Origin of the sequence: Bacteroides sp. MSK.20.82 (assembly GCF_019052485.1) — a bacterium.
GTDB lineage: Bacteria > Bacteroidota > Bacteroidia > Bacteroidales > Bacteroidaceae > Bacteroides > Bacteroides thetaiotaomicron.
The window spans coordinates 57,672-103,899 of record NZ_JAHQUN010000016.1; the positions used below are offsets into that span (position 1 = coordinate 57,672).

Annotated in this window: 38 protein-coding genes and 3 pseudogenes (1 of these 41 running past the window's edge); 13 read left to right on the forward strand and 28 right to left on the reverse strand. The window is 45.5% G+C overall.

Annotated features, from left to right (window positions below; all coding sequences use genetic code 11):
- The 4 genes in view from KTR07_RS14800 to KTR07_RS14815 are tightly spaced (at most 5 nt apart) and all read right to left on the reverse strand, a layout consistent with a single transcriptional unit that may run on beyond the window.
- Nucleotides 1–1,444, reverse strand: partial view of a DUF6047 family protein gene (locus KTR07_RS14800; protein ID WP_087306302.1) — the 5' portion only. It extends 5 nt beyond the left edge of the window; the window shows 1,444 of its 1,449 coding nt (coding positions 1–1,444); its start codon is at nucleotides 1,442–1,444; its stop codon lies beyond the left edge, outside the window.
- A gap of 4 nt (nucleotides 1,445–1,448) precedes the next feature.
- Complete coding sequence (locus KTR07_RS14805) at nucleotides 1,449–2,264, reverse strand: DUF6047 family protein (protein ID WP_087306304.1); 816 nt, start codon at nucleotides 2,262–2,264, stop codon at nucleotides 1,449–1,451.
- A gap of 4 nt (nucleotides 2,265–2,268) precedes the next feature.
- Nucleotides 2,269–3,693, reverse strand: a complete 1,425-nt coding sequence (locus KTR07_RS14810; RefSeq protein WP_087306306.1) for a DUF6047 family protein — start codon at nucleotides 3,691–3,693, stop codon at nucleotides 2,269–2,271.
- 5 nt (nucleotides 3,694–3,698) lie between these two features.
- Entirely contained in the window at nucleotides 3,699–4,838 is a 1,140-nt protein-coding gene (locus KTR07_RS14815) for a DUF4099 domain-containing protein (RefSeq protein ID WP_087306308.1), read from the reverse strand.
- A gap of 74 nt (nucleotides 4,839–4,912) precedes the next feature.
- On the opposite strand from KTR07_RS14815, the gene KTR07_RS28630 reads away from it, so the two are divergent.
- The 4 genes from KTR07_RS28630 to KTR07_RS14830 all read left to right on the forward strand — a co-directional run bounded on the left by KTR07_RS28630 (nucleotide 4,913) and on the right by KTR07_RS14830 (nucleotide 6,488).
- A complete protein-coding gene (locus KTR07_RS28630) occupies nucleotides 4,913–5,044 on the forward strand; it encodes a hypothetical protein (RefSeq protein ID WP_004311894.1) in 132 nt (43 codons plus the stop codon).
- Nucleotides 5,045–5,161: 117 nt separating this feature from the next.
- The gene (locus KTR07_RS14820) at nucleotides 5,162–5,521 is read left to right on the forward strand and encodes a M23 family metallopeptidase (RefSeq protein WP_007750791.1); all 360 of its coding nucleotides are present in this window, start codon (nucleotides 5,162–5,164) and stop codon (nucleotides 5,519–5,521) included.
- Between the two features lie 16 nt (nucleotides 5,522–5,537).
- A complete protein-coding gene (locus KTR07_RS14825) occupies nucleotides 5,538–5,696 on the forward strand; it encodes a hypothetical protein (RefSeq protein WP_004311895.1) in 159 nt (52 codons plus the stop codon).
- A 45-nt stretch (nucleotides 5,697–5,741) separates the two neighbouring features.
- Nucleotides 5,742–6,488: a toprim domain-containing protein gene (locus KTR07_RS14830; RefSeq protein WP_004318633.1), complete on the forward strand. Its 747-nt coding sequence runs from the start codon at nucleotides 5,742–5,744 to the stop codon at nucleotides 6,486–6,488.
- Nucleotides 6,489–6,614: 126 nt separating this feature from the next.
- Here KTR07_RS14830 and KTR07_RS14835 read toward each other — a convergent pair whose 3' ends face one another.
- The 23 genes and pseudogenes from KTR07_RS14835 to KTR07_RS14950 form a co-directional block, all read right to left on the reverse strand.
- Nucleotides 6,615–6,776 (reverse strand): hypothetical protein, encoded by a 162-nt coding sequence (locus tag KTR07_RS14835; RefSeq protein WP_004308096.1) that lies wholly within the window; start codon nucleotides 6,774–6,776, stop codon nucleotides 6,615–6,617.
- A pseudogene (locus KTR07_RS14840) lies at nucleotides 6,777–7,520 on the reverse strand (DNA adenine methylase).
- Nucleotides 7,521–7,558: 38 nt separating this feature from the next.
- Nucleotides 7,559–9,571: pseudogene (mobC, locus tag KTR07_RS14850) on the reverse strand (conjugal transfer protein MobC).
- Between the two features lie 33 nt (nucleotides 9,572–9,604).
- Nucleotides 9,605–9,904 carry a hypothetical protein gene (locus KTR07_RS14855; protein WP_004308101.1) on the reverse strand — a complete coding sequence of 100 codons (300 nt, stop codon included), beginning with the start codon at nucleotides 9,902–9,904 and terminating at the stop codon, nucleotides 9,605–9,607.
- A 138-nt stretch (nucleotides 9,905–10,042) separates the two neighbouring features.
- Nucleotides 10,043–10,729, reverse strand: coding sequence for a relaxase/mobilization nuclease domain-containing protein (locus KTR07_RS14860; protein WP_004308102.1), 687 nt, complete (start codon nucleotides 10,727–10,729; stop codon nucleotides 10,043–10,045).
- An 89-nt stretch (nucleotides 10,730–10,818) separates the two neighbouring features.
- Nucleotides 10,819–11,163, reverse strand: a complete 345-nt coding sequence (mobA, locus tag KTR07_RS14865; protein ID WP_241150200.1) for a conjugal transfer protein MobA — start codon at nucleotides 11,161–11,163, stop codon at nucleotides 10,819–10,821.
- Nucleotides 11,164–11,405: 242 nt separating this feature from the next.
- Nucleotides 11,406–12,023, reverse strand: coding sequence for an RteC domain-containing protein (locus tag KTR07_RS14870; protein WP_004308105.1), 618 nt, complete (start codon nucleotides 12,021–12,023; stop codon nucleotides 11,406–11,408).
- A 214-nt stretch (nucleotides 12,024–12,237) separates the two neighbouring features.
- Complete coding sequence (locus tag KTR07_RS14875; protein WP_087306315.1) at nucleotides 12,238–13,524, reverse strand: sigma-54 dependent transcriptional regulator; 1,287 nt, start codon at nucleotides 13,522–13,524, stop codon at nucleotides 12,238–12,240.
- Nucleotides 13,502–15,907, reverse strand: a complete 2,406-nt coding sequence (locus KTR07_RS14880; protein ID WP_004312905.1) for an ATP-binding protein — start codon at nucleotides 15,905–15,907, stop codon at nucleotides 13,502–13,504. The genes KTR07_RS14875 and KTR07_RS14880 overlap by 23 nt, the downstream gene beginning before the upstream one ends.
- Before the next feature lie 234 nt (nucleotides 15,908–16,141).
- Nucleotides 16,142–16,678, reverse strand: a complete 537-nt coding sequence (locus tag KTR07_RS14885) for a methylglyoxal synthase (RefSeq protein ID WP_008775197.1) — start codon at nucleotides 16,676–16,678, stop codon at nucleotides 16,142–16,144.
- 54 nt (nucleotides 16,679–16,732) lie between these two features.
- Nucleotides 16,733–17,551, reverse strand: a complete 819-nt coding sequence (locus KTR07_RS14890; protein WP_087306317.1) for an arginase family protein — start codon at nucleotides 17,549–17,551, stop codon at nucleotides 16,733–16,735.
- Nucleotides 17,552–17,557: 6 nt separating this feature from the next.
- Complete coding sequence (gene glgP, locus KTR07_RS14895) at nucleotides 17,558–20,116, reverse strand: alpha-glucan family phosphorylase (RefSeq protein WP_217315452.1); 2,559 nt, start codon at nucleotides 20,114–20,116, stop codon at nucleotides 17,558–17,560.
- 6 nt (nucleotides 20,117–20,122) lie between these two features.
- A complete protein-coding gene (locus KTR07_RS14900; RefSeq protein ID WP_087306319.1) occupies nucleotides 20,123–21,898 on the reverse strand; it encodes a cation:proton antiporter in 1,776 nt (591 codons plus the stop codon).
- 12 nt (nucleotides 21,899–21,910) lie between these two features.
- On the reverse strand, nucleotides 21,911–22,897 hold the full coding sequence (gene pfkA / locus KTR07_RS14905; protein WP_004308113.1) for a 6-phosphofructokinase: 987 nt from the start codon (nucleotides 22,895–22,897) through the stop codon (nucleotides 21,911–21,913).
- A 22-nt stretch (nucleotides 22,898–22,919) separates the two neighbouring features.
- Nucleotides 22,920–23,417 (reverse strand): RNA polymerase sigma factor, encoded by a 498-nt coding sequence (locus tag KTR07_RS14910; RefSeq protein ID WP_004308114.1) that lies wholly within the window; start codon nucleotides 23,415–23,417, stop codon nucleotides 22,920–22,922.
- 100 nt (nucleotides 23,418–23,517) lie between these two features.
- Complete coding sequence (locus tag KTR07_RS14915) at nucleotides 23,518–23,946, reverse strand: Hsp20/alpha crystallin family protein (protein ID WP_004308115.1); 429 nt, start codon at nucleotides 23,944–23,946, stop codon at nucleotides 23,518–23,520.
- A 76-nt stretch (nucleotides 23,947–24,022) separates the two neighbouring features.
- Entirely contained in the window at nucleotides 24,023–24,772 is a 750-nt protein-coding gene (gpmA, locus tag KTR07_RS14920) for a 2,3-diphosphoglycerate-dependent phosphoglycerate mutase (RefSeq protein WP_004308116.1), read from the reverse strand.
- 12 nt (nucleotides 24,773–24,784) lie between these two features.
- Nucleotides 24,785–25,837, reverse strand: coding sequence for a class I fructose-bisphosphate aldolase (locus tag KTR07_RS14925; protein ID WP_004308117.1), 1,053 nt, complete (start codon nucleotides 25,835–25,837; stop codon nucleotides 24,785–24,787).
- 23 nt (nucleotides 25,838–25,860) lie between these two features.
- Nucleotides 25,861–26,343, reverse strand: a complete 483-nt coding sequence (locus KTR07_RS14930; RefSeq protein WP_004308118.1) for a ferritin — start codon at nucleotides 26,341–26,343, stop codon at nucleotides 25,861–25,863.
- 46 nt (nucleotides 26,344–26,389) lie between these two features.
- Nucleotides 26,390–27,037 carry a MarC family protein gene (locus KTR07_RS14935; protein WP_087306321.1) on the reverse strand — a complete coding sequence of 216 codons (648 nt, stop codon included), beginning with the start codon at nucleotides 27,035–27,037 and terminating at the stop codon, nucleotides 26,390–26,392.
- Nucleotides 27,038–27,117: 80 nt separating this feature from the next.
- Complete coding sequence (locus KTR07_RS14940; protein ID WP_087306322.1) at nucleotides 27,118–27,573, reverse strand: ferritin-like domain-containing protein; 456 nt, start codon at nucleotides 27,571–27,573, stop codon at nucleotides 27,118–27,120.
- 153 nt (nucleotides 27,574–27,726) lie between these two features.
- Nucleotides 27,727–27,933: a hypothetical protein gene (locus tag KTR07_RS14945; protein WP_087306324.1), complete on the reverse strand. Its 207-nt coding sequence runs from the start codon at nucleotides 27,931–27,933 to the stop codon at nucleotides 27,727–27,729.
- A gap of 768 nt (nucleotides 27,934–28,701) precedes the next feature.
- Nucleotides 28,702–29,988 (reverse strand): IS1380-like element ISBfi1 family transposase, encoded by a 1,287-nt coding sequence (locus KTR07_RS14950; protein WP_004312659.1) that lies wholly within the window; start codon nucleotides 29,986–29,988, stop codon nucleotides 28,702–28,704.
- 177 nt (nucleotides 29,989–30,165) lie between these two features.
- On the opposite strand from KTR07_RS14950, the gene KTR07_RS14955 reads away from it, so the two are divergent.
- Nucleotides 30,166–31,293, forward strand: a complete 1,128-nt coding sequence (locus tag KTR07_RS14955; protein WP_004312658.1) for an AraC family transcriptional regulator — start codon at nucleotides 30,166–30,168, stop codon at nucleotides 31,291–31,293.
- Between the two features lie 156 nt (nucleotides 31,294–31,449).
- On the opposite strand, the gene KTR07_RS14960 is transcribed toward KTR07_RS14955, so the two are convergent.
- Nucleotides 31,450–31,692, reverse strand: a complete 243-nt coding sequence (locus KTR07_RS14960) for a transposase (RefSeq protein WP_004318648.1) — start codon at nucleotides 31,690–31,692, stop codon at nucleotides 31,450–31,452.
- Nucleotides 31,693–31,923: 231 nt separating this feature from the next.
- On the opposite strand from KTR07_RS14960, the gene KTR07_RS14965 reads away from it, so the two are divergent.
- The 8 genes and pseudogenes from KTR07_RS14965 to KTR07_RS15000 all read left to right on the forward strand — a co-directional run bounded on the left by KTR07_RS14965 (nucleotide 31,924) and on the right by KTR07_RS15000 (nucleotide 46,173).
- Nucleotides 31,924–33,972 carry a hypothetical protein gene (locus tag KTR07_RS14965; protein WP_217315453.1) on the forward strand — a complete coding sequence of 683 codons (2,049 nt, stop codon included), beginning with the start codon at nucleotides 31,924–31,926 and terminating at the stop codon, nucleotides 33,970–33,972.
- 72 nt (nucleotides 33,973–34,044) lie between these two features.
- Nucleotides 34,045–38,013: a two-component regulator propeller domain-containing protein gene (locus KTR07_RS14970; RefSeq protein WP_032849363.1), complete on the forward strand. Its 3,969-nt coding sequence runs from the start codon at nucleotides 34,045–34,047 to the stop codon at nucleotides 38,011–38,013.
- Between the two features lie 391 nt (nucleotides 38,014–38,404).
- On the forward strand, nucleotides 38,405–41,563 hold the full coding sequence (locus KTR07_RS14975; RefSeq protein ID WP_087306328.1) for a TonB-dependent receptor: 3,159 nt from the start codon (nucleotides 38,405–38,407) through the stop codon (nucleotides 41,561–41,563).
- 18 nt (nucleotides 41,564–41,581) lie between these two features.
- Nucleotides 41,582–43,474, forward strand: a complete 1,893-nt coding sequence (locus KTR07_RS14980) for a RagB/SusD family nutrient uptake outer membrane protein (RefSeq protein WP_004312654.1) — start codon at nucleotides 41,582–41,584, stop codon at nucleotides 43,472–43,474.
- Nucleotides 43,475–43,517: 43 nt separating this feature from the next.
- Nucleotides 43,518–44,280: pseudogene (locus KTR07_RS14985) on the forward strand (glycerophosphodiester phosphodiesterase family protein).
- Between the two features lie 971 nt (nucleotides 44,281–45,251).
- On the forward strand, nucleotides 45,252–45,602 hold the full coding sequence (locus tag KTR07_RS14990) for a reverse transcriptase N-terminal domain-containing protein (protein ID WP_004308130.1): 351 nt from the start codon (nucleotides 45,252–45,254) through the stop codon (nucleotides 45,600–45,602).
- Nucleotides 45,580–45,777 (forward strand): reverse transcriptase domain-containing protein, encoded by a 198-nt coding sequence (locus tag KTR07_RS14995; protein ID WP_008775183.1) that lies wholly within the window; start codon nucleotides 45,580–45,582, stop codon nucleotides 45,775–45,777. Before KTR07_RS14990 ends, KTR07_RS14995 begins: the two co-directional genes overlap by 23 nt.
- Nucleotides 45,778–45,897: 120 nt before the next feature.
- On the forward strand, nucleotides 45,898–46,173 hold the full coding sequence (locus KTR07_RS15000) for a helix-turn-helix domain-containing protein (protein WP_087306331.1): 276 nt from the start codon (nucleotides 45,898–45,900) through the stop codon (nucleotides 46,171–46,173).
- Nucleotides 46,174–46,228 lie beyond the last annotated feature (55 nt).

A 46,228-nucleotide genomic window follows, 5' to 3' on the forward strand; every position in this document is an offset into this window, starting at 1 on the left:
TTAAACGGTTATTGTTATGTCTGTTCTTATTCTCAGTCTTTTTAACGGTATTCTTCTCTTCCGGCAGCGGACAGAGCAGTCCGTCCTTTATCACGTATGTCCTGACGCCGAAGGGCTTGGAGGAACCCTCAATTCTGCCCTGCTCAAAGTCGGCCTTGCAAAAAAGGAGATGCCTTGTCGCCTCCTTGTTGTTTTCCGGGAGATACAGTGCGTATCCCGAAGCCAGTGCCGTCTTTTGAACTTCATTCAGTTTTCGGCTTCCGACGGTGAAGGTAACGGTGGAGTCATTCAACATATTCTCAAGGGAACGGTGCCCTCTCACATCGAAATCCCTTTTCAAAATTCCATCGGCAGCCTTCCGGATTTCCGTAGACAACCGCTTGAACTTTCCCGTATCGAATTCGCCGGCAGATTTAACCTGCGTGACTTTTTCAAATTCCTTGGCATACGGCAGCAGTTCATTGAAATAGGTAAACGGTTGTTCATGAATATTCATATAACCGTTACGCATGACGGTCAGCAGCCGGTAAATGTCATGGTTCTCCCGGCTGATGGAAACCTGCGTATCCTTATTGAAATGCCAGTCGGTGGCGAATTTTATAAAATCCCCGGCTGTCGCTTCCATCGAATGGTAGCATACCGGTTTTAAACTGTCGATGAATTCTTTGGGCAGTTCGTCAAGACCGATATAGGATGCCGGATAAAAATCGAAGGAATAATCCAGTTCCATCGGTTTGCACGGCTTGTAAGCGGCATCTATGAGAGGAACCAGGTTCTTGTCCATGAACGTACTGTCGTAGACGGCCAGATGGCCGGTATCGTAGTGCGGGTCGAAGTAATGGTCCGTGATGTACCGGATGCACTCCCTGAATCCGTTCCTGCCGATCTCGTTACCGGAAAAGATAAGGTATCCGAAGTCATTCTCCACCACTTTTAAGGGGAATGTGTACCGCGGCTGGCACCGGTACAATGTCCTTTTTTCCTGTTGCTGTAATCGAAACTCCAAGTATGCGGGTTCCTGCATGAGATACTTCTTCAATATGCCGCCGTCCGGTTCATTCTTGTATTTATAGGTATAGACCGCATCACGCAGGGAAATGCGTTTGGCAGGGGGAATGCAGTGTTCTTGAAAATACGGCAGCAGTTCCTTGCTGATATATTCCTCGAAAGGGGTATGGGTATCTACCGGTGGAACCTGCCTCATGTTCGCCAGGTCAAACCGGAGCAGTTCCGTATCCGGAATATAGGGGCAGCACTCCGCTTCCTTGATATTGTCAATCAGGAATTTGCGGAACAGGCTGTCCGCATCTCCTTTCTGAATGAATGTGAGGGCATTTTGGGGCTGGTGGGGAGAGTACTGATGGTAACGGTCCATACCGACAAAAATACTTCCCGGCTTGTCGGGATCGAAAAAAGGATTTTCCATTTGGTTTCTCTTGTCCATATTTCTACAATTTAGGGTGGGTATTTCTTTTCTTTTTCACGTCCTGCTTTTTATTCAAAGCCTTTTCGATGACTGTTTTCACTTTGAACACCTGTTTGTTCGCAGGAGGATCCTTAGAAAATACGATCCGGGTGAAATCCCCGTTTATCCATGCATAGGCATGGGACGGGTTGCTTTTTGCCTCTCCCGGCAGGAAGAGTCCGTGCCCTGCCGCCAATACTTGCCGGTGAGGGGTAAAGAGCCGGACACCGTCTACGGTGACACATTCCATCGGGTCGCGGAGGATGTTCCCAACAGTCCGGTGTCCACGCACATCGTAATACTGCTTGAGGAGTTTGTCCAGCAAGGCTTTATCCTGGCCGGTTTCTTCTATCTGCTGCCGGATATCCGATGCTGTACCTTGTTTGGAAAGCTCCAGTAATTTACGGTCCTTGCTTTCTATTTCCTCCAAAATATCAGCGATATTACGGTTGCGATGGCTGCTGGTACAATGCATATTGTGGCAGAAACTACCGAAATCCTCCCAGGTCGGCTTCATCTCATTCCGGTAGACCAGCTCCATTTCCGGTGTCTTATCCATCTGCAGGTAAGCATATTCCGGGTACAGGCCTTCACCCGGATTGACATAGGGTCCATCCTTTAGGACTCCTTCTGCCCGGTAAACATTTACCGGACCAAGATTGAAATGGGGATCGAAGTAATGGTCTGCCATAAATTGCAGAAAGTCCTGCCTGTTTTTCTGTCCTTCCGTCGTATCAGTAAAGAACACAAAGCCATGGGCTGTCTCTATGGCTGTATAGGATTGTTCAGGTTGCTTCATATCATTACATTTTGAGGGAATTGTTCCTTTTCGTTTTCGATACCTTTTTCAAAGCCGGTACATATGGAATGATTTTGCCGTTTTTCTCCTGATACACGGTCTTGTTTACGGGAGATTTGGTATATGCCATTACCCGGTTGCATGTCTTTTCGGCATGGAGGAAATGTAAATCTGGCATTGACTTGGATATTTGGGGACAGTAGATCCACTTTCCTTCCAGCAAGGCTTGCCTCATGGCTTCGCCGGCATCGGTTCCATTGATGAGAAACGGGACGCTCCTGTCATTCAGTGTCCTATCCAATGTACGGTGTCCACGGACATCGAAATCCGTCAGAAGGATATTCTTCGCTTTCCAACGCATGTCATCCAGCACATCTGACAAATCTGGCCCCGAGGACTGTCCGTTGATACAGTCGTCTATCCGGGTGACATACTCCTGAAAGACATTCCGGTATCCGAAATCGGGATCATTTATTATATCCCGCTTGAATCCGTTCTCCATCAGATACAACAGTTTGCTGATATCCGCATTGTTACGGCTCGCAGGACATCCGGCAAATTCATTCAGGCGGAGAAATTCAGAAGCGCTCGGCTCCATGTCCGTTTCAAACGCCAGTTTCCACTGTTTCCTGTCACGGAAAGCCTCTTTTGAGAATACAGCATTATCAAAATCATATTCCCCTTTTCCGCTTTGGGGATTCTTCCGGTAGCAGGCATCCACCAAAGGACAGATATCGTCGGACAGGCAGTTGACGTTGTATTGCCTGACAGGACCGGGTTCGCCATGAACCCAGAAATAATTGCCGGATAACTGTTGGTAAAAGCTCTTCAATCCCTCCCGTCCCATTTTGGTATCACTGAAAAACAAGATTCCTTTGGACGTTTCCACAGCATGCAGCGGTAATTTGTAAACCGGATTATAATCATACCTGGCAGCCAGCTCATCCTGCTTCTGATGAAAATGGACCAGCTCGTCCAACTGCTGTGTGGTCAGTTTCGGAAGTTCTCCCGATATCATGAGGATATCGCTGCGTGACTGCGCAAACAGGACATTTCTCAGATTGGTACTTATTAGAGGAGCCAGTCCCTTTTCCCGGATATAGGGTAGTAATACCTGATTGATATATTCCTTTTTGGAAATATCTCCGGAGATAGCCGGTACATCCGTCATCTTCGGGAATGAATAGATTTCCAGACGGGTATTCGGTACGAAGGCGGAGTATTTGGCTTTTATCGATTGTTGGCTGAACAAGGCCATAAACGTATAGACAGGGTCTTGCCTGTCGGGATTGGCAGGATAAAGCATATAGGAGGATTCTGCATGGGGTTTCTCCTTGCCGGTTTCATAACCGACAAGGAGCTGGCCTTCACCGTCTTTCCTGAAAAGCTCGTCCAATAGTTTGGGATCATCAGAAATATAGGTTGCCATTTTTCTTACATTTTAGGTGTGATGGACGGTTTACGGGTACGCGGTTTCTTTTCCGCTTGCTGTGAGGCTTCCTCTTTTTTCCGGGGTTTTCCGGCTACTTGTACCGGTGCATGGGGCTGCTGCTGGCTTCCGTCTTGTTCCTGACCTTGTTTCTGTGCCTCTTCCAACTTCTTGGTGCTTCTTTCCCAGAGGAATTCCACCCCTCGCTCGGCGGCACTCATCTGGATGGAGGTGGCATAAAATTTTCCATTATCAGACTTGAAACGGATCGGTACTTCCTCACCGCGCACGGCAGCATCGTATTCTTTCGGAGAAAGCGTATAATCTTTCACCTTACGCGGAATGCGTGTCTGCTCTACGGGCATATGGAACAATTCATTGGTCACCGGGTCTTTGGAAAGGTAGCAGGATTTGGTTTCTTTGGTACGGTAGTCAATGACTACATCCACCGCCTTGCCGAGATTGCCGGTCTGGTTCAGGGCCTTGAGGTCTTCTTCCGTCAGGACATGTCCCCTGTAGTCTTCCCCGATCTTGGGAGCCTGACGGATGTAGTGGATGTCGAACTTGACAGCTCCGTTCTCGTCGCGGAACAGGGAGAGTTTGGCATCCCCGTTTTCACGCCCCAGCTCGGAATTTTTTGCCACACGGAAAGCGATAGCGGAAGTCTTTCCCTGCAACATTCTTTCGAGGCTGTCCTTTGCGTTCTTCAGTCCGTCCGGGGTAATGCCGTATTTGGCGGCCTGTTCCCAATTCACTTCCCGCTCGTTGAAGCGATGGTTATTATACACCCTGGTCGAAGCCAGTTCCCTTCTGACTGCTTCGTTCTGTGGTTCCTGCGCCGCTTCGATCTTTTCTTTGGCCTGCTCTACGGGCGTTTCCTTCGGCATGTTGTAGAGGGAGTAACGACCGGGATTATTGTACTGGTAGAGAAAATTCTTCCCGAAGTTGGTGAAGAAGTTTCCACGTTGGTCCACTTTGATAAACTGGTCCCTGTTCGCCTCGTTAGCTTCGAGCGTTTCCAGCTCTCCGTTCGCTGCGATTCCTTTTACACCTTTGGCTTTCTGCTCTTTCTTGTCATACGCCATCAAATACCCGTGTTCCGGGGTTGCTTCCTTGTTTTCAGGAGCTAAATTCACATCGTTCATATACGTTAATTTTAAAGATTAATGAATCATTTACGAGGGTAAAATTACTATCTTTGTCATTAAATAGTTTGATTATGAGGAAGTTGTCATTAATTGTCATGTTCTGTCACTTATTGTCATGTCCGGCTTTTGCACAGTCCCCGTCAAAGGGATATAAAGCCGGACTCAGTGCTGTCATCTACCGTATCCACTCTGCCCGGCAGTGAAAGTCTTTCATATGAGACAGCCGGTTGCCGGTTACCGTACTGGCCGATTATCCTATTCTGTATCCATTGAATGAAAGTCGGAGGAGGTATGCCGTTTCTTCCGGTTTCGGTATAAGGATGCATCCGGTGAAAAAGAAAAGGATACTCCATGCCGGAGTGGATCTTGCCGCACCCTATGGCACGCCGGTCTATGCTTCAGGAAGCGGGAAAGTCGTTGAAGCCAGGTATAGCAGCAGTTACGGCTGGTACATCGAAATCCGGCACGCGGGCGGCTTTTCCACGTTGTATGCACACTTGAGCAAATTGCATGTGAGGAAAGGGAGCGATGTACGCATAGGTCGGCATATCGGCAATGTCGGTCATACCGGCATAGCGACCGGCAACCATCTGCATTTTGAACTGAGAAAAAACGGGAAGCCGCAGAATCCGTTGCAGTGGGTGATACTAAAGGATTCCCGTTCTAAAAAGAGTCATTAATTTAATCCGTTACACAATGAACATTGAAGAAGCCAAGAGCATTCAGTTGGAGGATTATCTCCGGCGTATGGGGTTCAACCCGGTAAAACAACAAGGGGACAGTATCTGGTATTGTTCCCCTTTCCGTGAGGAGAAGACACCTTCTTTCAAGGTGAGCGCATCCCGCAACCTATGATACGATTTCGGCATCGGACAGGGAGGGGACATCATCACCCTGGCGATGGAGCTTCAAAAGACGAAGGATATCTCTTATGCGCTTAAAACGATAGAGGGACATTTTCCGGCTGCTTTCCGTCCGGTAGCAGCCTCTCCCCGGCAGGCGGAACCGCAGGCTACCGGCTACCGGCAGGTACGCATTGATCCGCTGACGAACCCGGTCTTGCTGGGATATCTCAAAGAAAGAGGCATCTTGCCTGAAATCGCAAGGGAAGCATGCAAGGAAGTGCATTTTCAGAACAAGGGAAAATGGTATTTTGCCGTAGGCTTTGCCAACCGGAGCGGCGGGTACGAGATCCGTAACAAATACCTAAAAGGCAGCATATCGCCCAAAGAGATTACCCATATCAAAAATGGCAGCGACCGTTGCATAGTGGTTGAAGGCTTTATGGATTATCTCTCATACCTCACGCTCAAGGCTACGCATCCCGGTAACGGACAGCCTAAAGGAAACGGTCCGGACTATATCGTTTTAAATTCGGTCAGCAATGTAGGCAAGGCTATCCCTGTCTTGAAAGAGTATAAGAGTGCCCTCTGCCTACTGGATAACGATTCCGCCGGAAGGCAGGCTTTTCAGCAGATGGCGCAAGCCGGATGCCCGGTCAGGGACAAGTCCGACTGCTACCGGGAGTATAACGATTTGAACGATTACCTGTTGGGCAGGAAGATGGCGCAGGAGAACAAGACGGATCATCAGCACGAAACAGCCCCGAAGCTGATTGAAAAGCCTGCAAAGAAACAGTCCGGTTGAAAATTATAAAATACTGGTCCTTGTCTGATGCATGAAAGGCAGGCAATAAAAAAGAGAGTCAAATCCCTGCTGGAGGGAATTTGGCTCTCTTTTTATTGCTACCCGGCTACCACCGGATATTTATTCTTAATAATTTCTGATCAGCAATTCATTGACCGCTTCTCTTTTCTCGGCTATGGAACAGATGGAACGGAAGATGCTGATTCGCTGGATATGGAAACCGGCATAGAGGTCGTCGAAGAAGGTGTTCTCAGGGTTCTTTTGCCGGGGATCGGAGTTGGAAAGCATTCATTTGGCACCGGTTTCACCTATTCCCTTGCAGAAATTTGCCAGGTTGATCTGCTCTTCATCTCCGAAGTCCTGTGGCATGTAGGAGGTGCAGGAGTTACCCTCATTGACCGGCTTATAAGGCGGGTCAAAATAAAATAGGGAGTTGGCTCCGGTGTATTCTGCGGTCTGCCGGTAGTCACCGTCCAGAATCACAACATCTTGCAGCAGCTTGTGGTTAAAGCGGATCAGTTCCTCTTCCAACAGTTTTACCCGTCCCCCGGCACCAAAAGTGACGGACAGCTTTCCGCTATGGTTCACGGAGTAGATGCCGTTATAACAGGTACGCATGAAGAAGATAAACAGGGCGGCACGGGTGATGTTATTCGGGTTTCCTTCATTGTAGTAGGTACGTTTCTCCATGAAGTAGACCCTTCTTCGGGCATGTTCCTCCAGCGCGATGTATTCGTCCTGTATCCGGGCAAGCACTTTAATAAGCTGCTCCGGGGATTCCTTGATGACGCGGTAGACATTGATCAGAGCCTCGTTGGAGTCGTTGATGACGCAACGGATTTCCGGATAGGCTTGTCTTATTCAGAAGAAGAGGGCGCCGCCACCGACAAACGGTTCTACATAGGTATCCATCTGTCCGAAGTCTTTCGGAAGGGATTCGATAAGTACGGGAAGCAGTCTTCTTTTACCTCCCACCCAGGGGAAGCAGGGTTTTCCCGGCAGGTTGGCCGGAGAACATTTCTTTTTTTCCATGTTTACAACATTTAAATGATTAATAAATTAAATAGGGATTATTCATCGTCTGCCGTTTCCAGCAGGTGTTTCAAGTTGGGATCATTTTGGATGCGAAGCAGCTCTTTTTCGATGATTTGCGTCACGTCTTCCTTGATTTGATAGTAGTTCCTTTCGATTTCCTCTTGCATGTGGTCCTTACCATCCGCACCGGTAAAGTCGGTTATGACGGGGATAGGCTTGTAGGCTTTTGTTTCGGCGGCTACCGGTTCATTGTCCACCACGATCTCGCAATGGAATATCTTCTGTTCTATCTTCTCCCCGAAGTTGTCGCAGACACTGCCGACAAACTCTCCTTGCGAGAGGTTGGAGATTTTGGAGGCAGGTATCAGCGAGTCGAGCTGGGTACTGATATTGGTTGAGGTGTCTTCACGGGTCATATTAATGGATTTGCGCTGTTGGAGCACTTTCCCAAACCTTTCAGAAAGGTTTTTCGCTGTTTCTCCGACCACTTGCCCGGAAAAGATATTTCCAATTGTGTTCTGGATCACCCGCGCCTCCTTATCACCGTAGTCACGTATTAACTGGCTGAAATCCTGTGCTCCCAGACATACTGCCACTTTGTTGCTACGGGCGGTAGCGATCAGGGTGTCAAGTCCTTTAAAGTAAAGTGTGGGAACCTCATCCACTAGAATAGAGCATTTGAGCCTGCCTTTTCGGTTGACCATTTTAACGATACGGGCATTATACAATCCTAACGCACATGAGTAAATATTCTGTCTGTCAGGGTTATTGCCGACGCACAAAACTTTGGGTTCCTCCGGATTATTGATATCCAGCGTGAAGTCATCTCCGGTCATAATCCAATATAAGGCAGGTGAGATCAGCCTTGATAGCGGAATTTTGGCGGAAGCTATCTGCCCTTGGAGCTGCTCCATCGCACCACCTTTCCATGCATCCATAAAAGGTGACAGGTAATTCTCCAGCTCCCGGTAAGAGGTCAGTATGGTGAACAGGTCGGAATACGGTTTATTCAATAGCTCTATGGCATGTGGGAAGGTGCAGAATTTCCCGTTTTCATAGATTTTAAGATACCAGATCACCGCCGCAAATAGCACAATCGGGCTTTCTACAAAGAAATCTCCCTGCTTTTGAATCCAACTCTTGTTCAAATTTAACATGATTACATACGCTGATTCGTATGCATCCGCGATATCGGATAGAAACGAAGGATTGAGGGGATTGCACCGGTGGCTGTATCTGGGATCATCGAAATTAATCACATAAAATCCGACCGGCTTGGCATACTTATCCTTGTTTTTAAGCAGCTGGTTATAAGCAATTATGCTTAAATCCGGATACTTAAAATCATAGATATAGGCGGCGAATCCTTTCTCTATCTGCTGGCGGATATAGTTATTGATGATGGCATAACTCTTTCCTGATCCCGGCGTGCCTAATATCAATGAGGCGCGGAAGGGATTAATCACGTTTATCCAGCCTGAATAGGTCTTTCGTTGGTAACGGAAACGGGTGGGCAGGTTTACCGAGTATTCATTGGCAATCAACCTGCGCTCCTGCATGAAGCTCTCGTTCTCGTCGTTAAAGACGTCATCCATGAGTTGGTTCTTCAACAGGCGGCTGATCCAGGTTCCGGCGGTAAGCAGGCTGATATATCCGGCAGCTACGGTAGCTACATATAATAAGGTTAGAAGCGCGACGGGGAAGCGTGCCGTCAGTAAGAGCTCGCTACCAAAAAAGAGCAGCATCCCGGCTATAAGGTAACAGCCGATACTCCTTCATGACATCTCCACGTCCTTCCGTCCTTTCGCTCCCATGCAGGAGAAGAAAAGGAAGAGCAGACTGAAGGACTTGCTCACCAGCGAATGGGAAAACAGCCCGGTATCCCGCTGGAAATTGAGCAGTATCTTGTCCACGACACCGATGTTCAGGTTCATGGAAAGAAAATAGGGATAGCAGAAATAATAGACATTCATCACTAAAAATAGGATGCTGATGGCCCTCATGAAGTCAAGGTTCTTATTGAGCCCTCTGGTTTCGTCTTGTGACATAAGCGGTATGATAATTAATGGTGATACATTTTATTAGCCCAGATGCGGACCTCTGCGTTTTCTCTTTTTCTTTTTCCCGTAAGGGCTTTGCGTCAGGTCGTCTGCCGGATACGGATAGGATTCCAAAGAGAATATATCAAGCAGTCCTTCCACCAGCTCCGTCTCTTTCATTTCCGGTTCGGACGGATGGATAACAGGGGCTTCTTCAGTCTTTTCCGGTGGGATCGTGCCGTACTTCCGGTTTATAACCGATGCCGAATATTCTTTGCCCAGAAGCGAGCCCTTGAATACGGTCTTTGAGTTATGGTCGATGTAGGTCACGCCATAGATCACACCGGAATCGTTCTGCCAGAGTATGGCGGCAATGCCTTTTCCAGAAAGTTCCTGCAGGAATCCCTGACGGGTGGGCTGTCCTTGCAGGGCGGTAGCGATAGCTTCCTTCGTCTGTACGGGTACGGGATGTCGGGCAATTCATTGTTTGCTTTTCACAAATTTCTTTTGGAGTGCCTCGTAGCCTACGCTTTTACCGATCTTGCTGGATTTGATGGCTACGCCGGTCCGTTCTCCTTTTTCATCGGTAGCCGCATAGACCAGTCCATGATAGGTCTTTCCCTTTATCGTCTTGTGGGCCTCTTCCACCGTTACATGGAAAAGGCCAAGCAGGGCTTTAAACTCCTTGACGGATTGGAACTTGTATCCCTGCATGACGGGCTTGACCACATTGGCTATCTGATGCTTGATATCCCCCTTCCGGTAATCGACGGCAGTCAGCGGCAGGGATTCCCGTCGCTCCATCTTCTCGGCGGGTAGCAGATGGTATTTCCTCTCCAGCTCCCGGCAAACAGCGGTCGAGCGTTGCCATTCTTTGTAATCTTTAATTTTCTTTCCCTGCTCGTCAATACGCAGGGAGACGATATGGATGTGGGGCCTGCCGATATCCTCATGCCGGTAGATGATATAGGGTTGGTTGCCATATCCCATTTTTTCCATGTATTCCTGGCCGATAGCGGTCAACTGTTCATCGGTCAGCACATCGTCCGGGTGTGGATTTAATGAAATGTGGATAACGGGCTTCTCAGTCCGGCGGTTAGCCGCCAGATACGGTTCGAAGGAACGGATGCAGTGCTGGATGGTCGGATGGCCGTCTGCCGGTTCCATGATCCGGTTTCATGCCAGTGGCCGTGCCTGCTGCTTGTCCACTTTTTCTTGATTGTAGTATAATGCCCCGTAAACGGAGGCTCCTGATGTTATTTTTGCAACCATTGTTCAAATTCTTGGGTGAGACGGATAATCTCCCGGTTGAGAGATATTAGTTCAATAGTCAGTTGCTCCAATTTATAGAGCATGGCAAGAGCCTTCTTTTCGGATAGTCCGGTATGCAGAGCTTTGACTGCCTGGTTATAGTTTACTCCGATCCGGCGGTATTCGCTCTGCAGGTTGGTCAGCTTGATGTAGTAGTCCGTTGCCGCCTTATCTATTTTCACGACTTTCATCGGTTTGTCGAAAAGGGCGGCAAGGATGAACTGGGATTTATTTTTAGCTCCCGAATTCTCAAAGAGCCTCTCAAACTCGATGTTCTGGAGTTCGTCCAGACGGAATCCGTAATAATAAGAATGAAGTTCTGATTCCTCTTTGGGATTCCGTCCGCCTCTTCATTTGCTCGAAGTGTCAGCCCGTCCGGGTTTGCGTGTACTATTGATTTTAGCCATATCTTTTCAGGTTTTATTTATCCGGCAGCAAAATAAGTGATAATTTTGATACGAACCTAAAATCGGAAAGTGACTACAAATGACAAGAGATGACTATTTGTGACAGGGGGTAAAAATACCCCTGTTCACTTCCCGTTTCCGCAAGCCGCGATGTTCTTTTCAAAGGTTTCCTTTAGTTTGGGCAGCAGGACGGAATAGTTCTTTTTGCGCCGGGCAAGGTCGGCACGCAGGTCATATGGTTTGGGAATGGCAACATTGAAGAGTTTCTCAAAAGCGGAAACGATACCGGCGAAAGAGAGGCGTTTGCCGCTTTCGTCCGTAATCAGCCCGCTGTAATCCAGCGAGGAGATCAGTTCCATCAGGTTGACCAGCGAACCTTTCCAATGGAGCGATGAAAGAAACGAGGAAGGTGTCGTGATGGTTCCGGGGTACTGTACACCAAAATTGACCAGCTCTATTTCCGCCTCCACCAGCAGGAGGCATTTGTCCAGATAGAATTCGGCTACTGCCGTGTGGAAATGTCCTGTTCGGGTGAATAACTTCTTTAGGGAAATCAGTTCTACCTTGCTGTGAAGCAGATGGCGCAGCCTTTCCGATACAGAAACCGATTCGATGGCGAGGTCGTAAAGGTATTGTTCATATTCGGTATAGGAGGAAGAGAATTCTTCATCGGAAACTGTCTGTTTTGGGCTTGAAGCCAGAGATAAATAATTGAATATACGGCATTCTGTAAATGGTTTCATACGGCATACATTTGATTTGTTTATACCGGAGTAGGCCAAATGAAATGCCTCTGCTACCGTTTAAAGCTCTATACCTTTTTAAAATACTGACAATCAACAATAAACAAATTTCATATAGAAACGGGTGTAAATAAAAAGTGTAAGCCGTCCTTGACAAGAATGTTAGGACGGCTTACACTTTTGTAAACCTCATTTGCTTCGGGTTATCCTCCGGTCAGTCGATGATATGGTATTTCCTTAGTTTCTCATACAGGGTAGTCCGGCTGACATTGAGCAACCGGGCCGCCTTGGAACGGTTGTCACCCGTCTTTTCAAGGGTCTGGAGAAGCAACGCCTTTTCTTTTTCTTCTTCCGTCCACTGCGTTTCTTCTTCTTTAGGAAGGGAGATTTCAATGTTCAGGTCTGAAACGGAAATCCATTGCTCTTGGCAGATGAGTACGGCTCGACCTATTACATTCTTCAGTTCACGGATATTCCCCGGCCAGGGATATTCCAGCAGTGCCGCCTCTGCCAGCCGGTCAAAGCCACGAAACGATTTATGGGCCTTGGCACAAGTGAGTTTCAAGAAAAAATAAGCCAGAGGAAGGATGTCTTCCCGGCATTCTGCCAGTGTAGGAATCCGCAGAGTGAACTCATTGAGCCGGTGGAACAGGTCTTCCCGGAAGCGTCCTTCTCCGATGGCTTTTTCCAGATTCTCATTGGTGGCGGCAACCAGCCGGATATCAAAAGAGTATTCTTTCGTGGAACCTACCGGCTTGCAGCGTTTCTCTTGCAAGGCCCTGAGCAGGAGCATCTGTGTCTTATAGGAAAGGTTGCCTATCTCGTCCAGAAACAATGTCCCTCCGTTAACGGCACGGAACAATCCGACCTTGTCGCTTTCCGCACCGGTAAAGGCTCCCTTCTGATGACCGAAAAACTCGGAGGCGGCAAGCTCATCGGAAATGGCCCCGCAGTCGATAGCCAGATACGGCTTGTTCTTCCGATGGCTCCGGGCATGTATCTCGGCTGCAATGTGCTCCTTCCCGGTGCCGGAAGCCCCACGGAGCAGAACGGAGATGTCGGCACAGGCAATCATCTCTATCAGACGGTACATCTCATGGGCTTTGGGGCTTTCACCTCGGTAGAACTCCTGTTCGTTATCGTTTTTATCCAGTATCTCCGTTATCAGAGCCAGGAGATTGTCTGGCTGCACAGGCTTACACAGGTAGTTGATGGCTCCCAGTTGCATGGCTGTCACCGCATTCTCCACCTGTCCGTAGTTGGTCATGATCAGAAAAGGGATAGAGTAGTACTTCTCATTCATCCATTTCAGGAGCGAGGTGCTATTTCCGTCCGGCAGGCGCAGGTCTGCCAGTATTAGGTCGAACTCCTTTTGCCCGATGGCTTTACGGGCATTCGCAAGGGTTGCCACGCATTCGGTTTTCATCCCTTTTTTCACCAGCCAGTTGCTGATGCTACGGCTGAACACAATATCATCTTCAATAATCAGGATTGTTTTCATAGGCTTTCCTCCCGTATTTTTCAGCGTATACTATCAGTTTTTCCACTGCCCGGATGATGTCCCGCATTTCCATGGATTGTCTATTGGTCCACTCTGTCGCAGGTTCTGTCACCAGTTCCCGTAAATGAGACAAGGGGAAATCCAGACGGACGGTTTCCCATAGGGGCAGGTTCTTATGCAGGATGGAGGCGGCGGCCTCCTTGTCTTGTCGGTCTAAGGCAGCGGTTAATGCGGCAAGGTCTTTCCGGCTCTCTTCGATAAACAGGGCGAGCATTTCCTCCCTGTTGTCCTCTCCTGAAAGGATGAGTGAGAAATCGGGAGCATACTCCTTTCTGTCTTTTTCTCCTATCACTTGTGCCACTGTATTTATCAGTTCTTCCATAGAGAATGGTTTATGGATGCAGCCCGAAAAGCCGCCCGACAGATACTCGTTGTCATCATCCACCCGTGCCGTTACCGCTATGACGGGGATTGTCTTTGCGTTCTCCATATTGGATGCCCGGAGCAGTTCAAGTATTCCGTAGCCGTCCGTTTCAGGCATCTGTATATCCGTCAGCAGCAGGTCATATCTTTGTGACCGTAGCCGGGTAACCAGTTCACGGCTGGTCTGGCAGCAGTCGCACCGCACTCCGTTACGGTTAAACATCTCTTTGGTAATGTTCAGTTGCATCCGGTCGTCATCAATGACCAGTACGTTGATTCCATCCAGATGATAATCAGTAGCGATGCGTGTCTCATCCATCTGGGTGGATTCATCCGCCTCAAGGAGTGGCAGGAATGCGGTAAACGTGCTGCCTTCACCCGGTTTGCTTTTTACGGTAAGGCTTCCCTGCATCCCGGAGACCAGCCTGCTTGCAATGGCCAGCCCCAATCCGAAACCGGGAACATTACGGGCATTGTCCAACCGTTCAAAAGCTGTGAATATCCGGGTTGTTTCTTCCTCCGTCATCCCGGTACCGGTGTCCTGTACCGAGAAATGCAATTCTTTATTCCGGTATTCCGCTTGCAGGCGGATTTCACCTTGCCGGGTGAATTTAATGGCGTTGGAAAGCAGATTGTTCAGGATTTGCTGGAGCTGGGAACGGTCACCGCTTACTACCACATCCAGACCGGAAAAGGCGGTTGTCAGCCGCAGCTTTTTCTTTTTGGCCAGCGAACCGTAGTTCCGGGCTGTTTCGCTGAAAAGGGTCTCCAGCCGGAAAATCGAAAGGATGGGTTTGTTCCTGCCGGTATCCAGCAGGTAGAATCCGATCAGCGTATTGACCAGCCCGATCATGTAATCGGAAGAATGGAGTATATTTTCCGCATACTCGTCCTTGCGGCTCTTCTTTTCTTCCCCGGGGAGCAGTTCGGCGCATCCTTTGATAGTAGCCAGTGGCGCACGAAGGTCATGAGCGATGGTGAGCATCATGCGTTTTCTGGATTGTAGGAGCTCCGTGTTCTCACGATTGGAGGCTTCCAGCTGACGCTGATACTGGTTTATCCTGTTCAGATCCCGGTGGATGATAAGATACAGGAGGACGGTCAGCAACGAGATGAGGACAGCCAGCAGAGAGACCGTATGGAACGAGCGGTCGCGTGTGGAAATGAATTGCCTGTAACGCTCATCAAGCCGTATTCCAGCATCCGCCTCAAAGTCCCTGACAATCCGGTGTAGCCTGTGGTTCAGGTCCGTGTTGTTACTGTACAGGAGGTCCATCTGTTCCAGCAGCCTTTCCCGTTCGGCTTTCTGCATGTCGGTCACCTCCCTGTCAAGGGAGTGCAGCATGCTCGTGACAGATGTGGTACCCTGATGTTTACCAATGGACTGTCGCTGGCGTTCCAGCTGTTCCTTCTGCTGCAGATAGGCCGATTTTTTCCTCCCGGGCCTGATGAATGACCAGAAACCCTTCTTCGGAGTTTCCTCCTCCTTCTTTTTCTCGGCAGGAAGGACATCCGCCTGCTGGATATGGGACACGATTGCCGGAATCTTGCTGTTCACGATCTCGCCGGTCTTGCGCAGACGCCCGAACGTGTCCATGACCGTGTCTAACAACAGTTCCTTTCTTTCCAGCAGCAGGCATAACGAATCTATGCGCGACTGTTGTTCGGGAGACTTCACATACCTTTTCAGTGTCTGCAACATGTTACAGACACTGTCTTTTTTTGTGTGGTAGAGTCCAAGGTCGCTTTCATCCCAGACGCTGGCTGTTTCACCGTAAGTGGCCAGTCCCAGCAAGCCCGCGTATGTTTCTCCGGCCAGATGCCGGATACAGGCCAGTTCATGCTCATCCTGTCGCAGGCTGTTCCGCCTCGTCTGTTCCTTGCGGAAGATATGAATGGTCAGGACGAGCAGGAGAAGCAGTATGACATATCCTAAAAGGATTTTAAGTTTCAACCACATGGAAGTCTTCATTCTTATATTGGAATCCTACAAAAAGGCGTGTTCGCTCATATAAAAGGGAATAATAGAAACTTATGATAAAAGTTTATTACTGTTTCAAACCATTTGAGGATACCTCGCAAGTTTGCTATCACACAGTTGATCTTTTAATCTTTTTTTATACTCACAGAAAGGATAGGAACCTGCTTTTTATGACTGAAACATATCACATCCCCTTTATTGGACATTACATTCTCATTCGATCATATTGTTTTCATTTCGGCTCATCCGTTTCTTCACCCGTTCTACTGCTTCCGATACAATTTCTTTGTTTTCAAAGCGTTGTGTATAATTGGTATAGTCTGGATGAATCCGTTTGTAGGTCGGGTCAAGAAACAAAGGACTGGAAATAATATGGTCCGCTGTCGAACGGTTACAACAGAAAACTATATTTTCAACTCCCGCCAGCCGGGTCAGTGCCTTTACATCCGTGTCATGTGGCTGCAATGTCATCGGATCCGTGAAAAAGAACAAATAATCAATCTCTCCTTCCACAATACGTGAGCCCATTTGCTGGTCACCACCTAAAGGACCGGATTTCAGAATCGTGATATCCCATTCTGTTTCAGGATGTTTCTCTTCGAGCGCTTTTTTAATGAGTGTACCGGTGGTTCCCGTACAATAGAACTTATGCCCTATCAGACGTTCCGAGTTCCAAAGAACCCATTCTATCATGTCCTTTTTCATTGCATCGTGTGCAACCAGACCGATTTTACGAACAATTGTTTTCATCATAATAATAAAATATGGTTTATGTGATAATATAATTAACAATATCCAACAGCTTTATAAAAAACAGGAGAATGACTGTATGAGTTTGAGCAGCTCCTTGTTCGCCCGGCTGTCCACGGTGGCTTCCCGCCTCTCCTCAAACAAAGTAAGCGTTGCGGAGCATTCCCCGCAGATATCAATGCCGACTACACGTTCCTTTCGAAGGACAATTGCCAGTAATTCCTCCAGTTCCTGCAGGCTGAAAGACCCTTGATCCCAGTCTGTTACTGCGGATGCCGGGTTCAGGACATCCTTGTCTATGGACAAGTAAACCGGTCCTTCAATATACGCAGAGGAGAAATTGCGCCAGCCCTTCTCGTGAGCTAACGTCGCTTCGCTATAAAAACTGACTCGTTGTCCGTATTCTTCCGGTACGGTGCGTATCAGTTTGTCCGATGCACCGACTATCACCACTTTCTTGCAAAGCATATTCCGGTCTAACATGTCTTTTACCCAGCTCCCACAAGAAAGCATGCCCTTGAACAAGGGAGGCTGCATGTCGGGGTGATGGTCGAATACAATCAGAGAGAACGGAACTCGAAGTTTGTCTGTCCATAATTTGGTCAGGTAATGATAATTGCCCGAATCAATGAAATGGATACCTTCCGCTGGATAACCGGCAATCACCCGCTTCAATTTTCGTATCCCCTCCTTGTCACAGTAACCTCTCGTTCCAGAAAGGTGACGGCAGTCTAGCCAAATGAACTGATTGTTCCGTGCAAATACCTCATGGGCATACACACCGGTGAAGTCCATGATGACAACCGGCCAGACGGTTTCTCGGTCCGCCTTCTTCTTACACCGTCCATTTGTCAGTAACTCTTGCTTATTCATGTCCGTTCAGAACCATCGTACATAACAAAAATCTTGCCGGTGAGGTAACAGGGGATGGTTGGGATACATTCTGAATGCCTGTTTGAAACTTCCAGCGCTGAACATTCTGGTTATTGCCTTGAAAGTGTATAGGTTTCCGTCTTTGGATGTCAAAGAAAAAGGAATGACCTCATGGATGCGATCCTCATTCTCCTCATGCCGTATAATGACCGATTCCAATCCGATCGCGTTGTCCAGCCCTTTCTCGTCAATGACGACCGTCATCTCGTATTCCTTACCAGCCTCCACCGTGGCGTCCAATCCTTTTCCCGCATTCACGGAAACGATTTCCACGGCATTCCATCTGCTGTCGACAGCTGCCTTCCAGCCGGCAAGCGTTTTCGCCTTTGCATAATTGTCCGCCGCCAAAACATGAAAGTGTTCCGACAACTTGTTGTAAAATCCGTCATAGTAGTCATCCAGCTGTCTTTTCATCGTGAAGCGGGGAGCTATTTGCGCAACCGAGTTCTTGATGTACTTGACCCAGGTTTCCGGATAGTCTTTTTCTTTCCGTTCATAATATAACGGCAGGATATTATGTTCCAGCAGGAAATAAATTGTTTCCGCATCCAGTTGGTTCTGGTACTGTTCATCCTGATAGGTGGCCTTGTCGGTGATGGCCCATCCCGCCTCCTTGCGGTAGCCTTCGTACCACCAACCGTCCAGCACGGAGAAGTTGAGTACGCCGTTCATCAGAGCCTTCTCACCGGAAGTTCCGGAAGCCTCCGCAAGACGGGTGGGAGTATTCATCCAGATGTCAACCCCGGAAATAAGATGCCGTGCCAGGTCCATGTCATAATTCTCAAGGAAGATGATTTTACCCAAGAATTCAGGACGGCGGGATATCTCCACAATCTGCTTGATGAGCCCTTGCCCGGCAGTGTCGTTTGGATGGGCTTTTCCTGCAAAGACAAACTGTATGGGATGTTCCTGATTGTTCACAATCCGCGCCAGACGATCCAAATCGGTAAACAAAAGATGAGCTCTTTTGTAAGTTGCAAAGCGCCTTCCGAAGCCGACAAGAAGAGCATTCGGATTAAACTTCTCGAAAATGGAGACACCCAATGCCGGGTCAACCTGGCTTTTGAGCCAGTCCCGGCCGCATTTCCACTTGATGTAGGATATCAGTTTGGTTTTCAACCTTTTCCGCATGTTCCATATCTCTTCATCGGGTATATTATAAACGCCTTTCCATATTTCCTGATTGGACTGGTCGTTCATGAAATTCTCATCGAAATTGTCCTTAAACAGCTTTTTCCACTCCGCCGTACACCAAGTGGGAAAGTGTACGCCATTCGTCACATAGCCCACATGGTTCTCTTCCGGGAAATAGCCTTTCCAGAGAGGCGCGAACATCTGCTGTGAAACGGACTTGTGCAGCTTGCTGACACCGTTTACCGCCTGGCTGGTTTTGCAGGCGAATACCGACATGCAGAAACGTTCTCCCTTGTTGCCCGGAGTTTGCCGTCCGAGGTTCATCAACTCGTCCCACGTAATGCCCAGCTTATCAGGATATCCTTTCATATATTTATTGAAAAGCCCCTCATCGAAATAGTCATGGCCGGCAGGCACAGGTGTATGCACAGTGTAAAGCGAGGAAGCCCTAACCAGTTCCATGCCTTGTCCGAAGTCCAGGCCTTCGGATATATAGTCGCATAACCGCTGGATATTGATCAGTGCGGCATGCCCCTCGTTGCAGTGATATACATCTTTCTCGATGCCCAATACTTTTAATGTCATCATTCCTCCGATGCCGAGCAGTATTTCCTGCTTGAGCCGGTTTTCCCAGTCACCGCCATACAGGTGATGGGTAATCGGACGGTCGAACTCGCTGTTCAGTTCATTGTCCGTATCCAGCAGGTAGAGGGAAACACGTCCCACATTGGCCTTCCATACATTGGCATGGACCGTGAAACTGTCGGCATAGGGAACATGGATTACCAGTTGTCGCCCGTCAGGCTGCATCACTTTCTCTATCGGAAGCTGCCCGAAATTCTGTGGGTCATAATGAACCTGTTGCTGCCCGTCCATCGCCAGAGCCTGGTCAAAATAGCCATAACGATATAAAAGCCCTACAGCGCAGAGGTCTACGTTACTGTCCGAAGCTTCCTTCAGATAGTCACCTGCCAATATGCCCAGACCGCCGGAATAGATTTTAAGAACCCTGTCCAGACCATATTCCATGCTGAAATAGGCAACTGACGGACGGCTGTGGTCCGGCTCCACATCAAGATACGCCTTAAAAGTGGAATATACGTTTTCCATCTTACGCATGAAGTTTCCGTCATGTGTCAGTGCCTCCAGCTCTTCATAATCCATCCGTTCCAGAAACAGTACCGGATTCTGTTCCGCCTCTTCCCATAGTTCCGGGTTCAAACCACTATATAAACTCTTCGCATCCTCGTTCCAGGTCCACCAAAGATTATGTGCCATCTCCGCAAATCTCCGCAATTCTGCCGGAAGGTGTGAACCGACTGTAATCTCCCTCCATTGTGGGACGTTTACATGATAACTTGAATATTCCATAACATTTTACTTATTTGATAGTTCATGATTTTTTTCTGTGGAGGTTTCTCCTGTTTCCGGTTCTTCCTGTGGAAATGTCCCGGCTGTACCCTGGAAATTCTCGAGGAACTGTTTTTCCATACTTAGCGATCGTTTCCGTATCCACTTGGAAAAATAGATAACGACAATGATCAGGAAAGATAATATCAGTCCTGACCCCAAAGCGACATTGAAAAGACGGATGATGATACCCATTACGATAATGATACAGATCAACACCTTGATCACTATCATTGATACCAACAGCCCCCTGTTGAACCTGTTGTCCGCCCAAAGTTTGCGGAATTCGACGGAATTGTTTTTCTTCATGATGATGGCGCACAAAAACGGGGATATGATAAGGAGGACAAGAACGAAGCTCAGCAGGCTTCCTTTCATCCCCGGAATACGTCCCATTACCAGAGGATACGCATAGGAGAAGAACAGCGCTATGAAAAACAGGCATACCACCAGATAAAGGGTGACGGATACCAACATGGACCTGATGAGCTTGTGCCAGGAGCCTTGATGTCTTGTGGTCATTGTTCCAGAAGAATAATGCGTCAGGTAATCTTTCAGGAATTGTGGCAAGTGCCTGTCTGCAAAACAGTAGACGGGATCCGACAGTCTTATCATATAAGGAGTAAGGAAAGTGGTGATGACCGATACTGCCACTATGACCGGATAAAGGTATTTGTCCATTACATTCAGACTGATTCCTAACGAAGCGATGATGAACGCAAACTCACCCACTTGTGCCAGGGAAAAGCCGGCTTGTATCGCAATCTTTAGCGGTTGTCCGGAAAGCAACACGCCGAAACTCCCGAACAGGACCTGCCCGCATAGGACCAGTGCCGTCAGGATAAAAACAGGAACGGCATATTCCCATATCATGGCAGGGTCGATCATCATTCCCACTGATACGAAGAAAACGGAGGCGAACAGGTCCTTTACCGGTTGCACGATATGTGCGATTTCTTCCGCTTTATCTGTTTCTGCCAGCAGGGATCCCATGACGAACGCACCCAGCGCGGCGGAGAATCCCGCCTTTGTCGCTATCATCACCATTCCCAGGCATAGTCCCAGGGAGGTTGTCAACAGTATTTCATTGCTAATAAAGCGGTTCAATCTTTTCAGAAGGGTAGGAATCAGATAGATTCCCAATGCTGACCAGAAAATAAGAAAGGCCGCAAGTTTCAATATGCTCTCCAGCATTTCGAAGCCTTCAAAATGCTTGCCTACAGCCAATGTGGAGAGGACCACCATCATGATTACCGCCACCACGTCCTCAATGATTAGTATCCCCAGGACAATACCGGTAAATTTCTGATCGAGAAGCCCCATGTCACTGAATGCTTTGAATACGATGGCGGTGGAGGACATGGACAGCATTCCGCCCAGAAAGATACAGCTCGTGTGTGAGAAGCCCATCGCATTGCCTGCCGTATATCCCAGGAACATCATGCCGCAGACGATGATAACAGTGGAGAATATGGCCGAGGCTCCCACACTTATCAGCTTTCTGAACGAGAAATCCAGTCCTATGGCGAACAGGAGGAAAATAACACCGATATCCGCCCATATCTTGATATTGGCCTGGTCGGAAACAGTCGGGAATAGGGAAATGGAAGGACCTGCCATAATACCGGCCACAATATATCCCACTATGACCGGCTGTCCCAGCCATTTGAAAATGACGGTTATGATACCGGCTATAATCAAGATAGTGGCAAGGTCTGATATTAAAGGGGCAACTTCCGACATAGGAGTAACATTTTATATGGACAACTCGTTAAGGACACGGATCAGGTTTTTGTCAATGGGCTTGTCGTTCTTGATAGCCTGGTCAAAAGGAACATAGACAATCTCATTGTTATGTATGCCTACCATGATATTGTGCTGGTCCTCCATCAGGGCCTGTATGGCGGCCTCACCCAGCCGGCTGGCCAATATGCGGTCGTTGGCACTTGGCGCTCCTCCCCGTTGTAGATGTCCCAGGATAGAGACCCTGACATCATATCCGGGGTATTCCCTTTTTACCCGGTCGGCATAGTGCATGGCTCCGCCATTCTTATTGCCCGGGCTTTCCGTCACGATGACGATGCTGCTGTTCTTGGTCTTCCGGAATCCGCGTCCGATAAAAGTCTCCAGCTGATCCGCATCCGTCCGGTCTTCCGGAATAATGGCGGCCTCGGCTCCCGAGGCTATTGCGCTGTTCTGGGCGAGGAAACCGGCGTCGCGTCCCATCACCTCGACAAAGAAAATTCGGTCGTGCGAGGTGGCTGTATCCCGGATTTTGTCCACACACTCCACAATGGTGTTCAGGGCTGTATCATATCCGATTGTAAAATCGGTACCGTACAGGTCATTGTCGATGGTACCGGGCAGTCCTATGCACGTGACAGGGTATTCCTCGGCAAATATGCGGGCTCCAGTCAGTGAGCCGTCGCCCCCGATGACTACCAGCGCCCCGATTTTTTCTTTCCTCATGGTATCGTATGCCTCTCTGCGTCCTTCCGGGGTGGTGAACGCTTCGGAACGTGCCGTTTTCAGGATGGTTCCCCCACGCTGGATGATGCTGCTCACATCCTCGGTCGTAAGTTCCCTGGACTCGCCCGCTATCAGGCCTTCGTACCCTCTGTAAATTCCTTTGACTTTGAAGCCGTTGAAAATGGCGGTACGGGTCACGGCACGGATTGCCGCATTCATTCCGGAAGCGTCCCCTCCGGAAGTAAGGATTCCTATATATTCATCTTTTTTCATCTATCTCAGTTCTTGTTTTGTTTCATTCTGCCAATATAGCTTTCAGTTTTTTCCGGCAGTGAAAAATACGGCTCTTTATGGTTCCCAAACTCACACCGGTTCTTTCCGCTATCTCACGGTATTTGAACCCTGACAGGTACATCTCAAAAGGTATGAAATGCGACTCCGGTATACTTTTGATGGCATTACGTATCTTTTCCAGGTCATAGTTCCTGTCCACTTCCTCTGTACGGGACTCGTCCATGATCCGCGAATAATATGCAGGATCGGAGGATATGTACAGACGGGTATGACCGACCTCCGCCCGGTAACCGTTGATAAACGTGTTACGCATGATGATAAACAGCCACCCTTTGAAATTCGTGTTCTTGTTGTAACTTTCTTTGTGAAGCATTGCCTTGAGCAGGGTATCCTGCAGCAGATCTTCCGCCTTCTCCCTGTCCGCTGTCAGTTTGTACGCGAAACGGAACAGTTCGTCCTGTACGCTAAGCAGCTCTTTTTCAAAATTGAATTCCTTCATCGGTTGTGCCGGTTCCCAGTTCCGGAAGTGCCTGTTAAAGGCCGGACGGCTCTCCGGACAGGAAAAGCCTGTCCGGCCTTACACCATTCCAGATATGGAATTATTTAACCTCGATAGCCTTGGAAGTTTTTTGTTTTTCTTCCTCCTTCACTTTCGGGATTTCAATGGACAGGATCCCGTGTTCGACTTTTGCGGAAATCTTATCCTTCTCCACGTTTTCAGGTAGCAGGATGGTCTGCTGGAACTTGGAATAAGAGAATTCGCGGCGGAGATACTTCTTGTCTTTCTTCTCCTCCTTCTTCTCTTCTTTCTTTTCCATGCAGATTGTCAGGTTGTTGTTTTCGTCAACATTCACCTTGAAATCATCCTTCGTCATTCCGGGAGCCGCCATTTCAACCTTGTAGTCCTTGTCATTCTCAATGACATTGATGGCAGGAGCCGTAACTCCCGTTTTTGCCAGCCACTCATTCTCGAAGAAATCGTTAAAAATACTCGGCAACCAGTTTGAATTTGTTTTTACAGGTACCATTTTTACCTCCTTTTTTAAATTGTTAATAAATAAAATATTCAAAAAGACAATACAAATCAGTCTGATTGACTGACTCTTATCGTCTGATCATACCTTGTTCGGCTACAGCCTCCGTCCGTCTCCGTATCTCCTCCTGGTCTCCGAGGAAATAGTCCCTGACAAGCACCGGCCGTTCATCAAATTCGAATACATAAGGTACTGCCGTGGGCAGGTTCAAGAGGGATATGTCCGTATCGGAAATATTCTTGAGATGCTTGACTATCCCGCGCAGACTGTTTCCATGGGCAACGACAAGCAGGTTGTCCCTATGCATCAATGTGGGTAGGATGACACATTCCCAATAGGGCATGACACGCATGACGGCATCCTTCAGGGATTCAGTCCGTGGCAGTTCCATTTCGGGAACACCGGCGTAACGGGTGTCGTTCCCCGGATAGCGGGGATCGTCTTCCTTCACCGGCTCGGGCGACACGCCGTAACTTCTCCGCCAGATATGGACTTGTTCCTCGCCATATTTGTCTGCTGTCTCCCTTTTGTTAAGTCCCTGAAGTATGCCGTAGTGTTTCTCGTTCAACCTCCAGCTTTTCTCCACCGGGATCCAGTCTTCATTGAGACGGTCCAGAACACAATTCAACGTTTTCACAGCCCGTTTCAGATAGGATGTGTAAGCCGCCTCAAAAGAGAATCCCGCTTCTTTCAGCATATCACCGGCTTTACAGGCTTCTGCGATCCCCTTATCACTCAGGTCTACATCGGTCCAACCGGTAAAGCGGTTTTCCTTGTTCCATAGGCTCTCGCCATGTCTCAACAATACGATCCTTTTCATGCCATATAGTTTTTATGCAACGGTTATCGAAGGATCCAGATAGACATCCTGAATGGTGTTCAGAAGCGAGACCCCGTCTTTCATCGTCTTCTGGAAGGCTTTTCTCCCACAGATAAGTCCCATACCTCCGGCACGTTTGTTCACCACTGCGGTTACGACGGCATCATGCAGGTCAGATGTCCCATGGGACTCGCCCCCCGAATTGATCAGGCCAACCCTTCCCATATACCCGTTGGCCACCTGGTAGCGGCAGAGGTCTATCGGATGGTCGGAGACCAGTTCCGTATACATACGCCCGTCGGTCTTACCGAATCCGATGGCTTTAAAACCTCCATTGTTGGACGGCAGCTTCTGCTTCACGATATCAGCCTTGATGGTGACCCCGATATGGTTGGCCTGCCCTGTCAGATCTGCTGCCGCATGATAGTCAATCCCGTCTTTCTTAAAACTGCTGTTTCTCAGATAACACCACAATACCGTGGCCATCCCCAACTCATGGGCATATTCAAACGCCTGTGAGACCTCCACAATCTGGCGGCGGCTTTGTTCCGAACCGAAATAGATAGTTGCCCCCACGGCAACGGCACCCATGTTCCATGCCTCCTTCACTGTACCGAACATGACCTGGTCATAACTGTTCGGATAAGTCAGCAGCTCGTTATGGTTCAACTTCACGATGAAAGGAATCTTATGGGCGTACTTACGTGCCACAGCTCCCAGAACTCCGAATGTGGATGCCACGGCGTTGCATCCTCCCTCGATAGCGAGTTTCACAATGTTCCCGGGATCGAAGTAAAGAGGATTGGGTGCAAAGGATGCTCCGGCAGAATGTTCTATCCCCTGATCCACCGGCAGGATGGAGACATACCCGGTATTGGCCAGACGCCCGTGCCCGTACAGGGCTTGCAGGCTCTCCAAGGTGCGTATATTCCTGTCGGAATCCACCCATGCCTTGTCTATCATATTCGGCTCGGGGATATGGATGAGTTTCTTGTCTATTGTCTTGCATACATGGTCCAGGTAGTATCCTGCCTGCGTTCCCAACAAATCAATAATCGTGCTCATGTCAGTCGTTTTTTTATTCCAAATCAGGACTGGCGTTCCCCCAGTTTTGCATCCATGAAAAGGATGCCGCTCTCTCCGGCTTTCTTCATCAGGTTTACGATGTTCAGGAAATTCGCCTCTTCCTCCACCTGCTCCCTGACAAATCCCCAAAGAAAATCACGGGTGGCATTGTCTTTCTCCTCGGAAGCCAGATGTACCAGTTCGTCAATCAATCTGGAAACATGTCTCTCGTGTTCCAAGGCATGTTCAAAGACTTCGGTGGGACTGCCCCAACCCTGTGGAACCACATCGACCTTGTCCACTTTTGCCTCCGCCTCACGTTTGGCCATATATTCGGCGATGGCACATGCGTGTCCTGTCTCTTCCGCCGATTGCTTGCGCATCCAGCGGGCCATGCCGGAAAAACCTTCCTTTTCCAGATAGAAGGACATTGAAAGATACAGGTTGGCGGACCATAATTCCGCAGTAATCTGCCCGTTCAGGGCCTTTTGTAAATTCTCGGTCATAATGAATCTAATTTTTAATGTTGGTACTATTTTTTATTTTTCATATTCAGGGGCAAGCGTGTGCTTGTCTCAAAATATCTGTCAGGACAGGTTGCATCCCGTTTATGAAACATTCCACGGCGATGACCATCAGAATAAGCCCCATCAGTCTCATCATCACATTATTTCCGGTTTCTCCAAGAATTTTCAAAAGCCGCGTTGACACGCAAAGGATAATGAAAGAGAGGAGACAGACTAGGGCGATCACGCAAACCAGTGCAATTTTGAAAATATACTCAGGGGCATCTTCCATCAGTGTTATGCCGCTTGAAATTACACCCGGACCGCACAGCATCGGAACGGCAAGAGGCGTGACGGTGATGTTCCTGGAATATTCTTTTTTCTCGTTCTCGTTCAGTTTCACATGGGTGAAGTGTGCCTGCAGCATGTCATATCCGATTTTAAAGATGATGATACCTCCCGTAATCCGGAAACCATTGGTCGAGATCCCGAAAAAATGGAACAGGAACCTGCCGCACAAGGTGAAAAGTACCAGTATGACGAACGTGAGGGCGCAGGATTTTAAGGCGATGCTCCGGCGTTCTCCGGCACTCATGCCCTCGGTCATCTGCAGGAAAACCGGCATCACTCCGAGGGGGTCCATCAATGTGAACAACGAAGTGAAACACAACATTGAGTATGCGAATATATCCATAGGATGATACTTGTTTTATTTTTAGACCATTATTTTCTCTGTGAACAATAAACTCCGGTCAGATTACACGATTTGACACATCATATGAAGCAGGGCAGCCTGCGTTCATATTCCATGGCCAGGATACGCAACAATTCCATAAACGCCGTACTTACATATATCCGTTTTGTGTACAGCCCCTTGATGAAAGAATGGATGGATGAATCCGTATTCTGGCATAGTACGTGAAGTTCGGATATCTGACGGGATATATATTGTTCATGTTCAAGCAGGGTGTTCAAGGCAGCCAGCGGTGTCGGCCATTGCCGGATGTCACGCCTGATTTCATGGATGGTTACAGCACCTCCTTCATGATAGATGCGGTTCATCATCTGATAGACCTTGCCCATATTGTCCTGTGCCTGTACACTTAGCCATGAGGCCAATATCGGAAGTTGCTGCCCCTCAAAATAGACCTGCAATGACAGGTACAGGTTCGTTGACCAGATTTCTGTATTGATCAATGTGTTTATCGCATATTCAATTCGTTTATCCATGGCTGTTCTGATATTTGAAATTAGACAAAATAAATCGTAATTCATATCCTGCAATAATCATGAATTTATGTGATAGCATCTGTAAACCGGACTCTTATGGAGTCGCAAAATAAATTTTAATATTCACAAGACAAATAGTCATAAAATATATAATTATAATGTCTTTTTGTCACAAGTTTTCTGCAACATTCTCAACAAGATATCCAGTTCTTTTTCTATCATGTTGATCTTCTCGTATATGTAGTCCAGCGTATTATGATAGTGCAGGCAGGCCCTGCATTCCTGCAATTCCCTTGACAGGGAGAGTATTTGTCTCCAAAGTTCCTCTTCTGTATGTCCAGGGGTATTATTGAATGCCATAAATGGATTCAGAGAAACTGTTTGGCATGTAATTTGTGTAATAATAGCCGCAAGTCCCGAAAAGGGGCAGGAATGGAAACAAAAAGGCAGAGAATTCCACTAAAGATAGTAACAGACAGAGGAATGAAAACGGAAGGCGGGACCTGTCCGGTTTTGAAACAAGTTGCTTTCATAATGCGATTATATGACAACTCTGTTCCCTGGAGTTGTGTTTATATAAAGTTAAGCGTGGGAACTTTGGTATTACCGTTCAGAAGTATCCCCATACTCAACAACATATAATACACAAAGCCCCACGCCTATATATACTAATAAGATACATAGCCCGTGGAGCGTCCAATGTATTATCCAGTTGTTGTCTTGAAATTGGGGATTTCCTGAACATGGATAATGCCTAACGCTTACTGTTATTAATCTTTTTTGGTAAAAGACAAGGCAAAAATACTAAAAGAATTGATTCGCGTCAATAAAAATCCAACTTTTTTATTATTTTACTCTCTGCGCCACTGAATTTCATCGCTCTCCGCTCTCCAAATCCCGTGCCCTTCAGCGATAAGTAATCCTGAGTTCATCAATTGCCTCATAAAAGAGCTTTTGTACATCCTAAAATCCGCAACCTGTAATATTTTTGATATCTGGGGTTGCAGATACCTCTCTAAAACGACTCGTTTTCGTAAAGAACCCTAATGGTGCAGTCGCAAGAGACAAAATCCCCTTACCCCATGATGCGACTTGAGGCAATACGCAAAAGGCCACGAAGATTTGAGGCTACCCAAAATCAAATTTGAAGGCCATCATGTATGCATCATTGCTTGTGTATATGTTCAGTATGTGCTGTCTTGCAGTCTTAATCCATTTTGCAGGGACAGAAACATACTTGAATACAAAAGTTTTGATTCTGCTTGTGCGTTTAAGTCCAAAGCTCTTCATGTTTGCGTCAGATATGAGGTGTCTGTAAAAGTTTCGTATTAAAGCGGTCAGAAGCAGGAACACCGTGTTTTCCGCCATGAACGATTTTGGCAGCCGTTTCCAGCCAAAGCCGTTGTTCATGTCGTCCAATACACGCTCAGCACCGCCACGCTTGTTGTAATACTCCACGATGTCACGGTCTGTCGAAGTATAGTCATTTGTCAGTATGCATCTGTATGTATATTCCCCTTCCCACAGGTCGAGTTCCTTGTTGATGCTTCTTTGCCGCTGTATGACAAGGCGGTACGCTTTGCCGACCCATTTCTCTGCAATGATGGAGCATATCTCAAACTCGTGACCGTTTATGTATTCGGTCTTCCATCCGCGCAAGGCAAAGATATCGTCATACAACGATACACACCTGTTTGCGCGGATATAAAAATGCCGACTGTGCTTCTCCACCATTTCCACCATAGCCTCAGAGCATGAGCCACAATCCATCCTCGCACGGTTTATATGTATTCTGGCATTCTCCAAACGCTCAAAAATACGTTTTAGAGTGTCTTCCTGATGGAAACGGACATTGGTATTGCCGTCGCGGTTCTCTATCCCGACGATGACATCGCCGACCGTTGCTATTCCTGGACTGTAACCGGTAAACTTCTTGTAGGTTATTTTTGCGTCAAATTTCTCCGTCTCAATGAACTGGTGGTCAAAATCAAAGTCATATTCATTGTCTGGCAGCAACTGTCCAGTTGCCAGCAATGCATTGACAAGCAGATTGTTAAGGTCGGAAGCCACGTTGAAGTCGTAGCTTTTGCCCGAATCAGACCTGTAGGTCAGATTCGGTGTGGTCAATTCACGAATGGCCCTAAGTATTGTGTCTGCGCTGCATGTACGGAGGGGTGGATGCAAGCAAAGTGCTTCCATAAGGTGTGAGGTCACGTCTTCGACACATGACCCTCCACAGAAATATACGCACATCAGAGAACGTATTATCTCGCTATATTGATAGCCATACACTTTGCTACGCAAACCTAAAGTAGAGTCTATTGTACAAGACAACATCCTGTCGAATTTCTCCATAATTGGAAATATACCACCAAAAGATGTGAGTTTCTCGGATTTTATTTGTACTTTTACCATGCTTGATGAGGTTTTGTTTGACTATTTTTGCAACACTAAGTTAAGTGAATCCTTTGACATGACAAAATCCTGAGCCGCTCGGCTTTGCCGCTTGGCTTGTCCAAGAACTTTTTGTTGTTCAGGATATTATAAAAGTTAAAATTTATAGTGTTGCGGAATTAAGGTAATAACAATACTATGAAATCGTTATTCATATTACAACTTGTATGTTGCGTCATTACAGCCATGCTAGCATTGCAATTAGCCATGGCAAGTTTGCAGGTGAGATGGAAGGTGTGGCGCTACGAAATATCAAGATGGATTCTCGTTGCATCCATGCTATTCTTCTCCGTCCACTACCTCTTACAGATGATTCATGGACTCCGTGCACAAGGTACCGATGTGGGCGCAGCATTCAACATATTGTTCTATACTCCAGTGGCATTTGCCATCACTCTCTCCATAATCAACATAGAGAGCACAGGCAACAAAGTGCGACGGTATTGTTTACGTGGTATGATGGCATACATACTCATCGCCATAGTTTTCGTCATTGGCATGTTCAAAAGTCAAAGTTTACACATTGGCAATATGCTCTATGTGATGCTCGGTCTTTTTGTGGCTAGCATGGCATATTTTATTCTTATCATTCGCAAAGAAACAAAAGCCCGAAAGCAGAAGCTCATGGAGAATTTCGGAATCGACTTGATTCCATACGTGCGCTATTCGCAAGCCAGCATCATTTTGCTATACTTTGCTGCTGGACTCCTTCCTGTAGCAATCCTCTTCAATACCTTATTATATATAATAGGTCCCTTGATATTACTCTCTGTCATCTTTTTCGTCCACACTTTCATTGCTATGGGCTATTACATCACACCCAAAGAAGTCATTCCTGAGGAAAATGACGCAGAAGCAAAAGTCACGGAAGCAGAAGACATGAAAGACGGCAAGAACACTCATGGCACAAATATCTTGACAGCTAATAGAAAGATGGAAATAGAATTAGCCCTCAAGAAATGGTGTGAAGAGGGATTTTATAAGGACTATGAAGTTAACATCTATTCGCTAGCTACCAAGTTGGGATACAAGAAAAACGAACTGACAGAATACTTCAATCAGTCAGAATACACCAATTTTAGAACCTGGCTTAGCGACATTCGTTTTAATGAGGCTGTTCGCATGATGAAAGCCAACCCCGAATATAGCATTGACGCTATTTCCACAGAGTGCGGTTTCTCATCCCACACATGGATTTATCGTATATTCAAACAAAAAACGGGCATGTCACCTAGCCAATGGCGCAAACAGTTTGCCTCCATCTAAATGCGTATTTTTGTAATTTCGCATTAAATAGCATTTAAAAGAGGTGTGTCAGCGTTTTGACACAACCTCTACTTAAAAGATTTAATTTACAATAGTATTGCGGAATTAAGGTACATGAAACCGATAACTTGTCATAGTGGCATTGGGAAAAGCCGTTCAGACGATCCGCATCATGGTCGGCAAAAGATCTAAAGTGACCTCTTTGGCTGTCTTGCGCTTGGAGACATGAATCATTTCAAGCACCTTTATGACGTCTTCAGACTTCGTGCCACGTATCATGGTCACAAGTGTACCTCTGCCACCACGTCCCGCACGATTAGTGACAACAGTATATAATTCTCCGCAGCTTAAAGAAGTCTCGTCAATACAAAGGCTAGGGACCTGAGGTTGTGCCCGCATTCTGACACATTTACATTTGTAGTATTAAATATCCCAATAAAAATATAAGTGTATATTGTAATGGGATCTTAATAGAGGATTAAAAAAATAAATACTTAATGGGCTGTTTCTTATGAATTCTACTGAAATCTTATAATAATTGCTCAAAAAATCACATTCTTTGTATACGTAATATCCTAATTTTGGAACGCAAATTAAAAGAATATTAATAAACTAAATTATCTGATTTATATGACAAAATTAAGATGTATGCTTTGTTGCCTGATGATCTGTACTATTACTATTGATGCTAGGACTGTTAATGATATATATAAAAGAATATCTGCACAAGTCTCCTTGAAGGTTCCCGGTAATCAATCACGAAACTATTCCCTTGCTTTTCAAGGAGCCGTTGATGATAAGGGAATCTATCTGTTAGAGTCTGAAGAAAAAATACCATTAATCATTACAGAGAGAATAGAACGTGACAATGTTAAATGTGTAATGGTAGTAAGTATTACGGCATTGGAAGACGTGTACTTTAATTATCAACAACAGTTGAAAACAGGCTTCCGACATAATGACTGTATGTTTTATCTACCAGGATTCTGGTATAGTCGCAATTTACGTTCTCCTAAAGGTGCTCCTTCATTTCATATATCAGAGAGTTGGCTGGTACGTGAGGATCGTCTGAGCTCACCCCTTACCGGTATCTTCAATCAGAAAGATGGACGTTATATGACTGTGGCACGCAAGGACGATTTTCAATGGGATGCCCTTGCTACCCACCAAACAGGCGAAATCATCCTCTCGGGCAAAACGTCCCTAGGGTTCACCGGCTTTGAGAGCCATGACGGAACATCAACACTATCTTTTGGATTTCCTTACCGAGAAGCTCCTAAAACCTATATTCGTAAGTTGACGCTGGCTCCGGAGGTTACATCTTTCCAATATCTAAAAAAAGGAGAAACAGTACTCCTGACCTGGGAATTTATTGAGGGGCAGGCTACAGACTACTCAGATTTTATTTGCCATACTTGGGAATATTGTTATGATACATACCGTCCCCAACCTGTGAAAATACCTTTTTCTCCAGAAGAGATAAAAGGAGTGCTGAGCAATTATTTTGTGGAAAGTTTTGTTGAGGACAAAGCTCTTGCCTATTACTCCAGCCCTGAAATGAAAGTGGCAGCCTGTGCCAACATGAATGTAGCAGAGATAGGTTTTGTCGGTCGCGTACTTCTAAACGCTTTCAATGCATGGGAGTTTGGCAATGAGAATGGACGTGATGACCTTGCAGCTAGCAGTAAAAAGATATTTGATAGTTACTTAGAAAATGGCTTTACGGAAACCGGTTATTTGCGTGAATGGGTAAATCTGGAAAATGATAGTGATGTGAAAGAAGAACGCCCAGTGCATAGCATACGTCGTCAGTCGGAAGGAATTTATGCCATGTTTCATTATCTGAATTATGAACAGAAGTATAAACGTCACCATCCTGATTGGGAACAACGCTTAAAGAAAATGCTCGATATGTTCTTGCAACTGCAAAATCCAGATGGAAGTTTTCCACGTAAATTCCATGATGACTTTACAGTTGTTGACGGAAGTGGAGGAAGTACTCCATCCGCTACATTACCTCTGGTTATGGGATATAAATATTTTAAGGACAAACGCTATCTGTCCGCTGCCCGGCGTACTGCGGAATATCTGGAAAAAGAGCTTATATCAAAGGCTGACTATTTCTCCTCTACGCTGGATGCAAACTGTGAGGATAAGGAAGCTTCCCTCTATACCGCTACGGCAACTTACTATTTATCATTGATAACAAATGGTACGGAACATAACCACTATGCCTCTCTGACACGAAAAGCGGCTTATTTTGCCTTGTCCTGGTATTACGTCTGGGACGTTCCGTTTGCTCCCGGGCAGATGTTGGGTGATATCGGTCTGAAAACTCGCGGCTGGGGAAATGTCTCGGTGGAGAATAATCATATTGATGTATTTATTTTTGAATTTGCCGATGTGCTCCGTTGGCTTTCCAAAGAGTATAATGAACCTCGTTTCTCTGATTTTGCTGAAGTCATTTCTACTTCCATGTGCCAGTTACTTCCTTATAAAGGACATATGTGTGGAGTGATAAAAGTTGGTTATTATCCGGAAGTGATCCAGCACACCAACTGGGATTATGGAAGGAATGGAAAAGGATATTATAATGACATGTTTGCTCCCGGTTGGACGGTAGCATCCCTTTGGGAATTGCTGACACCGGGACGTACTGAGAATATACTGTTGAAATAGCTCTGATATCCACTTTTCAGGATATTCTTATATCCTGTTGTATGTTAATTAATGAAACTAACAATTAAGACAATGCAGAGACTACGTATTTTAGTTATATTAATACTTCTTTCTTTGATGCCTCTTTATTCCCTTGCCGTTCTGAATGAAGGACAATATGCATTCCGTTCACTTGATATCAATAATGGATTATCCCAGAATACGGTCCATGCCATCCTTCAGGATAAACAAGGATTTATGTGGTTTGGGACGAAGGATGGTCTTGACCGGTATGATGGTATCTCTTTTCGGACTTTCATGAAAGAATCCGGAACCTTGGGCAATAATTTCATCACTTCTTTGTATGAAGACAATCTTGGGCAAATATGGATTGGGACAGACGTAGGCCTATATGTCTATTGCCCACAAATGGAAAAGGTCAGGCATTTTACTCTGATAAGTAATCCAAACATAGATATAGACTGTACGGTCAATCTGATAACTGGGGACCAGAAAGGAGGTATCTGGGTTGTAACTCAGACGCGGGGAATCTTCTATTACAATCCCCAGGATAGCCAGTTGGTTAATTATCAGTCGGACGGGTCCGGTACTCTGAACCTTAAAACTTCCGGCCAACTCTATTTTGATTCGGACGATGTCTGCTGGTTGGACATACGTGATGGAAATCTGTATTATTCAAAAGACAAGCTTAAAACTTTAACTCCGATTTTTCCAGAAGATTCAAAAGTGTCTTTCAGAGATGAATACATCTATAAATTGCTCCCCGGACCCTATAATTGCATGTATGTGGGAACTGTATTCGGACTGAAAGAAGTGAACCTAACTAATAAGACTATCCGTACCCTTCTTTCCAAGGATGAATTGGGAGGTGATATTTATATCAGGGAACTTGCATTTTATTCAGATGACGAATTATGGATAGGAACCGAATCGGGACTTTATATCTATAATCTGCACACGGCAAAAATCATCCACTTGCAGAACGTCAACGGTGATCCCTATTCAATCTCTGACAATGCCATCTATTCGATTCTCAAAGACCGTGAAGGCGGAATGTGGATAGGGACTTATTTTGGGGGTGTGAATTATTACCCCCGGCAATATACCTACTTTGATAAAGTCTATCCCCAGAAAGAATCAAACAAAATGGGAAAAAGGGTGCGGGAGTTTTGTGCCGCCCATGACGGCACACTCTGGATAGGTACAGAAGATAAGGGGCTTTTCCATTATTATCCTAGTACTGGAAAAATCGAACCGTTCATTCATCCGGATATTTATCATAATGTTCACGGATTGTATTTGGACGGAGATTATCTGTGGGTTGGGAATTTTGCAAAAGGATTGAAGCGTATTGATTTGAGGACATACGCTGTAAAGCACTATGATAATATTGCAAGTGATATCTTTTCTATCTGCCGGATAACTGCGGGCGATCTGTATCTTGGAACAACAATAGGATTGTTTCGGTACAACCCAGATACGGAACGTTTTAAACGCGTCCCCGAACTTGGGTGGACGTTTGTTTATTATATAAAGGAGGATAAGCAGGGGAATTTATGGCTGGCAACTTATGCCGATGGCGTCTATAAAAAGAATGTCCGTACAGGTGGTTGGGAACATTTCGTACATGAGGAAGCAGACTCGTCCACCCTTCCATCCAATAAGGTGCTGAGTATTTTTGAAGACAGTCAAAATCAGCTATGGTTTACCACACAAGGAGGTGGCTTCTGCCGCTTTGTGCCTTCCGCCAACACCTTTGTCCGTTATGACGGTATCGGTCTGCCAAGCAACGTCATTTATCGGATTGAAGAAGATGAAAAGGGATTGTTCTGGGTTTCAACCAATAAAGGGCTGGTGCATTTTAACCCGAAGAATTCCAGTTTTAAAGTGTATACAGTTGCTAATGGGTTGCTGAGTAACCAGTTTAATTACCAGTCCAGCTATAAGGATAAGAATGGACGGATTTATTTTGGCTGTATTAACGGTTTCATCTCCTTTGCCCCCTCCTCCTTTATTGATAATGATTTTTTACCCTCTGTTTTGATTACCGATTTTATGCTCTTTAATAAAAAGGTGGTAGTCGGAGAAAAAGGCTCTCCATTGAAACAAAGTATCACTTTGTCAAACCATATCGAACTTCAGTCAAATCAGAATTCGTTCTCCTTCAGGATAGCTGCGATAAGTTATCAGTCACCGAGCATGAATACACTGCTATATAGACTGGAAGGGTATGATTCCGAATGGCATACAGCGGGTAAGGGCCCTATTACGTATTCCAATTTACCTTATGGGACATACATGTTACGCGTGAAAGGTGCGAATAGTGATGGTGTATGGAATCCAGATGTACGCACATTGGGGATCAGGATATTGCCCCCGTTTTATTTATCCGTATGGGCATACCTGATTTATATCCTATTGATACTCGGTACATTTTTCGCCCTCTTCTTTTATTTAAGGAAGCGTACTATTGAAAAGCAGCGTAAAGAGATGGAGAAGTTCGAACAGGAAAAGGAGCAGGAACTCTACACCACTAAGATAGATTTCTTTACAAATGTGGCACACGAAATCCGTACTCCTTTAACACTGATAAAGTGCCCATTGGAGAATGTACTTGCTGATAGGGAACTCTCCGAAAATGTAAGGATGGAATTGGAAATTATGGATCAGAACGTGGAGAGGTTACTGAACCTGATAAACCAATTACTTGATTTCCGTAAAGCGGAAAATAAAGGTTTTAAATTGAATCCGAAAGAATATAATATCGGTACTATCGTCCACTCTGTTTATAAGTATTTCACCACTTTGGCAAAGCAAAGGGGAATTAAACTTGAAGTAGAAGTTCCAGAGGAAGAATTGTTGGCTTCTGTTGACAAAGAGGCTTTGACCAAAATTCTCAGTAATCTGTTTGCTAATGCATTGAAATATGCCCGGACATACGTTTATCTCCATTTGTCTGTTGATGAGAAGAATGAGGTGTTCACTATCTCTATGAGTAATGATGGGAATATAGTCCCTATCGAAATGCGTGAAAATATTTTTAAAGCTTTTGTCCAATACCGGGACGGGAAAGATATTGTCTCGGGCACAGGCATCGGATTAGCTATGGCTCGTTACTTGGCAGAGTTGCATCAAGGTATGCTGGTGATGGACCGGGAGCTAGATTGTAACCGTTTCATTCTTTCCATTCCAATATTACACCAGACACTTCCGGATGATTCGGAAGAACAACATAAGAAACCTGGGTATGATGATGAAGATCGTGAAGTTTCTGATAAAGATAAAAGAGAGGTTGCTTCCATATTGGTTGTAGAAGATAATAAGGATATGCTTGCTTTTGTGTTCAGGCAATTGTCTTCATTGTATCATGTACTGATTGCGGAAAATGGGGTCGAGGCGTTGGACGTTCTTGAACAGAAATCTGTGGATCTGATAATAAGTGACATTATGATGCCTCTGATGGACGGGGTTGAATTATGCAAGCATCTGAAACAAAATCTGGACTATAGTCATATTCCTGTAATATTATTGACAGCTAAAACTAATCTGGAATCAAGAATCGAAGGACTTGAAGAAGGGGCGGATGCGTATATTGAAAAGCCGTTTTCTATGGAGTATCTTCGTGCCAATGTAGCAAATCTGTTGAGTAATCGGGAAAGATTACGCCGTCACTTTATTGAATTTCCTTTTATCAAAGCAGATGCAATGGCGCAGACAAAGGCCGATGAGATGTTTATTAGCAAGTTAAATGAGTATGTATTACGCCATCTTGATAATACGGACCTGCAAATTGATGATATAGCGGATGCAATGAATATGGGACGTTCCAACTTTTACCGGAAATTGAAAGGAATCCTAAATATGAGTCCGAACGAATATCTCCGCCTTTTCCGTTTGAAGCAGGCAGCTTCCATACTGAAAGAAGGAACCTATGGAGTGGTGGAAGTCTCTTACATGGTAGGGTTCAGTACCCCCTCCTATTTTTCAAGCTGTTTTAAAAAACAGTTCGGAGTACTGCCTAAAGATTTCATATCGCACTAGTAATATGTATTTTGCTTTAAATTTTATAATATCAGGTCATTTTCTGATATTTTATCCGAGTTGTTCCGGGTAATTTTGCAAATATATTAACAACTAAATTTGATGTATGACAAGGTATTTACTTTTTTTTGCCAGCCAGCCTTCGGGCGGAAGAGAGAGTTGTTTTCCTATCGTATATATAAACGATTCTTAGTTTGAGAATTTGTACTGTAATTTATATAAAGTCAAAGAAATAATTATAAAATAAATTGCACACACAATGAATAATAGAAAAGAAAATGAACAGAGTTGTATAGTAATGAATAAAAAAGAGGGTACATCGTGCATTACGACACACCTCCCTGTATTTCAGAGAAAAATCTACACTACTAATCAAAAAATCTATTGATATATGAACTGTAAAGTAAAACAAGGATGCCTTACCAGCGAAAGCTGTTGCATCCTGTTATGGTTAGCCTTCACATTATTTCCCGTTTCCGTTGTAACGGCGGCAGATAATAGAAAGATCGACGAGAGCCAGCAAAAAGAAGTAAAAGCAGAAACGAAAGGATATGTGGGAGACGAAAACGGAGAGCCTGTTATTGGAGCTACCGTATTGGAAAGTGGAACGCAGAACGGGGTTATAACAGATGTGGACGGTATATTCACTATACAGTTGGCAAAGAACGCATCATTGACCATTTCATATGTTGGGTACCAGAAGAAAACGGTAGTGGTAAAAGATAAGAAGTTCATTTCCGTTAATTTGACTCCGGACAGGAGTATGATGCTGGATGAAGTGGTCGTGGTCGGTTTTGGCAAACAAAAGAAAGAATCCCTCGTGGGAGCTGTGCAGGCAGTGAAGCCGGAAGACCTGAAGATGACATCCAGTAATCTTAGTACTTCATTTGCCGGGAACGTTCCAGGTATCATCGCCGTACAAACACAGGGTGAACCAGGCTCTGATGAGGCGAAATTCTATATACGTGGTATATCAACTTTTGGTTCGAATACCTCACCGCTGATCATACTTGACGGTGTGGAAATCAACGCTACGATGATGAACAATATTCCTCCAGAATCTATCGCGTCGTTTTCTGTGCTGAAAGATGCTACGGCAACGTCCCTATACGGCTCACGGGGGGCTAACGGAGTTATCATCGTTACTACCAAGCAAGGACAGCTTTCCGAGAAAATGTCTGTAGATATCCGCTTTGATAATACTTTCTCCATGCCTACCTATGTGCAGAAAATGGCAGATGGCCCGACTTACATGGATATGTATAATGAAGCCGTTTATAATCAGGCTATTTCCAATAACCAAGAGTATGAGCCTTTCTATAGCCGGGATAAGATAGATAAAACACGTGCCAATGCAAATCCCTACCTGTTCCCAAACAATGACTGGTACAGTATGTTGTTCAAAGACTTCGCCGTTAATCAGAATTTGAATATCTCCATCAAGGGCGGAAGCAAAAATGTGGATTACTTCCTGAATGCTGGAATCTTCTATGAAAATGGTATCATCCGGCAACCCAAGGAAGATAAGCTTGATGTGGGTATGCGCAACAAGAAATACCTGTTTCAGAGTAATGTGACAGCCCGTGTTACCTCTACGACGAAAGTGGGGCTAAATATGAATACGCAGTTGTTCTACCACCATGCCCCCAAAACAAGTACCCGGAATTTGTTCGCCTATTCCATGCATGGGAATCCCGTACGTTTTCCTGCTACACTTCCTGCTGAACCAGGGGATACATACATCCGCTACGGTAGCAATGATCCGTGGGATGTGGGAAAATCAGAGCCGAATCCTTACGCCAAATTGAGTGAAGGTTATACGGAACGAAATTATGTCTATATGACGACCGCTTTCAATCTCGAACAGGACTTGAAGTTTGTCACACCAGGGTTAAAACTCACCGGACTGGCATCTTTCTATAATTACAGTTTTAACTGGCTGGATCATTGGATTGTACCTTTCTACTATAAAGTATCTGATGACTATACGATGGATGATCAGGGAAACTACCTTTATAAGACTTCGACTATCGGTGAGCCGGGAGAACCTTATCTGAAGAGCAATTCCGGGCGTGATCCGACAGAGAGTGTCTGGTCTTTACAGGGAGCGCTGGACTACTCACGCCAGTTTGGTGGACATGATGTGGGAGCTACCCTTGTTTACCACATGAAAGAAACCAAGAAAGTGAAGGACGGCGGAGCTGAAAAAGATCTTCTTCCTTACCGTGAGCAAGGGATGGCCGGACGTCTGACCTACAGTTTTGGTCAGCGTTACCTGCTTGAGGCTACCTTTGGTTATAATGGCTCGGAGAATTTCAGAAGCGGGCATCGTTTCGGATTCTTCCCTGCGATTGCCCTAGGATGGACTATTTCTAATGAAAAGTTTTTCCAACCGTTAAAAAAAACAGTTTCCACTCTGAAAATCCGAGCTACTTATGGATTGACCGGAAATGATGCGCTTGCCACTCGCTTTCCCTATGTAACAGAAGTCAGTATGAATAATAATTTGGATTGGTGGACTGGTAGCGGTACCCGCGTGAATGGGCCGCTTGTAAATATTTATGGTAATGCGAACGCTACATGGGAGAAATCGAAAAAGCTGAATTTAGGTGTCGATATGACCCTTCTTGAATCTATGGATATAACCATTGATTATTTCAAGGAAGACCGTAGTGGAATTTTTATGCAACGTTCGTCCGTCCCTTCAACAATGGGAGTGACAGGTATGCTGCCTTATGCCAACATTGGCTCGGTAAAGAATAAGGGTGTGGATATGAGTGTAGCATACAGCAAAGTAATTGGCAAAGATTGGGTGCTCCGCCTGAACGGTAGTCTGACCTATGCGCATAATGAGATTACGGAGATAGACGAACCGGTGAATGTAGAACCCTATTCTTCAAGAATCGGACACCCGATAAACAGTATTATGGGATATGTGTCTGACGGATTGTTTACTTCTCAGGAGGAAATAGACAGATCTCCCAAACAGTCGTTCGGAAATTATACGGTGGGAGATATTAAATATAAAGATCTGAATGGTGATAACGTGGTGAATGGTTATGACAGGACGATTATCGGCAATCCTGAAATTCCGGAGATTATCTATGGTTTTGGAGGAACGTTGAAGTATAAAAAGTGGGATTTGTCTCTGTTTTTCCAGGGAGTGGCCAAAGTCAGTTTAATGATGAGCGATATTCATCCGTTCAGCGAAGCGGGCCATAAAGGATATAACATTGCACAGTATATCGTTGATGACCACTGGTCGGAAAGCAATAATGTAGCCGGTGCCGCCTATCCCCGATTATCACCCGAATTTATCACGAACAATGCGCAAACCAGCACTTATTACCTACGTAACGCAGCTTTCCTGCGCCTGAAGAATGCCGAACTGGGCTATTCCTTCTTCCCGTGGCTGCGTGTGTATGCAGCAGGTACTAATTTGCTGACATTCTCTCCGTTCAGTACCTGGGATCCTGAAATGGGAAGTGGGAATGGTTTGAAATATCCGCTACAGCGCACGGCCAAGATCGGAATTCAGTTTCATTATTAATTAAGAACAGAATAAGTTATGAAAAATATATATACAAAGTTATGCCTGTCGGCAATCGGCTGTTTAATGATGGCATCATGTGATTTTCTTGATGTGGTTCCGCAAGGTACTGCTACCGTGGATGATATCTACCGGACACAATATCAGGCTGAAGGAATGGTACTGTCTTGCTACGCGAATATCCCTAACTATTTCCATCCCCAACAATTTCCTGATTTTACCGGAGGAAACGAAATCATAACGAGCAAAGGAGGAACAACGCGCTGGTTTCATTTCCGCAGTCTGGTTTATGGGGAAGAATCCCCAACAACGACTTATTACTCATTATGGAGCAATACAGCAAAATCTTATCCGCAGGGTGCTGTGAAGAAAGCAGTATGGGAAAGTATCCGCAATTGCTATAATGTGCTTAATAATCTGGATAGGGTATCGGACATTACCCCCGAAAACCTGAGCTGGTGGAAAGGTGAAGTGCTGTTTTTGATCGGGTATTATCATCAGATCATGCTGGAGTACTATGGACCGATAGTTATTATTGACAAGGAAATACCAATGGAAAGTTCTCCGGCCGAGATGATGACCTCCCGTTCTCCTTATGATACATGTGTCGATTTCATTGCCAATAAATATTCGGAAGCAGCTAGATTACTTCCTGGCGTATGGGATTCAAGTAAGAGAAACAGGGCTACCTCTTCTGCTGCCTTGGCTTTCAAGGCTCGGCTGTTGCTTTATGCCGCCTCGCCGTTAGTCAATGGGAATAGTGAGTTTTATTCCGACTTTAAAAACCCCGACGGCACTTTTCTGATTAACCAGACTTATGACCGGGAAAAGTGGAAGAGAGCGATGGATGCTGCCAAAGAGGCCATAGACCTTTGCGAAGAGAACGGTTACAAACTTTATGGAAATTCGACCAATGACTTGGAGCAAGGGAAGAAAAACTATCATGAAGCCTTTGTCGGTGATGGGATCAGTGGTAGCGGATTTAACTGGAATGAAGTCCTGTTTGGCTTTGCTGAACAGGGAACTATTTCCTACTGTATCAAGAATATGGCTCCTCGTGTTGAATTTACAAGTTATTCGACCAAAGGTTTTAGAGGGTCCTTATTCCCGACGTGGGATTGTGTGAGTAGGTATTATACCAAGAACGGTCTACCTTGGGCAGATGACCCCGAGACTAAGAAGCTTGATCCGTATTCCATTGCACCAGGTGATAGTACGGTACGTTTTCACAGGAATCGTGATCCGCGCTTTTATGCCTCTATTGGCTTTGATCGTGGAAATTATGACGTGCAGGGAAAGACAATAGTGCTCAAATGCAGACGTGGTGAAATGCAGCAGAATAATGGCAATGCCAAGGATGAGTATCAAACGGACAACGGTTATTATTGTCAGAAATGGGTGTCTAAATATGATACCTATAATAGGACTACCGATCAAATAACCTACAACCGTTGGTGCTTTCCTTATATGCGTCTGGCCGAACTCTATCTGAGTTATGCAGAAGCGGATTTCGAATATAGCGGCACACTGAGTACTGCCAGTCTGTCCTATTTGAATAAAGTACGTGAACGTTGCGGATTACCTACCTTTGCAGATTCATGGGCAAAAGCCGGTGGTATTCCTTCAGGAGAGAAGTTGCGCGAAATATTACATGATGAACGCTCCATTGAATTGGCTATGGAAGGCAGACGTTTCCATGATATGCGCCGTTGGAAAATTGCCCATACTGAAATGATGCGTTATCAGAAATCCTGGACATTATCCGGAAAAACCGCTGATAGTTTTTATAAACTTACGGACATGAAAGAAACCGGCGTTCGTAATTTTACCGCTCCCAAGAACTATTGGCTTGCTATTCCACAAGATCAGATAGAAGTAAATCCCAATCTAGTGCAGAATCCGGGATACTAGAGAATCAGCTCTTATATAACTAACAATTAGAGGAAAGGACAAAATGAAAAAGGTAATGTGTTTATTGGTAATTATGTTTATGATTGCCAATACTTCGGCACAAACACGGGTGATTTGCCCATCGTGGTTTCTGGAAAACCCAAGGATCAGCACAGAATAGCATTACATCTTTGTTGAAAGCGGATTCTATAGGATGTTATGGTTCGGAGTTTGATGTCTGGCTGACAAAAGATAATGGTTTGGTGGTTAGCCATGATGGGATTATTCAAGGGCATAAGGTTGAAGAGTCCACTCTGAAGGAATTAACCGGGTTATGGTTAGCGAATGGAGAATGCGTACCCTCCTTAAAAGAGCTTCTGGAAACAGCTAAGCGGAAAACATCTTTGAAGCTGGTGCTGGAGTTGAAAGCTCATAGTAAACCCGAACGGGAGATAAAAGCTGTTGAAGAGATCGTTTCGATGATAAAGAAGATGGGACTCGAACCCCGGATGATATATATCACCTTTTCGTCTCACGCATTAAAGGAACTGATCCGTCAGGCTCCCACAAGCACTCCTGTATATTATCTGAAAGGGGACTTATCTCCACAACAACTGAAAGAATTGGGTAGTGCCGGACCGGATTATCACTTCTCTGAATTTTACCGTTATACCGATTGGATTGAAAGTTGCCATGCCTTGGGGCTAAAAGTGAATGTATGGACGGTTAATAAAAAAGAGGACATGCAATACTTTTGGGATAAAGTCGACTTTATCACTACAGATGAGCCGTTGGGACTGTTGAAAGATATAATGAAGGTCAAATAGATATATTTTCTGAGATAATGTATAGTCCAACTGATTACCTTTAATAATCTGTTGATTATTTATGTTTTTGGAAAATGAGTTTCAAGTTTTCAAACGACTGTTCATGTTGATACAGTTGAATGCTGATTGAAAACAAAACAATAGCGGAAACAATGAATGTCAATCTTGTATAAGAAGGCAAACGTCCAAATTTATAGTTCAGCTCCATTAATCGAACTGAATAGGGGTATTTATTAAATAATATAAAATTAGCCAACTAATTCATAGCCAAATTATTGCGAATTAGTTGGCCTTTTTGTATCTTTAGGTATTCCGTGCGACAAGAAGTCGTACAAGTAATTGTTCAGCACTGTGCCTGAACCTATTGTTCTGTCAATAGTAGTCTAAAGAGGCGTGCTTTACCAGTCATGGTTTAGTGCGAAGCCCTCTTGACAATGCAGTCCTTTACAGAAATATCCAATGTATAGGCTGTTAGGCTGACTGATATGAGTAACATATGTGAATCGCTACACCATCGTAATAAAGAAATAGCTTACGGATATTTATAAGCTATAGCCAAAAGGTGGGTAGTCAGGATAGTCTTTTGGGAATGTAAGGCTACACGGACATCATACTGGCGGTGGAGGGGCGGGCTCTAAGTCGGGCGTCAGTTACTTGTACGGAACTTGGTAAACCCGTATTTCTCCTGTCTATGTCAGGCAGGTAAGCCAATTGCAAGAAAAGCCGAATGTGGTGCGGGTAAAGGATTGCGGAGAAAGTGAATGATTCTGTGTAATGCGGAGGATAGAGGTTTAAACATCACCCCATGCGAAATCAGGCAGACTTCCGCAGGGTAATTCTTTGTGAAACGATTGTAGAACTTTAATAAAATGAAGAAACTGCAAATGAGCAAGGCAAAAGCCGAGTGTGCATCTTTAACCGTACGAAACACGACATGAAAAGATATCGATTCTTCCAAATATGAGCGTAAGGTGAGAAAACTGCAGGTCCGAATAGCAAAGGCCCACAAAGAAAAGAGGTACAACAAGGTAAAGGCCTTACGGTACCTACTTGCCACTTCCTACGAAGCCAAGGCATTGGCGATAAGGAAAGTAACTTCCAATAAAGGTAAACGTACGGCAGGGGTTGACCATATGAAGTGGGACACTGATGCCAAGAAAATAGAAGCTATATGTTTATTGAAAAGGAGAGGATATAAGGCCTTCCCGCTGAGGAAGGTCAACATAGCCAAAGCAAATGGCAAGACAAGATCTTTGGGAATACCAACCATGAAGGACAGAGCCGTGCAGGATATATCTTATGGCTTTAGAACTTATAACTGAAAGTGAAGCGGATGCGAACTCATATGGGTTCAGAAAGTTTAGAAGTACTGCAGATGCAATAGACGCACTTCATAGATGGTTGAGTAGAGACTGTTTACCACAATGGATACTGGAAGGTGACATTAAGGGTTGTTTTGATCATATTAATCATGAATGGCTTCTCAACAATGTGTAGATTGACAGGCTGGTATTAAGGAGATGGCTGAAAAGCGGAGTAGTATTTAATTGCAAAGTATCAATAGATACGCTACACTTTTTCTTTTCGTTGGCAAATCTTAATCCGTATCTTCGTAGCATGAAAGAAGATATACGGATGCGCCAAAAATGGCTTGAGCTATACGTCGAAACGGGTTCTGTGACAAAAACTGCCCTTCGGTGCGGGATTACCCGTTCCACGTTATACCGTTGGATAAATTGCGAGAAAGAACAAGGCAAGTCGGAATTGTCCGATAAGTCTAAACGTCCATCAAGACTTGCCAATATGAAGATAACACCTGAAATTGAAACCATTATCCTTAATCTGTGCGTGAGACAAGAAGAGGGGGAGCGTGGAAAAGCCACTCAACTTTGACCCTTTTGGCCACGCAGAATTATCCCTTTTGGCTAAAATATGATTGACCCCTTTG

What these genes read in the sequence shown, in the direction of transcription:
- gpmA (WP_004308116.1), bottom strand. Translation starts at nt 24,772, where the DNA reads ATGAAAAGGATCGTATTGTTGAGACATGGCGAGAGCCTATGGAACAAG.
- KTR07_RS14940 (WP_087306322.1), bottom strand. Translation starts at nt 27,573, where the DNA reads ATGGATAAACGAATTGAATATGCGATAAACACATTGATCAATACAGAA.
- KTR07_RS14975 (WP_087306328.1), top strand. Translation starts at nt 38,405, where the DNA reads ATGAACTGTAAAGTAAAACAAGGATGCCTTACCAGCGAAAGCTGTTGC.
- KTR07_RS14830 (WP_004318633.1), top strand. Translation starts at nt 5,742, where the DNA reads ATGGAGCTTCAAAAGACGAAGGATATCTCTTATGCGCTTAAAACGATA.
- KTR07_RS14875 (WP_087306315.1), bottom strand. Translation starts at nt 13,524, where the DNA reads ATGAAAACAATCCTGATTATTGAAGATGATATTGTGTTCAGCCGTAGC.
- KTR07_RS14950 (WP_004312659.1), bottom strand. Translation starts at nt 29,988, where the DNA reads ATGGTAAAAGTACAAATAAAATCCGAGAAACTCACATCTTTTGGTGGT.
- KTR07_RS14890 (WP_087306317.1), bottom strand. Translation starts at nt 17,551, where the DNA reads ATGAATAAGCAAGAGTTACTGACAAATGGACGGTGTAAGAAGAAGGCG.
- KTR07_RS14925 (WP_004308117.1), bottom strand. Translation starts at nt 25,837, where the DNA reads ATGAGCACGATTATTGATTTGTTGGGAACGCAGGCAGGATACTACCTG.
- KTR07_RS14955 (WP_004312658.1), top strand. Translation starts at nt 30,166, where the DNA reads ATGAAATCGTTATTCATATTACAACTTGTATGTTGCGTCATTACAGCC.
- KTR07_RS15000 (WP_087306331.1), top strand. Translation starts at nt 45,898, where the DNA reads ATGAAAGAAGATATACGGATGCGCCAAAAATGGCTTGAGCTATACGTC.
- KTR07_RS14960 (WP_004318648.1), bottom strand. Translation starts at nt 31,692, where the DNA reads ATGCGGGCACAACCTCAGGTCCCTAGCCTTTGTATTGACGAGACTTCT.
- KTR07_RS14880 (WP_004312905.1), bottom strand. Translation starts at nt 15,907, where the DNA reads ATGTGGTTGAAACTTAAAATCCTTTTAGGATATGTCATACTGCTTCTC.
- KTR07_RS14910 (WP_004308114.1), bottom strand. Translation starts at nt 23,417, where the DNA reads ATGAAGGAATTCAATTTTGAAAAAGAGCTGCTTAGCGTACAGGACGAA.
- KTR07_RS14835 (WP_004308096.1), bottom strand. Translation starts at nt 6,776, where the DNA reads ATGCTTTCCAACTCCGATCCCCGGCAAAAGAACCCTGAGAACACCTTC.
- KTR07_RS14805 (WP_087306304.1), bottom strand. Translation starts at nt 2,264, where the DNA reads ATGAAGCAACCTGAACAATCCTATACAGCCATAGAGACAGCCCATGGC.
- pfkA (WP_004308113.1), bottom strand. Translation starts at nt 22,897, where the DNA reads ATGAAAAAAGATGAATATATAGGAATCCTTACTTCCGGAGGGGACGCT.
- KTR07_RS14930 (WP_004308118.1), bottom strand. Translation starts at nt 26,343, where the DNA reads ATGACCGAGAATTTACAAAAGGCCCTGAACGGGCAGATTACTGCGGAA.
- KTR07_RS14970 (WP_032849363.1), top strand. Translation starts at nt 34,045, where the DNA reads ATGCAGAGACTACGTATTTTAGTTATATTAATACTTCTTTCTTTGATG.
- glgP (WP_217315452.1), bottom strand. Translation starts at nt 20,116, where the DNA reads ATGGAATATTCAAGTTATCATGTAAACGTCCCACAATGGAGGGAGATT.
- KTR07_RS14860 (WP_004308102.1), bottom strand. Translation starts at nt 10,729, where the DNA reads ATGGAACCGGCAGACGGCCATCCGACCATCCAGCACTGCATCCGTTCC.
- KTR07_RS14885 (WP_008775197.1), bottom strand. Translation starts at nt 16,678, where the DNA reads ATGAAAACAATTGTTCGTAAAATCGGTCTGGTTGCACACGATGCAATG.
- KTR07_RS14820 (WP_007750791.1), top strand. Translation starts at nt 5,162, where the DNA reads ATGCATCCGGTGAAAAAGAAAAGGATACTCCATGCCGGAGTGGATCTT.
- KTR07_RS14900 (WP_087306319.1), bottom strand. Translation starts at nt 21,898, where the DNA reads ATGTCGGAAGTTGCCCCTTTAATATCAGACCTTGCCACTATCTTGATT.
- KTR07_RS14915 (WP_004308115.1), bottom strand. Translation starts at nt 23,946, where the DNA reads ATGGTACCTGTAAAAACAAATTCAAACTGGTTGCCGAGTATTTTTAAC.
- KTR07_RS14810 (WP_087306306.1), bottom strand. Translation starts at nt 3,693, where the DNA reads ATGGCAACCTATATTTCTGATGATCCCAAACTATTGGACGAGCTTTTC.
- KTR07_RS14965 (WP_217315453.1), top strand. Translation starts at nt 31,924, where the DNA reads ATGACAAAATTAAGATGTATGCTTTGTTGCCTGATGATCTGTACTATT.
- KTR07_RS14870 (WP_004308105.1), bottom strand. Translation starts at nt 12,023, where the DNA reads ATGAAACCATTTACAGAATGCCGTATATTCAATTATTTATCTCTGGCT.
- KTR07_RS14815 (WP_087306308.1), bottom strand. Translation starts at nt 4,838, where the DNA reads ATGAACGATGTGAATTTAGCTCCTGAAAACAAGGAAGCAACCCCGGAA.
- KTR07_RS14935 (WP_087306321.1), bottom strand. Translation starts at nt 27,037, where the DNA reads ATGGATATATTCGCATACTCAATGTTGTGTTTCACTTCGTTGTTCACA.
- KTR07_RS28630 (WP_004311894.1), top strand. Translation starts at nt 4,913, where the DNA reads ATGAGGAAGTTGTCATTAATTGTCATGTTCTGTCACTTATTGTCATGT.
- KTR07_RS14995 (WP_008775183.1), top strand. Translation starts at nt 45,580, where the DNA reads ATGGCTTTAGAACTTATAACTGAAAGTGAAGCGGATGCGAACTCATAT.
- KTR07_RS14980 (WP_004312654.1), top strand. Translation starts at nt 41,582, where the DNA reads ATGAAAAATATATATACAAAGTTATGCCTGTCGGCAATCGGCTGTTTA.
- KTR07_RS14825 (WP_004311895.1), top strand. Translation starts at nt 5,538, where the DNA reads ATGAACATTGAAGAAGCCAAGAGCATTCAGTTGGAGGATTATCTCCGG.
- KTR07_RS14945 (WP_087306324.1), bottom strand. Translation starts at nt 27,933, where the DNA reads ATGGCATTCAATAATACCCCTGGACATACAGAAGAGGAACTTTGGAGA.